Below are 41,784 nucleotides of genomic sequence, written 5' to 3' on the forward strand. Positions count from 1 at the left end.
GCTTGAAGAGTCGAATGATACAGAAGTAAGAATTGCGAAACCTGAAGCTGAGTCTTCTATAATAACATGTGCTGAGATAGATGTTTGGCGATATGGATTATTACTATATTATGATAAAGAATCAGTGCTATATGATTTTGAATGATTAATAACTTTTTTATTCAACAAAAATAGGATGGCTGAATCGTTTTGATACATCAGCCATCCTTTGTTTTTTACTTTCTGTAATTTTCAACTATCTTTTTAACAGCATGTATTACATCATCGACATCGTTGTCTGTAAGTCTTGGATAGAGCGGTATGCTCATGATTCCCTTATACACTTTTTCTGCATTAGGACACAGGCCTTTTTCATAACCAAGGCTCTTATAGTATGGGAACCAGTATACAGGAACATAGTGAACCTGACACTGAACATTCTCAGCACTCATGGCATCAAAGAACTGTCTTCTTGTGCAGTTTAATTTATCAAGGTCAAGCTGTATGATATACAGATGTCTGGATGTATCTGATTCAGGAATGTTCTTCTGGACGATTATCTCAGGGATATCTTTGAAGGCTTCATCGTACTTCTTAACTATCTCTTTACGTCTTGCAACAAATGAATCAATCTTTCTGAGCTGGCTGCAAAGAAGAGATGCCTGAATATCTGTCATACGATAGTTAAAGCCAAGCATCTGCTGCTCATAGTACCATATGCCTTCATGAGGGCCTTCAAGCATCTTGCTTTCATCATGTTCCATTCCGTGAGAACGAAGGAGTAAAAGCTTTTCATAGTATTCTTTGTTGTTAGTAAGAACCGCACCGCCTTCTCCGCAGGTTACAGTCTTAACAGGATGGAAGGATAGGCATGTCATATCGGCAATCGATCCAACCATACGGCCTTTATAACTTGAACCGATAGAGTGTGCAGCATCTTCTATGAATACAAGATTATGCTTGGCACAGATTTCTCTTATTCTGTCTGCTTCTACAACCTGACCTGTGAAGTCTACTGCTACTACGGCCTTAGTATTAGGTGTGATATGTTCCTCTATGGAATCAGGATCTATATTGTAGGTATCAGGATTGATATCTGCAAATACAGGTTTTCCGCCACAGTAAAGAGCACAGTTAGCACTTGCCATGAATGTAAGGGGAGTGGTTATAAGTTCATCACCCTTACCTATACCGGCAACAGTAGCTGCAAGGTGAAGTGCTGCGGTACAGTTTGTTACAACTACAGCATACTTTGCTCCTGTATACTCACAGAGCATTTTTTCTGCTTCATCTACCTTAGGACCACAAGTGATATAGTCACTAAGAAGGGTTTTCTTAACTTCTTCAGCATCTTCTTCTGTGACCCACTGACGGCCATAAAAAAGTTTATTTGTGCGGACTGGTGTACCGCCATTTATAGCTAATTTTTCCATATATAATCCTTTCCGGCAACTTGCGATGATGTCGCAGGCTGCAATACTTATATAGCAAAATAGAAGTTGAATTGTGGTGAATTACGATATATTAGCATAAAGATTATAGCCCATTCAATTAGTTATGGCAATTTGGTACAATGATAGTCGTAGAGTTTGAATGTATTACGATTTGTAATATAATGTCGTATGGACTAAATCAGATAATTGTTTTTATATTACTAAAACAAATTCAACAGGGTAATAAGTGATCATAAGGAGTTAATAAGTTATGCATATAGTTTTACTTTCAGGTGGTAGCGGAAAGCGCCTTTGGCCGCTTTCCAATGATGTTAGAAGTAAGCAGTTCATCAAGATGTTCCATGGAACTGAAGAGGGTGAACTTGAATCAATGGTGCAGAGGGTTTTTCGCCAGATCAAGACTGCTGATCCGTCAGCAGATGTAACAATAGCTACAAGTAAAAGGCAGGTATCTGCTATCCGCAATCAGCTTGGAGATAGGGTTTCAATCTGCGTTGAGCCTACAAGAAGAGATACATTCCCTGCTATAGCGCTTGCAGCATCTTTCCTTCATGACACCAAGAATGTTGGTGATGATGAGGCTGTGATCGTATGTCCGGTTGACCCTTATGTTGATCAGGACTATTTTCAGTGCTTCCACGAGCTCGAGAAGATGGTTAAAGAAGGTACTTTTAACCTAAACCTTATGGGCGTAGTACCGACTTATCCTAGTGAGAAATATGGCTATATAATTCCTAAGGAAGAAAGCCTTATAAGTGAAGTTAAAGAGTTTAAGGAAAAGCCTGACCTTGAAACAGCTAAGACTTACCTTGAACAGGGTGCGCTGTGGAACTGCGGAGTTTTTGCCTTCAGACTTGGATATCTTATGGATAAGGCTCATGAGCTTCTTGATTTTACAGACTATCATGATCTTAATGCTCACTATGAAGATGCTCGTAAGATAAGCTTTGACTATGCTGTTGTTGAGCATGAGACGTCGATTGGCGTTGTTCGTTATAAGGGTGAATGGAAGGATATAGGTTCCTGGAATACATTTGCAGAAGAGATGCCTGACCGCATCATTGGCAATGCTCAGATGGACGAGACATCTAATAACAGCAATATAGTTAATGAACTTAATATTCCTATCCTTGGAATGGGTCTTAACAATATGATCATTGCTGCATCTAACGATGGAATCCTTATTTCAGATAGGACACAGTCAAGCTATATTAAACCTTTTGTTGAGAAGATGCATCAGGATATCCGTTATGCTGAGAAGTCCTGGGGAAGCTTTACTGTAATTGATGTTCAGGAAGATGCTATGACTATAAGGGTAGAACTTCTTCCTGGTCATAAGCTCAATTATCATAGTCATGAACACCGTGATGAAGTATGGACAGTTATGTCAGGTACAGGCGTTGTTATAATTGATGGTAAGCGCCGCGACGTATCAGCTGGAGACGTTGTAAGACTTCCAAAGGGAAGTAAGCATAGCGTAATTGCTTCAACTCATATGCAGATCATAGAGGTTCAGATTGGCGAAGAGATAAGCGTAGAAGATAAGACTAAATATCCATTTCCTGAATTTTGAGTCGTGAAGGTTGAAAATAAATGTTTGAAAACATGAATGAAGAGGAAGCAAGAAAGCATATATTAGCAGAAGTTGCAGCCTATTGTGATAAATATCATACAAAGAAAGATTATAAAAAGGGAGACCGGATTCCATACGCATCAAGAGTTTACGATCATAATGAGATGGTGAATCTGGTCGATTCTTCTCTTGAATTCTGGCTTACATCCGGAAGATATACTGAAGAGTTCGAACGAAAGTTTGGAGAATACCTTGGGGTACGTTTTGTATCCCTGGTTAATTCCGGATCTTCGGCTAATCTTCTTGCTTTTATGACTCTTACATCACCGCTTCTTGGCGATAAGAGGATATGCCGCGGCGATGAAGTTATAACTGTGGCAGCAGGATTCCCGACTACGATCGCACCTATCATTCAATATGGTGCAGTTCCTGTTTTTGTAGATGTTACGATTCCCCAGTACAATTTAGATGTATCTATGCTTGAAGAGGCTCTGTCGGATAAGACTAAGGCTGTCATGATAGCGCATACTCTTGGTAATCCTTTTGATCTTATGGCTGTCAAAGCTTTTTGTGACAGACATGATCTGTGGCTAATAGAAGATAACTGCGACGCTCTTGGAAGCAGATATGATATGGGCGATGGGATGAAATATACCGGTACCATTGGTGACATCGGAACATCAAGCTTCTATCCCCCCCATCACATGACTATGGGAGAAGGTGGAGCAGTATATACAGACAATCCCCTTCTTAATAAGATTATACGTTCATTGCGCGATTGGGGACGAGACTGCATTTGCCCTCCGGGACACGATAATGAGTGTGGTCATCGTTTTGACGGGAAGAGAGGAGAACTTCCTGAAGGTTATGATCATAAGTATGTGTATTCACACTTTGGCTATAATCTTAAGGCTACTGATATGCAGGCTGCTATCGGATGTGCACAGCTGTCTAAGTTCCCTGAGTTTGTTCAGAAGCGTAAACATAACTTTCAGTTTTTATCTGATGCATTGGAAGATACAGGTGATCAGCTGATCCTGCCAAAGGCTGCAGAGCATGCAGATCCAAGCTGGTTTGGCTTTTGTATTACATGCAAAGAAAGAGGTCGTAGAGCAAAGCTTGTTCAATATCTGGAACAGCATGGAATTCAGACCAGAATGCTGTTTGCAGGCAATATTTTAAAGCATCCATGCTTTGATCAGATAAGATCAGGTGATAAGGAATACCGGGTGGTTGGAACGCTTGATAATACGGATCGTATTATGAATGATACATTTTGGATTGGCGTGTATCCGGGCATGACAGATGATATGCTTAAAGAGATGACATACCGTATTAAAGAGGGCTTATGAATATAGCTTTTACAATAGCATAGGCATTATGCTTTTTTAATGATTTATCTAAAATAGTTATAATTGAGGTATTTCATATTGAACAAATTTAAAATACAAAAAAAGTCAATATTATTAGTCTTGGTAGTTTTGTGGGCATTAAGTATTGTACCAATTATATACTGTGCGATGTTTGATTATGCAACAGGAGATGATTTTGGTAAGAGTGCTAATGTACATAGACTAGTAGTTCAAGGGGCGCCATTCTGGAGAATAATAGCGCAAGCTGCTACGGATGCTGTTGAAACATGGAAAGGTTTTGAAGGGACATGGGCATCTAATTTTGTGCTGGCTATGCAGCCGGGAATCTGGGGAGAGAAGTGGTATTCACTCACACCATTTATAGGATTGACTTTCCTTTTTGTTGGAACTGGTTTCTTTATTTATGAGATGATCGTCAAGAGAATAAAAGGGTATTCAAAAACAGATTTTGGGCTTATATATTTACCGCTCATGATTTTGATGTCTCAATATATGCCATATATTCGTGGTGGTTTGTTCTGGTTTACCGGTATGGCCCATTATACTATACCTTTTGGAACTGCACTGATTTTACTTGCTTTGAATAGTAGATACAGCTATGACGAGAACAAAAAGCTAATTCCGGTAATGGTTGTTATCAGTGGATATATTGGGGGTTCTCACTATCAGGCAATTCTATTAGCGCTAATTTTGCAGCTTTTATTACTTTTTTCCTTATTCGTAAAAAAGAATACAAAAGTAATACCGACTATAATTTTTGAAATTGTAGTTGAACTTATTGGGCTTTTTATCTGTGCAAAAGCTCCGGGTAATTCTGTAAGAGCAGGTGATGAGTTTGGTTTTAGCATAGGAAAAGCATTTGTTACAGTGCTTAGGAGTATAGCACTTAGTATACAGGACGGAATAAGCTATATTAGGACTATACAGTTAATTCCGGTTTATATATTAGCTGTAATTTCTTTTTCTATAGTGAGAGGGAAACACAAAGATAAACATATTATTCCTAAGTATTTATTTTTGATAGCCTTTTCATTTTTAACTTATTGTGCAGTATATGCTCCTGGCGTTTATTACATGACATATTCACCAGAGCTTGCTATTTCTGGTGGTTTCTTTGATTTTAACTATTTTTGCTTTTTGATCTTTGTTACCATTTCTGCAGTATTGATTGGTGAGATAATAGGTGTGTTGTTAAAAGAAAAAATCGCAAAAATCCTTGTAATTATGATGGCTACAATTGCAACTATGCTTTTAATTGTATTTGGTAAAAGTATCATAAAGAATAGTCATGATTATATGATTTATAATTTCATAAAGGATGGACGTCTAGAGGATTTTGAAGCTCAAATGCAGGAAAGGTTGGAAATACTCTTGGATGATACGCAGCAAAACGTTGTTTTACCAGAGATGAATGATGATCAGGGACCTTTTATGCATATGCCTCTAACATCTGATATAAGTAATTTTACTAACGATTCTACTAGGAAGTATTATGGGAAAGAATCAGTCATTGCAATTCCAAGAGATGAATACAATGAACGTTTTGGAAATTGATATTTGTGATATAAGAAGCAGGGGAAGTTGAAATAAAGGAGTTTAATGTATGAAAGTAGTACTTTTGGCCGGGGGATATGGCACAAGAATAAATGAAGAAAGTCATTTAAAACCAAAGCCGATGATCGAGATTGGTGAGAAGCCTATTTTATGGCACATAATGAAGGAGTATTCTCACCATGGCTATAATGAATTTATTATATGTGCAGGTTATAAGCAGTACGTTATTAAGGAGTGGTTTGCCAATTATTATCTTTATAACTGCGATGTAACTTTTGATCTGACTGATGATAATCGAATGACGGTTCATAATAATGCAGCTGAGCCCTGGAAGGTAACAATAGTCGATACAGGCCTTGATACCATGACGGGTGGACGTATTAAGAGGGTACAGAAATATATCGGTGATGAAACATTTATGCTGTCATATGGCGACGGAGTAAGTGATATCAATATGAATGATATCCTGAAGTTCCATAAGAGCCATGGCAAGGTTGCTACGATTACTTCTGTTAACATAGGTCAGCGTTTTGGAACTATGGAGATGGAAGGCGACAGAATATCTTCTTTCAGAGAGAAGAATGAAACTGATGGCAGCCGTATCAATGCAGGATATATGGTTTTGGAACCTGAGATATTTGACTATATCGAAGGAGATAATACTATCTTTGAAAAGGATGTATTAGAGCGCCTTGCAAGCGAAGGACAGCTCATGGGCTATCGCTATGACGGCTTTTGGCAATGTATGGATACAAAGAGAGAAAAGGACAGGCTTGAAGCTTTATGGGCAGGCGGTAATGCACCATGGAAGACATGGGAGTAAAATTGTAATAATAGTTTTTGTAACTAAGAAGGGCAGATGATATTAGCATGGTAGATATAAGTAAGAGATATTTAATTACAGGCGCAGCGGGATTTATAGGATATCATTTATCAAGAAGGCTTTTGGAAGCGGGAGCTTCTGTTATTGGCTTTGATAATATGAATGACTACTATGATGTATCTCTTAAGGAGGAACGTTTAAGACTCCTTAAGGATGTATCATCAAAAGTAGGTAATGATAACTTTACTTTTGTTAAGGGTAACCTTCAGGATAAATCCGTCGTTGATCAGGTGTTTGGAAAATATCACCCTGATATTGTGGTCAATCTTGCAGCTCAGGCAGGTGTCAGATACTCTATAGACCATCCTGAAAGCTATATAGAATCTAATATTATCGGCTTTTTTAACATTCTTGAAGCCTGCAGACACAGTTATGATAATGGAGCATTAGGTGTAGAGCATCTTCTTTTTGCATCATCAAGCTCTGTATATGGTGGTAACACTAAGGTGCCTTTTAGTACAGAAGATAAGGTTGATGAGCCTGTAAGCTTATATGCAGCGACCAAGAAGTCCAATGAGCTTATGGCACATTCCTATTCAAAGCTTTATGGAATACCATCTACAGGGCTTAGATTCTTCACTGTATACGGTCCTCTTGGACGCCCTGATATGGCACTCTTTAAATTTACTAATAAGATATTAAAGGGAGAACCTATTCAGATATACAACAACGGAGATATGAAGAGAGACTTTACCTATGTTGATGATATCGTTACAGGTATCATGAATATGCTTCCTTGTCCTCCGGCTGATAATGGTAAGGGAGCACGTTATAAAGTCTATAATATAGGCAATAATCATCCAGAACCTCTTATGAACATGGTTTCTTTTTTGGAAGAAGCTCTTGGTATAGAAGCCCAGAAAGAGTTCCTTCCTATGCAGGCTGGAGATGTATATCAGACTTTTGCTGATGTATCAGAACTTGAAAGAGATTTTGGATTTAAACCGGATACATCCCTTAGAGATGGTATTAATTCTTTTGTAAAGTGGTACAAAGAGTATTATAAAATAATATGAGAGCTATTGGTTTTTGCATTAGCAGAGTAATATTATAATTACATTAAATTAAAAAAAGGCTTCTTGAACATTTTGTTTTGCTCAAGAAGCCTTTAGTCTTTAGTAATTATCAATTTTATATGGATTGTCTAGATATGTGTCATCTAGACCTAGCTGTCTATTGATAAGGTGTGTTACTACTGCGGCAAATACTTTTCTGCCTCGTGGTGTAAGATGTATTCCATCTTCTGCAAGGTAATCTTTGGCAGTATAAGTATCCAAATCCATAAATCTACCATGATATGCATCAAATATTATGCATCCTTCGTTCTCTGCTGTCTGTATACAGTTACCTGCATATTCTTCATATGTAGCATAGGAGTTATGGTACATATTACCATCACCGAGGAATGCGCCATCCTTCCCCCAGAACTGACAATATATCGGAGAGCAGCATACTATTCTTGCTTTCGGACTTGCTTGTGATAGCTGGAAGAGAGCTACATGCATGGCATTAACATAGCATGAAACATTTTTACTATCAGTAGTATCAGCCTGTGGTCTGTTTGAAAGGAAATCATTTACTCCATACTCTACGACATAATAATCGACTTTTGCTGGGTCTATGCTATTTGCAATATCAGCTACGCCATAGTAATCAAATATTGAACTGTCTCCGCGACCATTCAGGAATTCAGACACGTTATAGAATGAGGCATCGCTGTATTGGTATTGTTCACCTACTTTTGTAGATGCAGTAGTTCCGCCGCATCCAAGATTATATACGGTATAACCGGTAGAGTTATGGACAAGATCTGAAATAGAAGTTCCATCTTCTCTTCCGTTGGCAAACTGACTGTCTCCAAGGAATACGATTACTACCTGCCCGTCACCTGTAGGATCATTAAGTACAGTTGTACTACTTTCGGATGCTGTATCAACCTGTTCAGTTGATGAAGCTTCTGTTGAAGCATTGGCAGCAATATCTGCGGTACTTGCTTCCAGGGATGATACTGTGCTTGAAGCTTCAGTTGCTGAAACAGAGGATACAGATGCACTGTTTGAAGCGTTTGCAGAATTTGATTCGGATGCAGCTTTCTTTACTGTAGTATCAAAACTGCAGGCTGACAGCATAGACGCACCAAGCAAAAGCGCTGTAAGTCTTGTTAGTCTTTTTTTCATAATATTCTCCAATCGTATATATTTCACTTAACCCTATATACTAGCGTGTTAAAAAACACATATATCATCATATCACATGTCACGATATCCTGCCTTAATTAGTGCGTACTCAACAATTAATAACCCTTGATATTGCTGACTTTGCGGGCATTTCATTAGATAATAGATGCAAGGAAAACACTGATTTCACTTCAAAAACTTTGCACTTCTCACGGAGAATCCCATGTATAAAAAGAATCAAAATCGTCAGATTACTCTCAAGGATTTTAACCAGCCTCTTGGATTGAAACTGGATCCTGAGAATAAATGGATAAAGAAAGCTGCCATCATCCCATGGGATGATATCGAAAAAGAATACGCCGATTTATTTCCGTCAGAGTGTGGAATGCCGGCAAAGCCTCTTCGAATGGCACTTGGTGCTCTTCTCATTCAGAAGAAATATGACTATTCTGACAGAGAGCTTGTGGAACAGATCCAAATGAATCCGTACTACCAGTACTTTATTGGCCTCCCAGGATTCCAGCTAGACCAGCCGTTTGCACCATCTCTTCTTGTTGAGTTCCGTAAGCGCCTTACTGAAGAAAAGCTGGCAGAGATCAATGAAATGATCATCCGAAACAATAAACATGACGATGACAACACTCCTTCAGATAACAGTGGCAGTGATTCGCAGAAACATGATGATACTGCTAACACAAACGATGGAACACTTATCATTGATGCAACATGTGCTCCACAGAATATAGCCTTTCCTCAAGATGTTAATCTTCTGAATAAAGCAAGAGAAAATCTTGAAGAAATTATCGGATCTGTCTGCTATGAGTACAACCTCAAAAAACCAAGGATGTACAAGAAAAAAGCCAGGAAGGACTATCTTGCTCTGGCAAAGAGCAAGAAGAGATCCTCAAAGAAGATCCGTAAGGCAATAAAGAAGCAACTCCAGTACATACGCCGAGACAGGAATTACATCGATCGGCTCTCAAGCTATGAATACTATCCTGATGAAAAACAACTGGAACGCCTTGAAATTCTGGATAAGCTCGTTGAACAGCAACAGTACATGTATGACAACAAAACTCATACAGTAGAGAACAGGATTGTCAGTATATCTCAGCCATACATCAGACCTATTGTCAGAGGAAAGAGCAAGGCGCCTGTTGAGTTTGGCGCAAAGCTTGACCTAAGTGTAGAGAATGGTCTTGGCAGGATAGAAAAGATATCCTTTGAAGCTTACAACGAAAGCGAAGTGCTGATTCCAGCAATAGAGAACTACTACAAGCGTAATGGACATTATCCCGAAAGAGTTCTTGCAGATAAGATATACAGAAACAGAGTCAATCTTGCGTACTGCAAGGAGCATGGAATAAGGCTTGCTGGTCCAGCTCTTGGAAGGCCTGGCAAGGATACAGTCATCGATAAGCATACAGAGTACATTGATAGCGTAGACAGGATCGAAGTTGAGCGTAAATTTGGATTATCAAAGCACAGTCATGGACTGGGCTTGATCATGACAAAGCGCGAAGATACTACACGCAGCTCAATAGTGCTGTCGATCATCTCAATGAACCTGGATAGCCTACTAAGGCTTTCTTTGTTCCAAAAATTGATTTTGATATTTTCAAGGTACAATTGTTGTTATATTTTATGCGAAAACATCGGCTGAAAAATCAACCGGTTGCTGAGCATACACTAATTATAAATGAAAATAAAAATACAATACTTGCACTAATATGGTATAATATCGTCGGTGGCTATGCTTACATGGCAGAATGTTTTCTGCTTATAGTCATAAAGAATGAAAAAAGCTCTTTTGAAGCAAAATATTATTTTGAATCGAGGACAGATATGGATAAGATTGCGGTACTTATACCGTGTTACAATGAAGAAAAAACTATTGAAAAAGTAATTAAAGATACTCAAAAATATCTTCCTGAGGCTGTTATCTATGTTTATAATAATAATTCCACAGATAGGACAGAGGAGATTGCTAAATCCTGCGGTGCTATTGTAAGGAATGAATATATGCAAGGGAAGGGCAATGTTATACGTCGCATGTTCCGCGAGATAGAGGCTCAGTGCTATGTTATGGTAGATGGAGATGATACATATCCTATGGAGTCTGCATCTGAGATGGTAGATAAGGTACTTAGTCATAATGCGGATATGGTGGTTGGAGACAGACTCTCTTCAACTTACTTTACACAGAACAAGCGTCCTTTCCACAATTTTGGAAATAGCATTGTTAGAAGCTCTATAAACAGGCTTTTTGACTGCGATGTAAGAGATATAATGACAGGTTATAGAGCTTTCAGCTATGAATTTGTTAAGACTTTCCCTGTTTTGTCCAAGGGCTTCGAGATTGAGACAGAGATGACAATTCATGCAGTTACTAATAATATGCAGATAGAAAACGTTGTAATAGAGTATAGAGACAGACCGGAAGGATCTGAATCTAAGCTCAATACCTACTCAGATGGTTTTAGAGTTATAAGGACTATCTCACGCCTTTATAGAGATTATAAGCCTATGCACTTTTTCTCAGCGATGGCGGTTGTACTTGCTATTTTGGCAATAGTTTTTATTATTCCTGTGTTCAAGGAATACTGGGAGACTGGACTTGTTCAAAGGTTTCCTACTCTGATCGTATGTGGTTTTACAATGATTGCTGCCTTGCAAGCCTTTTTTAACGGTATGATGCTTCAGAATATGGCTATTAATAATCGCCGGGTTTTTGAGATGCAGCTTAATGGACTTCACAGGAAGAAGATGTCAGTTATATCTGAAGAAAATAATAATAGCAAAATCAATCAATAATTTAGAATAGTTTAAACTATAGAAAGAAGTAATAAGTTATGCCAATCAAAGTAAATAGTTTTATGGGAAAACTTGGCTGGAACGCCAGAAAATATTTTCCAAATCTTGCCAGCAATGCTTATCTTAAACTTCAGTTTCTGACAAGGTCACGTGCTCAGAAGAAATATGTCGACTATTTTATGAATAGTCCTGAAGTTCCAAAGCCTAATGTGGTCAATATTGAGACTATAAACAGATGTAATTCTACCTGCGCATTTTGTACAGCTAATGTGCATGCAGAAAAGCGCCCTTTGGCAAAGATCGATGATAATCTGTATCGTTCTATCATTGATCAGCTTGCTGATTGGGGATATAAGGGTCATCTTACACTTTATGGCAATAATGAGCCTTGGCTTGATACTCGTATCGTAGAATTTCATAAATATGCGAGAGAGAAGCTTCCGGATAGCTTTATATTTATGTCTACTAATGGATTGATATTGACACTTGAGAAGCTCAAAGAGATACAGCCTTATATTAATCAGCTCATCATCAACAATTATTCGATGGAGATGAAACTTCATCCCAATATACAGAAGATATATGATTATGTTAAGTCTCATCCTGAAGAATTCAAAGATATCGATATTCAGATTCAGATGCGATATCTTCAGGAGGTTCTGACTAACAGAGCAGGAAGTGCTCCTAACAAGAAGGCAACCGAGAAAGTTATAAAAGAAACCTGTCTTCTTCCATTTACTGACATGTGGATCATGCCAAATGGTAAGATAGGTCTTTGCTGTTGTGATAACTTTGAAGTGACGGATTTTGGTGATCTTAATATAACACCTCTTAAGGAAGCTTGGGGAAGCCCGAAGCTTATGGCTGCTAGAAAAGATATCGCTTTAGGCCGTCAGAATTATAAATTCTGTACGCATTGTGATTTTATTGATGCAGGATTTCGAATGCAGCTTGTAAAAGCAATACTTGAACACGGTGAAGATGCTGCACACAGTATTGGTGGTCAGGAACGTATGAAAGTTTTTAATCAGGAAAAATAATCTTAGATAAAGGCGATTTTATGAAAATAAGATCGCCTTTAATAAACTAGAGGGGAAATCATTTTGGCTGGATTTATTACTAAAGAAAACGTTAATGCTAAAGAGAAGAAAAATATTATCCTTCGCTATATAGTTTCTGTTATGATACTGATGCTATTAGTACTGATATGGCCCCTTTCTGTATTTCAGACAGTAGATACTGATATCAATAATCGTCTTTTAAAAGAAGACGATTCATATACTTATTACTATATCTCATCAGGTGAATATATCACTACAGTATTGCATGGAGATGGCTCATATATAGATAAAGGTTCTGTCAGGCTTCGTTTTCAGGAACAGGTATCTCAGGAAGCCAGTATGCACTTTTATATGTATGATCCTGTGGGAAATATGGTTGTAGATCAGCATATAGATCTCTTTCCAAGACCTGACAATGATGTTTATGATATTCCTTTTGGCATAACCATGAACAAGGGTGATGGTTATCAGTTTATTATTGCGCCGGATAACGAGTTTACAGTGGGTATTTATTGTCTTGTAGGGTCTACAGAACCTGCTGTTGTAATGCATAGTGCTGACCAGCTTGTATCTAAGACTCCTGTAACAGTAGCAGGGATTCTTAAACTATGTATATGGATATGTGGCTTGCTTAGTATATGCGTACTTGTTGGATCATCTTTTGTTGCACCTTTATATAAAGGCGATACCTTGATAGGCGGTAAAGCGTTTATCTCAGCAATCATATCACTGGTTACAATGATTGTCTATGGTCAGTATTTATTTGATCATAATATAGAATCAGATGAAGGCCTTATAAAAGGCGCATTCTTCATAGTGATTCTTATGATACTTGCATTTATGGGGGTGTTTGCGGATAGGTTTAAGTTATTTATATATGGGTTTATTATACTGGCAGTAGGAAGTATTTATATTTTAACCTTTCCGGCAGGTTCCATCCCGGATGAAGTCAACCATTTTTATAGAGCTTTTTCATTATCATTTGGGAATCTTCAGTCTGTTAAGTTTAGTGATACAAGTGTTGGGGCAGTTCTTCCTGTAGCTATACAGAATCTTTCTGATGCGAAAGCGGTATTTGATTTTACAGACACAGCGCAGATAGATTTTAATAATACAAGTTTGTATGCACCTGTGTGCTACATTCCGCAGATAATTGGGATAAGAATTGCTTTATTATTTACAAGTAGTGTACATTCCGTATTTATGGCTGCCAGATGGTCAGGCTTTATAGGCGCATTTATTCTTTATATGATTGCTCTTTTTGTTATGCCTACTGGTAGAGAATTCCTGTTTACAATAATGATGCTTCCTATGACGATTCAGGAGATGACAGGTGTAACTTCTGATGGAATGACCAATGCTTTAGCTTTTGTATTCATTGCTTTAGTACTTAATAGAGCTGTTTCAATTAACACCTTTTCAAAAAAGGATTTGGCTATTATTACAGCTCTTGGTACGTTGGTTGGAATGTGCAAGATAGTCTATATTGTGTTGTTGCTACTTGTACTATTGATTCCTGTTAGTGATTTGTTAGAAGCTACAGACAAACATCATAGTAAGAAAATTGGTAATACCGGACTTATATACAGTATTATGCTTGGTATTCCTGTAATCATGTGCCTTATGTCTAATGTTTTCTTCGGTCAGAATCTAGTATCCAATGGAGAGAATATGGAAGCTGGAGCACAGATTGGATACGTACTTACTCATATACCTGCTACAATGATGACTGTTATAAGATCATCTGTAGAATACGGCATGCAGTGGATAGGAGAGATGACAGGAGATTATTTAGGACAGCTTAATATAAGGACTCTTCCTGTAGTGACTATTGTTCTTGTTCTATTACTTATAGCTTCTTCTAAGAATATCAGATTACCGAAGAGATTAGGATCAGTTAATGCTATTTGGATATATGGACTTATCAGCGTATTTGGATTCTTACTCATCCTTGGAAGTATATATGTCACTTGGAATACTGTAGGGGATTTTCTCATAAGAGGAATTCAGGGAAGGTATTTTTTGACAATATTACCGGTATTTGGTTTATTGGTTGCTGCACTTGGCTCTAAAAAAGATAATAGTGATGTAGATGGACATCTTTCTGCATTCTATGATTATCATGTTGAAACATATATACTTTTATTGATCAATATGATAGTAATAGTAGATGTATACACTTATATGATTATGAACGGATGAAGGAAGTACCTTGAGGTTTTTAGCATATGAAAACTTTTTTTGACAACATAGGCTTCTTTTTTAGAAGGTTTTGGTATTTTATTTTTATAGGCCTGTTTTTTGTTTGTACTATAGTTCTTTATAAGACAGCTGGTGCAGGTAGCTATTTTGCTATTCATGACAATCTGGATCTTTTCATTCCTCAGTATCAGATGATGAAGAATGATGAGACTTTTTTTGCTCTTGTAGCGGGAACGGATTTTCTTGATAATATTAGCAGAAATGTACTTCCTTCAGAGTTTTCACTTTATACGATACTTTATATGATATTACCGGCAGGAAAGGCATATGTTGCGGGGTATTTTATAAAGATTCTGATTGCTATGATCGGAGGAATGCTCCTTGCGTATGATATCCTCACTAATGAGGGGATAGATGAATGGGTAAGGCATGGGGTATATTATGTACATCCTGTCAAAAACGATTATTCGTCCACTATGGCGATTGCCATTCTTGTTTCATTTGCCTATGGGATACTTAACCTTTTCCCAGCATTTGGAATACCCTTTGCAGCAATTCCTCTTATCATATATCTATTAAGGTCGGTATACAGGGAACCTTCATTTTTAAAATATTTATTGATCTTTTGCTACCCTTTTCTTTCCTACTTTTCATATCATGGAATTTTTATTATGGGTTATCTTATGATTGCTATTATCTGGATGTGGATAAGGCATCATGAATTTCCAATAAGACTCTTTGTATCTCTGGTTCTTTTAGTTGTAGGATCAGTTGTTTTTGAGTATAGACTTTTCATGACAATGCTCTTTTCAGGCGAAGTGACTATAAGGTCTTCGATAGTTCAGGCGGATATGTCGCCTATTTCAATTGTATTTGAAACATTAAAAGTCTGGGCAAATGGCATGATGCATGCCAATGATGCACATGTATATATTGTTCTTCCGGTATGTGTTATTTACTTTTTTTATCTGAATGCTAAGTATATACGTAGTAATAATGCGTCTGGGATTGTTCATGATTATTTCAACTTTTGCGCTGTTGCGATTGCATTTAATAGTATTATTTATGGATTGTACTTTTTTGCTCCTATTCGGAAATTGTTTGAACTACTGATACCTCCGCTTAAGGGTTGGCAATTCAATAGGACTATATTTTTTAATCCATTTCTCTGGTATGCTTCTTTCATGATAGTATGCTATAGAATATGTAAATCCACCAGGCAGAATTCAGTTAGTCAAAGGCGAGGTTTTTGGTTTAGAGGTCTTGTATATCTGATGGTACTGGCTTCTATAGCTGTTATAATAATCCAGCCAGCTCTTCCATATGGTCAGGATGCGAGATATGATGATATATATTACACAGCATATGGAGAGTATTATAAACACAATCATGATGGTAAGACTCCTGACAATAATCTGAGTTTGGAAGAGTTCTATGATCCACAGCTTTTTGGAACATTAAAAGAAGAAATTGGATACATAGAAGGAGAACAGTGCGCTGCCTACCTTATGTATCCTGCGCAGCTTGAATATAATGATATATCAACTCTTGATGGCTATCTGGGATTTTATTCACAGGACTATAAGGATAAGTGGCGTAATGTGATTGCACCGGCGCTTGATCTTCAGCCAGCATCTGCTGATTATTTTGATAACTCAGGGATAAGATGCTATCTGTATTCAGGTGATCATGTATCTGTGCCAATGTATACCAAGGATTTAGGCGGGATAACACAAGATAATTTATATATTAATAATGTTGCTCTTGCAGCTCTTGGATGTAAGTATATTTTTTCACGTGTAGAGATAACTAATGCTCATGAGATAGGGCTTGAACTTATAACGTCGAAGCAGGGAATTGCATACAAAGTTTACGTATACAAGCTAAGTGTATAGAACAGAAAAACCGTCTTGGCATACTCAAGGGCTGCGGAGGCGGTTTTGCTTATGAATGAATAATTGAATATCAATCTTTGATCATTCAATTATTCTGATTTTTGAACTTTGCTAAAAAATATTCATCGAAGGGCTTGTTTTCTACCCATATATCTTCTTTGAATAGGCCTTCAATACTGAAACCGCCTTTTTCGCATGCTTTTACTGAAGCGATGTTATCTGCCATGATTCTACAATATACTTTGTTAAAACCTAACTGCTGAAGACCAAAATCAGAAGTTAGTCGGGCCATTTCTGAACCACGACCGCCACCTGCATATTGCTCTTCTCCGATAAGCATACCATATTCACATTTTTTGTTGTTTCTATCAAAATTGATAAGATATGTACTTCCAATTCGCACATTGTCAGCTTTGTCCCATACAACAAACTGAGTAACTTCATCGGTCATGACTTTATTTTTGATCCAATTGCGTTGACCTTCAACGGTGAATGGTTCTTTGATGAAAAAGCGTGACATAACATAATCACTGTTGCGCCATTTCACAAAAATTTCGGCATCGTCTAAAGTCATTGGTGTTAGAAATATTTTCTCACCTTCTATTTTTATTTTTTCGTCCATTAGAAAAATCCTTTCATTGATGATTGATACTTTGATGATGATCAATTTAGATAACATCATGTACTAGAGTATAATATTAGCATTAAATACTTTCTTTTGCTAATTAATTGAAAATGAGACGATGTAGCACCGTCTCATTTGTATATCTTAGTAGTTTGCTATAGAAAGAGGAATATTAATATCACCTTCATTTTCTGAATCATAGATTCCCATATCGTCAAGGATGATTCGTCTTAGTGCTTTAGCATACACAACACGCCCCTTATAGGATAAGTGAACGCTATCCTCAAGGTACTCTTTATAGGTGTATGAATTGAGATTAAATGCTCCTCCGCCTATCGCATCAAGTTTTCTTGCCCCTATATTGTCTGCAAGCTTGAGTGCATAGTCGGCATAATACGCAAGAGATCCTAGTCCTTTTGTGACATTATATGCATCTCCCATATCTTTGCCGGATCCATTATAGAATCTACAATAGCATGGCGTGCATATAATAAAATGAGCATACGGAGATATTTCTTTAAGGAGTTTTATTCCTTGATTAAGAGCTCCATAAAAAGTATGTTCATCGTATGGATTCTCTTCATTGTACATGTCTACAGCAGTATAGTAATCATTATAACCATATTCAATGATATAATAGTCAACTATCTCAGGCTTAATGGTATCAAGGACAATGTTGAATTCTTGGTTAAGTATATTTGAGTAACGATCAGTGCTAACGTCTCCTCTTAGCATATGACATATTGCAGTAAAGTTGGCTTCTTCATAATCGTTTTCGCCATTGCTTGTATTAAAACCATTTTGCGATCTTTCGACAGCAGCACATGTTCCACCTACGCCAAGATTGTAATGGAGGGCGTTCATTTCTTCTCCTACAAGTTCAGAAATAGATGTACTGGAGTTTCTCCATCTGTCGAACTGACTGTCCCCTATAAAAACAAGTTGAAGATCACCATCAGGGACAGGTTCATTTCCACCGCCGTATGGATCTTTTGTAACGATGGCTTGTTCTGTAGATGCAGTGCTTGTAGCTTCTGCATTATAAGTGGAATCTGTAGCAGATGAATCTGAGCTTAAATACTCTTCAGAAGCAGAAGAGCTATTGATGGAATTGTTAGAAGTAGTAACAGAAGGATTGATTACTGCAGATAACTCTTGGCTACTTACTTCTAGATTAGAAATAGAAGGAGAAGCACAACCTGTGATCAAAGTAACTGAAACTAAAAGTGAAGCAACTGATAAAAAGTTATGTGACGACATTTTTTCCTCCCCATTATAAAATATTACAAAAATATTACAATTATAATAATAACATATATAAAAAAATTGTCATCCGATTGGTTAAAAGTAATAAATAATAGATTTTTATAACGATTGCGCTTATAATATTCTAGTGTTTTTGAGTGGTAAGATTTAATAGAATTTGATTATAAGATTGGAGATATAATTGTGGAATTCTATTCACTTGCATTTTGGTGCATGATAGCATTAGCGCTTGTGTTATATTATACAGTATTGAAAAGCAGGCAATGGATTTGCCTGCTTGTTTTCAGCATGTTGTTTTATGCAATTTGTGGATTATCAGGTGTACCGTACATTCTCACTACTACTATAGTTACTTGGGCTAGTGCACTTGGAATATCAAGGGTTATAAATACTACAAAGGTAAGAAGGAAAGCTTCCGGACTTACAAAAGAAGAAAAAAAGGCAATAAAGAATAAAGGAATCATTCAGAAAAGGATATGGCTTATATTGGATCTGGCAATAGTTCTTATGATCCTTATTTGCGTAAAATATCTTACTGAAATTCAAGTGTTTAAAGTATCAGGCTTTATACTTCCGCTTGGAATCTCTTTTTATACCTTTATGGCAATTTCATATATAGCTGATATATATAATGAGAAATATGAACCAGAGAAGAATTTCTTCAGACTACTTTTGTTTTTGTCCTTCTTTCCGCAGGTTATTCAGGGACCTATAAGTAGATATGACAAGCTTCGCCCTCAGTATGATACAGTTCATACTTTTGAAAATGATAGGTTTTTGAGAGCACTATGGCGTTTCCTTTTTGGAGCTATGAAAAAGTATGCAATTGCTGATATGTTATCAGGATCTATAGCAGGTATTTTTGATTATGGTAGCGAAGGGCTTCCTGGAAGTCTTATAGTACTTGTCATTATCATGTATTCAGCTCAGCAATATGCAGATTTCTCCGGTGGAATAGATATGGCTCTTGCTGTATCAGAAATGTTTGGAATAGAGCTAATGCCCAACTTTAAACGTCCATATTTTGCGACCTCGCTTGGGGATTTTTGGCGTAGATGGCATATCTCTCTTGGAGCATTTATGAGAGATTATGTTTTTTATCCATTTGCGCTTCTTAAGTTTATGCAGAAGTTTGGAAAGTGGTGCAGTAAACATTTTGGTAAGCATTTTGGTCGAGTGCTTCCTGCTGGAATTGCCAATATTCTGGTGTTTTTATTGGTGGGTGTATGGCATGGTACACAGATGCATTATATTATATGGGGATTATATAATGGTCTTGTAATAGCTTTATCAGACATCTTAGCTCCTGCATTTGATAAAATCACGCATAAGCTTAATATAGAATCTTCCTCAAAAGGTATGCATGTATTCAGGATTATTAGGACTTTTATAATTGTAAATATAGGATGGTACTTTGACAGGATTTATGACTTTGGAGATTGCTTGCACTGCTTTAGAAATACTGTTATGAACTGGTCGTTTAATGAATTTTTCAGAATGTTCACTCAGAAGGTTGTTAATACCGTTGAATCTACAAGATATCTCTATGGTGGATATATTGTTGCATTATTTGGAATAGTGATTGTGTTTGTTGTGAGCTTGTTGGAAGAAAACAATATAGATATACGAACTGCTATTATGAGAAAGAATCTTGCGATAAAGAGTGTATGTGCTTTCATTATGATATTTCTCATATTGGCATCCTTCATGCTCACTACTGGTACAGGAGGCTTCATGTATGCGAATTTCTAAAAAGATTGCAGCGTTCGTTGCTGTGCTTGTGATATTTATTTTAGTCAATAAGCTTATCTGCTTTGCTGTTGAACCATATATGGGGTCTAGCACTGAGATGTGGACATACTTTTACGAAAATGTAAGCAGTAAGAAAGTTGAAATGGTATATCTTGGGACATCGCAGTGTGAATGTGCTTTCAATCCTGAGAGTATTGATGATGAGCTTGGTATAGTGTCATTTAATATGGGGACCAATATGCAATCCTTTGAAAATACTCTGATTGCTATAAAAGAGGCTCATGAGAATGGTATAAATGAGATTGTTTTTTCTGTTGACAGGGATATGTTAGAGCAGGATAGATCTGACAATTTCAGAGCTGATGCAAGTTTTGTAAGTGCTTATACAAGGATGCAGAATCCGGTTAAAGCGTTTGTGACTTCAGTAGAATTTGTTACATCTCCATCCTTTATTACGAAGCCTTCTTCGATCAACTACTTTTTTCCTTGGGTATATAACAGGAATACCAATATTGTTCTAAATATAAAGCAGAAACTGTCAGGAGTTATCGAAGATAAAGATGGTCATAGGTTATCGTCGGGATATGAGCCTTCTGATGAGGTTGTAGATATGTCGCTAGTATATACAACTGTTGAGGACGCTGATAACTACGCTTGGGGAAGAGAGCTACCGGTTCTTGAGATATCTGATGAGAATCGCAAAGCTTTGATTGAAATCTGCGAATATTGTAAGAATAACGGAATAGCACTTTATCCAGTGGAAGTTCCGTATCCGACATTTATATCACAGCATACCAAAGAGAGCTATTTTGAGGTTTATGAAGAACTTAAAGATCTTTTTGGTAAGTACGGATATGACTATTATGACTTTAATCTTATAGATGATGGATATTATTCTTGGGAACTGACTGACTTCAAAGATCAGGGACATTTTAATACGGTAGGGGCCATGAAGTTTTCAAAAATGTTTGCTGCTTTTATGAAGTTAGACAAAATTGATAAAGAGAAGCTTTTCAATATTAGATAAAAGTTGTATTTGATTAAAAAAGTTGTAATATATTATCTGAGAAGGTTATTTTTGCTTTTGGTGGTCAACATTCATTAATAGTGAGGTTGTAACATTATGAGCGCAAATGACAATAATAAGAAAAAAGATGTTAGAGCTATACTAAATCTCGTAATCCCGGCTTTTATAGCAGTGGCTATATTCTTGACTTTCTCAATTGCTATAGCATTTGGAGAAATATATTTTTACAACTATAGAAATCCTGAAAGTATAACTCCTGAAATTGGTGAGCTTGAAACAGTATCACTTTCAGGAGGAGCTGAGATTACACAGTATTTCACGCCGTGTACTCAGCACATTTCATATTTGGCATATTATATAGTTGCGCTACCTGAAGATTATAGTGATGGTGCTTCATTTGTCATGACTCTTTATGATAGTGACAATAAGGTTATTATATCCCAAACGACTCCTTTTTCTATGATTAACAATGGCGATTGGACAGTGGATTATTTCCGAAAAGGTTTATTAAAACTGCCGCTTAGGGTTTCTGATTCAAAAGAGTATCATATTACTTTTAGTGTGACAGGATGCAGTGATGATGCTTGCCCTTGCCTCATCCTTACAGATGACGTAAATAGTGTTGCAGGACTTGGTAGCTGCATAGTTGATGGAACAGAAAAAGACGAAATGACAGTTTACATGGGATATGGATACCCTGAAACACTTAGCAGGTTTGTAATACTTTTATCTATTTTATTAGTATTTCTATCAATATCATATTGTCTGTATCTATACTATCGAGAAACAATTCCCGGAAGAGCTGAAAATGCACTGAAACATTATTCAAATCCTACAATTCAAAAAATAAAACTTTCTATTGCGATTATTATTCCTATTTTGTGGTTTGTTCTTGCTATGCCGGACATTGTTTATCATTTAGATTCAGTTAGTCTGGATCCGTCCTGGAGATGGATACTTAATGTTGCATATGAAAAAGGTTATATATTTGGTAAAGATCTGTTCTTTTCATATGGTCCTCTGGGATTTGCCTATTATTTGATCAATATGGGGGATACTGCAACATATAAGATGGGCTTGCTATTGTGGGGGTGCCTTTTTGCGGTAGCTGCTTATCTTTTTGCTAGAATCTTTATAGCATGGAGAAAAGGGCATATTTCAACAACTTCTTTACTTTTGGCTTTTATTGTTTATCTTCTGACATTTCATGAATCGTGGACTGATAGTTACCTTCAGTTTATGGTTGTAATGTCACTTGTTCTGTGGGATATAGGAGATAGGACTGCTATAATCCCACTTAATGTCCTGATTACTTTTTCCTCTTTTGGAAAGATAATTGGATTTATATCAGGAATCATGATGGTCTTGGTATACGCGCTGTTTAGAATCTTGTTTGATAATAGACTGAATATAAAGGAAAGATTAAAGATGCTTATTTTGCCAGTTCCATCGATAATAGCTATGCCGGCATTGTATCTTTTGTATTCTCATTCTATAAGCGGTCTGATAGGATATGTAGCTAATCTTTTTAATAATGTATCCGGATTTAATATGACTCAGCAGTTTGATGATTCATATTCTGAGCTGGATTATATTTGCTTCTTTGTGATACTTTTGGTTTATCTTCTTATATTTATGATCTTTATCGCAAAAGATAGACGTAGGGCAGCGATTTTTATAGCTGCGGGAGTTCCTCTTTTCTCTGCATATAAATATGGTGTTACGGCTCATGGGATGGAATGCAGTGCATGGGTTGCCGCAATGCCTATATCTGCTCTGATGCTTGATATGCCGCTAGGAATTAGAAATCTTTCCGAGGAGATGCCTTCAAATACGCTAAGAGGTCAAAGACCCAAGGTTTTATACCATCCTGTGCTTCAGTCATTGATTTGTTGTGGATGCGCTATTATTGCGCTATTGTTTGCATGGTGCGGTCATGGGAGTCTTTCTGGTATTACAGAAGATATGCATAGTAAAGCATATACTATTACACATCTGTTTGAAGATTCTAGGGAAGAAAGTTTGTATGAAAGCGGACAGCTTCCAAAGGAGATTCTCAATATTATCGGAGATTCAACTGTAGGAGTATATCCATGGAGAATTGCGTATGGAGCAGTATATGATGATTTAAATATACAGTTTTCTCCGACATGCTTTGACGGAGCTGAGATATATAATGACAGACTGGATGCAATATCCGCCCAGTATTATCGGGACAGAGGACCGGAATACATTATAATGTCCTGTGAAGTAGTGTATGGACAAATCAATCTTTTAAATGATCCTCAGATATGGTACGCTATCAAAGATAATTATAATGCTGTATATACAGATGATGAATTCTGTCTTCTAAAGAGAAAAGAATCAGCAGATGTTGAAAAGACGTATACTTTGGTTGAAAGCAATACATATAACACAAGTGACAGGATTGAATGTCCTGATTGGGCTGATTATGCGGTTATTCATCTTGAATATTCTTTTACCGGAAAGATCCGTGGATTGTTCTGGAGGTATGGTGTTACCAATATAAATATCGAGTATAGTGATGGGCAATCGGTGTATGGGACAGCTTTGGTTCCCCAGATTAGTTCCGGTTTCGAATTGTGTTACTATCCACAGGATACGTATGGAGTTGAGTCGTCTCTTAATAGCGAGGATACACCTGTTATTACGGCATTTACTTTATCTGGTACTGGTCTTAATTCTATGAATGATAAAGTGATCATAGACTGGTATTCTTGTGATTAAATAATATAGCAAAGAAATAATGTTAACTTTGAATGCGAGGACAAAAATGGATAAATCTGTAATTGACTGGCTATCTAAAAGTGCTAAGGAGAAAGCTGATGCGATAGCAGTTGGAGATCCTGATAAGGAATATACATACAAGGAGCTATTTAATAATTCAAAAAAGGTTGCTTTGAGTATTCTTCCTTACGTAGAGCCGTGTCATGCAGTAGCTTTTTATATGGAGAAAAGTGCTGATGGTCTATGTGGTATGCTGGGGACAGCAATGGTTAGGGGATTTTATAGTTTTATAGATGTCAGAGCTCCCCAGAGTAGAATTGAAAAGGTTCTTGAGATCCTTGAGCCTGATGTGATAGTAACAGACAAGAATTTCAAGGACAAGGCAGCAATGTATGCTGAAAAATTTAAAGTTGTTACGATTGAAGACCTTATAGATGGAGCTGATATTGAGTATTCAATTAATTATGATTGCAAAGATATAAAAGATTTAGGTGACCTAAGACTCAAACTAAAGCAAAGACAACTTGAAGCTCTTGATACAGATCCTTTATATGTGAACTTTACTAGCGGATCTACAGGCGTTCCTAAGGGAGTTATGGTTAATCACCGTAGTGTGATGGATTTTATTGATTGCTTTACAGAAATATTTGGAATTAATGATGAAGATATAATGGGTAATCAGGCGCCATTTGATTTTGATGTTTCAGTCAAGGATATATATAGCTGTCTTAAAGTTGGAGCCAGACTTCAGATTATTCCACGCTCATATTTCAGTGCACCTACTACACTTATGGACTATCTTGTTGAAAATAAGGTTACAGTACTTGTATGGGCAGTTAGTGCTATGTGTTTTGTTTCTATCATGAATGGTCTTGGATATAAAGTACCTGAAAGTGTACGTATGATCATGTTTTCAGGAGAAGTTATGCCAGCCAAGCACCTTCGTGTATGGCAGAAATATCTTCCTGATGCGAAGTATGTAAATCTTTACGGACCGACTGAAATTACTTGTAACTGTACATATTATGAGCTTTCTAAGGGTGAGACATTAAATGATACAGAAACACTTCCTGCAGGGAAGGCATTTCCAAATGAGAAGGTTTTTCTTTTGGATGAAGATAATACTCTTGTTGATACCAAAAGCATAGGTGTTGAAGGTGAGATATGTGTTGGTGGAACCTGCGTAGCTGTAGGTTATTATAAGAATCCTGAGAGAACATCAGAATCTTTTGTCCAAAATCCTCTCAATAATGATTACCCGGAACGCATCTACAGAACCGGAGATATTGGCAAATATGATGAAAACGGTAATATCATTTATGTATCAAGGAAAGATTTTCAGATCAAGCATCTTGGACAAAGAATAGAACTTGGTGAAATAGAAAACGCCGCTACAAGTATAGATGGCGTAACAAGAGCCTGCTGTTTGTATGATCATAAGAAAAAAAAGCTTATATTATGCGTTACAGGATCTCTCAATGGCAAAGAGATCACTTCAGCATTAAGAGATATAGTTCCTCAATTTATGGTACCCAACAAGGTCAATGTACTTGAAGAAATGCCACTTAACAAAAATGGCAAGATAGATAGAACCGCTTTAAACGCGAAGTTTATAGCGCTATAATTATTTGAATAGGGATTTTTGATTATGATAGATAGTAATAAACTTAAAGAAATAGCTGATAATTATTCAACACCTTCCTATATTTTTGATATAGATGCCCTGAGAAATCGAGTTGCAAAGATCAGAGAGATAGTTGGAGATAATATAGGGCTTTGCTACGCCATGAAAGCTAATCCATTCCTTACTAAAGAAATGTCAGAGATTGTTGACAAGCTGGAAGTATGTAGCCCTGGAGAGCTTGACATCTGCAAGGAAGAAAGAATAGATGGAAGTAAGATAGTTTATTCCGGCGTAAATAAAACCAGAGAATCAATAATAGATGCTATTAAAAGCGGTGTTGGTACTTATACAGCTGAGTCTGTACTACATGTAAAGCTTTTACAAGAAGCTGTTATGGAAACTTGTAATGATGGACAGGAAGGTACGGGATGCCTTTATGATAAGGAGCATAAATTTCCTGTAATTCTTAGGCTAAGTGCGGGTAGCCAGTTTGGAATGTCCAAAGATGATATTGGTTATATTTTAGATCATATCGATGAATATCCTAAGTTGGATTTTGTCGGAATTCATTATTTTGTTGGCACACAGCGCAAGAAATTAAAGGACCAGATTGCTGAACTTGAGATGCTTCAATTATTTATAGAAGATCTTCGTGCAAGATATAGTCTTCCTTTAAAGAAGTTAGAATATGGTCCTGGGCTGCCTGTCCCATATTTTGTAGGCGAAGATTTTGAAGACACGCTGAGTCCTATTAAAAAACTCTTGGCAGAACTTCAGAAAGCTACAAAGTGGTGTGACCTTACAATAGAAATGGGAAGATTCTGGGTATCAACATGTGGATTGTATCTTTCCAAGGTTATGGATATTAAGACCTGTAATGGCACCAATTACTGTATTATCGATGGTGGAATCAATCATGTTACATATTATGGTCAGGTAATGGGAATGAAGATTCCGGTTATAAGGCATCTAGATGGTGGTCTGTCTCCAACTCACGGTACGATAAAAGGTAATGCAGACTATGCCCTTTGTGGAAGCCTTTGTACAACAGCTGATGTTTTGGTTAGGAAGGTGCCATTTTCTGATCTAAAAATTGGTGATATACTTGCTTTTGAGAATATGGGGGCATACTCGGTTACAGAAGGTATTTATCTGTTTTTGAGCCGGATGATGCCTCAGGTCATTATGTATGAGAATGGTAGGATCAAAATAGTTAGAAAATTTGTAGATACAGCACAGTTTAATCATTAAAAAGATATGACTATTAACTTGAGTATCTTTAATAAAAAGATCTTATTGTTTTACAATAACAATTTAATATTTGGGTTTTATTTAAGATTGATTTATTATTATATCTTATGATGAATCAGACAATTATAACATTTAAAGGAGTTTATCATGATGGATGAAAATTTTATTGAAGTATTAAGTGGTGTAAAAGAAGACGTGGATTTTGAAAATGAAACAGCACTTATTGATGACGGCATTCTTGACTCTTTTGATATATTGCAGATAATCAGTGCTCTTAATGATGAATATGATATTAGTATTCCGGCATCTGAGATAATTCCAGATAATTTTAACAGTGCAGAGTCACTTTGGGCTATGGTAGAACGTCTTCAAAATGAAGACTGACAGGCTGTGACCATAGTGCTTATGTTGGAATGAAATAAATGGCTAGGAGGAGTCAGATGCTTGAAGGCTTAGGTAAACCGATCCTTTGGATCGTAATCCCATGTTATAACGAAGAAGAGGTTCTGCCGGTAACAGCACCTCTTTTTCTGCAAAGAATAAAAGAAATGTCAGAATCCGGTAAAATATCAAATAAGAGCCGAATTCTTTTTGTTAATGATGGATCAAAAGATAGAACTTGGGAGCTTATAGAAGAACTTTCAAAGTCTGATGAACATTATATAGGAATATCACAGAGTCGTAACAGAGGTCATCAGAATGCAGTTCTTGCTGGACTTATGGAAGCAAGGGATGTATGTGATATTACTATTTCTATTGATTGCGATGGTCAAGATGATATTACAGCTATGGATAAGATGGTTGATGCGTATCTAAACGGGGCTGAAGTAGTCTATGGCGTTCGTTCAAGTAGAGATACTGATACTTTCTTTAAAAAATTCACTGCAGAATCATTTTATAAACTTCTTAATTGGATGGGAGCGGAAGTAGTATATAATCATGCAGATTATAGGCTTCTAAGTTCCCGTGTCCTTAATGAGTTTGCAGATTTTCATGAAGTCAATATTTATCTTAGAGGACTGGTTCCTCTCGTTGGATTTAAATCAGCGACCGTATATTATGAGAGACATGAAAGATTAGCTGGTTCTAGCCATTATCCTCTTACTAAGATGCTTCATCTTGCTTTTGATGGAATAACATCACTTTCAATCAAACCTATTTCAATTATCACAGGAATCGGAACTATTGTAAGTTTTATAGGTTTCATAGGAATAATATGGGCTATAGTGGTTGCTCTTATGGGTAAAGGAGTATCCGGATGGGCGTCAACTGTATGTATTATATTGTTTCTCGGTGGTATACAGCTTATATCTATTGGCGTTATTGGTACATATATAGGAAAAATATATATGGAAAGTAAGCATAGACCACGTTACATAATAAGTGAGAAGACGTGGGAGCCATACGAAAGACACTATAAAGGATGATATTACATGGGTAAAGTCGGGGCTAAGATAAGCATCATTGTTCCTGTCTATAAGGCAGAGAATGTCATTCAAAAATGTATTAATAGTATACTTGCTCAAAGTTATAGAAATTTTGAGGTGATTCTGGTTGATGATGGATCACCTGATGGTTCAGGTAAAATAATTGATTCTGCGCATGTCAGAAGTTCGAAAGTAATTGCAGTCCATAAAGAAAATGGTGGACCATCGTCAGCTGCAATAAAAGGTGTCGAGTATGCATCCGGTGATTATATCATGTTTATCGATGGAGATGACTGGATTGAGCCGGATATGTTAGAAGAGATGGCATTACATATTACTGGCTGTAATGCTGAAGTTATCTGTAGTAATTATATTATAGACAAAGAGAAAAAAGACAGACATGGTAATATTACAGTAAGTTCTGTCCCTGTCAAAATGCCGGCTCCCTCAGGAGAATATACTGGAGATCGCCTCAAAAGTGAATTGTTAAATGAACTGATTGGACACGAGAAAAGGCCAATTTTCTTATCCAGATGTTTTAAACTTTATTCAGCAGATATTGTAAAAAATAATCTAAAATATGTTGATGCGTCAATCCGTATGGGGGACGATGTTAACATGATCACACCAATACTTCTTGATGCCAAACGTATATTTGTTATGAAGGACGCTTTCTTTTACCATTACGTTTTTTATAGTACATCAATTGTTCATAGCTATGATCCTGGATTATACGATAACTGCGTAAGACTTCGTAGTAAGCTTAGTGAGATACTTGAATTAAAGCATGTACCTAATGCTAATGAAAAGGCAAGATATGAATTTTTGTATCTTTTTTTTCTTGTAATTAAATCAGAGCTTAGAAGACCATTAAAAGAGGCTTTTGAATCTAATAAGAGAATAAGAGAACTATGCAAAATCGAGAATACATCAGATTTGCTTACAGACAATCCTGACAAGATCTGCGATGTTGCCAATAAACTTATGGTTCCGATTCTTAGGAGACCCTCTAATATAAATATGACTTTCGCTAGAGCTGTTTTTGGAATTCAAAAGATTCTTAAAGCTTAGTATTTATATTCAAAAACTGATTAAAGGAGAGTATGTCTATCAATAATAAAGCATACAAATAATAAATTGGAAAAGAAAATAGAACTATTTGTTCCTGGTCGTTTATGCTTATTTGGTGAACATAGCGACTGGGCGGGCCTTTATAAGACAATGAATGCCGATATCGTTCCTGGACATGCTCTTGTTACCGGAATTGAACAGGGCATATATGGTGTGGCTTCCAGAGCTGATGAATTCTCAGTAGAAAGTGAGATAGAACAGTTTAAGGGAAGCTCTTTTTCATGCCCAATGGACATGAGTAAGCTTAGAGAGGTTGCCAGAGGAGGCGGATTCTTTTCGTATGTTGCAGGGGTAGCCTCTTATATATCTGAATGGTACCATGTAGGCGGACTTAAGCTTACAATAACCAAGATGGATCTCCCTATTAAGAGTGGATTATCTTCATCGGCAGCTATCTGTGTAATGGTAGCTCGTGCATTTAATGAATTATATGGTCTAAAACTTAATACTAAAGGGATTATGAATATTGCATACTTGGGGGAACAGAGAACTCCATCTAGGTGTGGCCGCTTAGATCAAGCATGTGCATATGGAGTTAATCCTGTTTCTATGGTATTTGATGGTAATGAGCTTGACGTAGATAGGCTAACAGTCAAGAAAACTTTGTACTATGTTTTTGCAGATCTGATGGCTGGAAAGGATACAGTTCAGATTCTTGCAGATCTTAATAGAGCATTTCCTTTTGCTCATTCCCAGGAGGATGAGCATGTTCATGAGGCTCTTGGAAGTGATAATGAGAAGATTATTCAAGAGGCAATGGATTACATAGAAAATGGAGAAGTCGAAAAATTAGGTGATTTGATGAAAAGAGCCCAGGATCTTTTTGATGAAAAGATTGCTCCTATGAGCCCGGATCAGCTTAAGAGCCCTGTTCTTCATAGTGTGATCAATGATGAGCATATCAAAAAGCTCACATATGGTGTAAAAGGGGTTGGCTCTCAAGGAGATGGAACTGTCCAGCTCCTTGCAAGAGATGAGGAAACACAGAGAAAACTGATCGATTATCTTACTAATGAGCGTAAGATGATAGCGTATCCACTAACTCTTCGACCATCTAAAGCTGTGACAAAGGCTGTAATAACGGTTGCAGGATTTGGCACGCGTATGTATCCGGTGACGCGAGGAGTCAAGAAAGAATTTTGTCCGGTTGTTGACAAAGATGGTCTTGTAAAGCCGGCAATATTGGTTCTTTTAGAAGAGCTTGATGAAGTAGGTATAGAAGAAATCTGTCTTGTGATCAATAGAGAAGAGGAGAATTATTATAGAGACTTCTTTATGAAGCCTTTAAGCAGTGCCCATTATGATAAACTTCCTGAAAATATGAAAAAATATGAGCAGAAGATTATGAGCATAGGTTGTAAACTACGCTTTGCATATCAGGATGTGCAGAATGGATTTGGACATGCGGTACTTCAATCAGCAGAATTTGCTGGAGGAATGCCGGTTTTGCTATTACTTGGAGATACAATTTATCAGAGCTACAGTGATGTTCCTTGTACAAGACAGCTTCTGGATACATATGAGCAATATGGAAAGCCTATGGTAGCAGTACACTCTGTTCCTATAGAAGATGTATCAAGCTATGGCATATTCAGTGGCGTATGGGAAGACAACGAAGAAAAAGTCATGAACCTTGTTGCAATTGCGGAAAAACCTACTCCTGAGTATGCGGCTGAATACCTTATAGTTTCAGGTAGGAGAGATTCAAAGGCATGTTATGCGGCATTTGGAGCTTATGTCATAGATCAGAGTATCTATGACAGACTACAGTATGCAACTGATAATAATATAACTAATGCAAAAGGAGAAGTTGAGCTAACTGATGCGCTTGAGTATGTGCGTGACAGTGAAGGAATGTATGCTTTTGTGCCTGATGGAGAATCTTATGATATAGGTAATGCGAAGGCATATAGAACCACGGTTACATCATTTGGAAAATCTTAATATGATAATAGCAATAAAGGAATATTATTATGAAGAATCCGGAAACAATAGCAGCAATAGAAAGAGAAGCAATCGTTCAACTAAAAAATATTAACAGAAAGTCTTTTAAGGCAAGATGTAAAAATATGGCTAAGAAGATTATGGGACGAGCTTCTGAACCCAAAGATATGCTTTTCTGGCCTGTAGGAATGCTTCTTATGGGACTAACTCAGACATCATCAGAATCTGTTGCAGATGACAGTGAATTAGTAGAGCTGTGCAAAGAAGCGGTGAAGAATTATTATGACATTTGGAAAAAAAAGCAAAAAGGTCGCGTAACTCATGTTGACGATGCCCTTGCAGGCTTTTCTTTACTAAAGATGTATGAGTTGACTGCAGATAGTAGATTTCTTGATTCAGCTCATGATATTTTTAATTTTCTTAGAATGGCATCTAAAGACAAGGAACGATCTATCATCTACAATGTCTCTGGAAAAGATGATTTTATACTGGCAGATGGTGCTGGTATGACTTCTCTTTTTTTATCTTACTATGGATATATTATGGATAGTCTTGGAGTTGAAGATGAAGCTAAAGAGGCGTATGAACTTGCTACTACGCAGCTCATAAACTTTATGAATAATGGTTGTGATATGAGAACCCATCTTCCATACCATGGATATAGTCTTACTCGTGGCAAACTTGGGATTATCGGTTGGGGACGGGCTGTTGGTTGGATTATGATGGGAATGGCCGGATGTGCCATGTTTGTTCCGGATACAAATATTGAAAAAAGTAAAATCATGGAATGGATATATGATTTATCAAATGTGGTAATTTCTTATCAAAGAAAGGATGGGGCTTTTTCATGGGCTCTTCCTTGCATGGAAGGACATGTCGACTCTTCTGCTACAGGAATGATAGGATGGGGCATCAAAAATCTATATCCATATATAGAATGCCGCTCTGAGAGATTAAGAGAACGAATTGATAATATGGATAAGGCATTATTATACATGACCCAAACCAACGGTTGTGTGATAGAGTCATTAAGCCCTTGTGAGGATCTTGCAGTTCATAGACAAGTATATAACTGTAATGCTTGGGGACAAGGAGCAGCTCTAGCATGTCTTAAAGCTCAATAAAATCATACATACATAAAACTGCCCACTTGGATGCTGGCCCGTTCAAGTGGGCAGTTTGAATGTTTATATTTTGCATATTTCATAAATACCTTATAAGAAAAATCTAGATTTTAAAAGCTGTAAATTATCAGGTGCTAATAATTCAAAAAAGAAAAAACTTAAGCTGTCAAATAGCATATATAATGCTTAAAAAATAATGAAAATGCTAAAAATATACTAAAATACCGATAAAATCAGAACTAAAATAACGACTCGCAATACGAGGAAAAACATGGAAACTAGACACTATAAACAAACGATCTATTCCATACCAGAACTGCGTTACAAGAATAATATCAATATTGCGAACGCAAACAAACGAAATCCCCGACCTAGAAAAACGACGTTTCGTCAGAAATTGAACAAAAAAATTTTTAGCATATTATAATTATTTTGTGCTTGTGAAGAGCACATATAATTCTTTCGGCTTGGTCATTAAAAAAGGACTTCTTTTAGATAATGAACCAAGTACTGTCGGGCTTGAAATGGCCCATACCGCGTATACGAGTGGGGGAGTTAGTATTCGATAGGTTCTAGGTATATGCGTTATTGTCATCCTCTATTAACATGGCAATGACGCAGACTGCCATCGTTTGTTACACGTAAGATTTTTAACATGATAGTATTATAAAATGAAACTTCGCACTTGCCAAAAGATTTGTAAGCGGTGCATCAATATATTTTGAGCTCAAAGACATAGATAAAAAAATATAGACTATTGGAAAGAAGAGGATTAAACTGTAAAGCCTTCTCGCTTTAGATACTTCATTGACCAAGCGGGAAGGCTTTATTTTATAATGTTAGGATGATCAAACTTTTTGAGGATTGCCAAGCGTTATGAGGAACTAACTTGAGGGGCAGGTTATTTCACCCCTATAGCATCCTTGACTTCTTTGATGCTCATTCCGGTATTTCTTGCAATTTTAACTATATCATCGTATTCAAGCTTGGATCTGCTGATTCCGTATCCGGAGACTCTTTTTTCCCTTACCTGTCCCAGAGGTGTATTAAGAGTTTCTGATTCTCTGCTTAATATATACCTGTTACAGATAGTCTCTCTGATCCCGATTGTTGTAGTGTGCTTGAATATATTTTTTACCATCATATCTCTATCTGATACAGAGCATATAACTGTTAAGAGAGTGCCTGGTCGATTCTTCTTCATAGTTATTGGAGTGGAAAAAACGTCTCTGGCACCGGCTTCTAACAGCTTTTCAAAAGCAAAGCCTATCTCTTCACCGGTCATATCGTCGATATTACAGCGAAGCTCTATGATAGAATCGTTGATTGCAGATTGAGAGGTAGGTGCATCCGGATAAGGCCTTTTTGCTGTATCATCCGGCATTGCCATATCAGGGCTAGGATTATAATTGTTGCTGCTTGTAGCGTAAGTATCATGCCCGATTATCGCTCTGACGCAGTTGGCCCGTTCGAAGTCTTTAAATCCCATCCCATAGCCTATGCTATCTGAAGTCATGGCTGGCATAGACTTAAACTCATCTACAAAATATTTTAAAATAGCAGCTCCAGTAGGAGTGCACAACTCACCCTTAATATCCGTGCTGTACATAGGGATTCCTTTTAGGATAAAAGCTGTTGCTGGAGCAGGAACAGGAAGTATTCCGTGAGCACATCTTACCTGACCGCTACCAACATGAATAGGAGATGCTATGATCTTATCGGCACCAATGCGCCTTATTAGAATACACGCAGCTGTGATATCTGCGATAGCATCCATTGTCCCCACTTCATGAAAATGTATATCCGTTATCGGCTTGTTATGGACATGCCCTTCTGCAGTGGCTATGATTTTGTAAATTGATCTGACATCAGATTTGATTGAATCTGAAACATTTAAATTATCTACTATGCTATTGATCTTCTCAAGACTTGCATGACTGTGATGGTGTTCATGATCGTGGCCATGCTCATGAAAATCATCATGCCCGTTCTGATGTCCGTGATCATGTTCATGGAAGTCATCATGCTCGTGCTGGTGCCCGTGATCGTGTTCGAGAAAATCTTCATGACTATGTTCATGAAAATCTTCATGCTCATGCTGGTGCCCGTGATCATGTTCATGGAAGTCATCATGCTCATGCTGGTGTTCGTGGTCATGTTCATGGAAGTTATCATGCCCATGGTGGTGCGCGTTATCGTGTTCATAGAAGTCATCAGGTCCATGCTGGTGCGCGTAATCGTGTTCATTGAAGTCATCACGCCCATGATGGTGCCCGTGATCATGTTCATGGTGGTGTCCATGATGATCCTCATGCAACGCTTCCCCCTCATCAGTGCCATGCACTTTCACACTTACATGAGTACCTGTGATCCCGCATTTGACGCTTCTTTCCACATCAAAACGCACATCAGGTATATTAAGAGCAGAAAGATCTTTGATCGCTTCTTCTTTTTCTTTTTCATCCATTGCATCAAGAAGGGCAGCAGTGAGCATATCTCCGGCAGCTCCCATTCCCAGATCAAGGTACAGTATTTTCATATAAAACTCCAATTTCCAATCCTACCTCATATGATTTATAAGACTAGCCTGATAAGCCGCTCCAAATCCATTATCGATATTGACCACAGACACACCGCTTGCACATGAATTCAGCATTGACAAAAGAGCTGATAACCCGTGAAAAGATGCACCGTACCCGACAGAAGTCGGAACAGCAATAACAGGGCATTCGGCAAGACCGCCAATAACACTTGCGAGAGCCCCTTCCATCCCGGCGATAGCGATTATGACCTTAGCACTCATAATATCATCCATATGAGCAAGAGTTCTGTGAAGCCCGGCAACTCCCACATCATACAGCCTTGTCACGTCATTACCCAGAAACTCAGCAGTAAGCGCAGCCTCTTCGGCAACAGGTATATCGCTTGTTCCGCCGGTAGCTACGACAATCTTGCCAAGCCCGTCAGCTTTCGGGAAGTCTCCGATGATCCCTATATTAGCCTCTTCATGATAGTCGATTTTGATAGTCTTATTGCTAGAATCAGCATTAGCCTGACTTGCAAGATCATTAAAACCAATCTGTCCAACAAGCTTACTCTTTACCTTCTTAGCCTTATCCGGATCCATCCTTGTTATCAGGATGCGCTCCTGGCCACTGTCTGCCATGGTTCTGATTATCCCGGCGATCTGATCTGCAGTCTTGCCCGCACCATAGATGACCTCATAAGCCCCGTTTCGTATCTTCCTATGAGTATCAACCTTGGCATAGCCTATATCTTCAAAAGGCCTCTTTTTGAAAAAAAGCTCTGCTTCCTCAACCGAGATCTCGCCGGATTTGATTTTTTCAAGCATCTCATGGATATTTTCCACGACTTGCCTCCTTATCGCTGTTTTTAGTAAGAAATAATCCATCTTCCTGCATCAACATCAGCATTGTTTTCCTATTGTAGGATTATCCTATATTTACTATATCCTATTTTGATGTATTAATAACTTCGTTCATGCTGCCAGTCCTGTAGCCCTGCATATCCAAAGTCACATATGAAAATCCAAACTCCTTGAATTTACTAACGATCTTACTACGAATACTATCGTCCACAAGCTTTGCAATATCACCTGCCGGGACCTCAATCCTTGCAATATTCCCATGGACGCGCACCCTGTACTGCACAAGCCCAAGCTCTGCCAAGAGGTTTTCTGCCCTCTCCACCATCTTAAGCTTACCGGCAGTGATCCTCTCTCCATACGGAACCCTGGAGGCAAGACATGCAAACGACGGCTTGTCCGAAGTAGGAAGACCTAGCTCTTTGGAAAAAGACCTTATCTCAGCCTTAGTAAGACCGACCTTCCTAAGAGGACTCAGTACACCAAGCTCCTTCACAGCCTCAAGCCCCGGCCTGTAATCACCCAGATCGTCCATGTTCGAACCCTCTGCCACATATTCGATTCCGTTTTGCCTTGCTATATCAATAAGCCCGGAGAACAGAGTGTGCTTGCAGTAGTAGCACCTGTTCTTGGGATTTGAAGCATAGTCCTCAGACTCAAGTTCATTTGAATTAAATATAAACTGCCTGATGCCCTCCTTTTTACAGAAGGCATCAGCTTCATCATACTCATGTCTGGGAAAAGAAGCTGAAGCAGCAGTCACGGCTATCGCTTTATCTCCAAGCACATCGTGCGCCACTTTTAGAAGAAAAGTAGAATCAACCCCTGCCGAAAAAGCAACGGCCACACTTCCCAGTGACTTTAAATATTCTTTTAAATCGTCTAACTTATTAGTACTCATTAAAAACTCCAACGAATGATCTTTTAATTCTTTCAATACGCTTATCAATAATATCTACACAGATGCTTTTCTTAAGAAAAGACAACAATCTGCGCAGCTTATTTTTCCAAAACATCATTCAAAAACTCTAGCGCAGTCCTTGAGCCTCTCAATAACATCAATATGCTGAGGACAAGCGCTTTCGCACTGACCACATCCGATACATGCCGAAGCCAGGCCTCGTCCCTCAGTAACTCTCTTATAATCAGCCTGACCCTGCTCAATCTGCTCCCAGATCAGCTGCTTATTCCTGGCTGCGAAGATGTCCGGGATTGGAATCTGCATAGGACATCCCTTAGTGCAGTAGTGACATGCTGTACAAGGAATCGAATTAACAGATGCAAGAGCTTTCTGGGCCTTGTGTATAGTCTCAAGCTCATCTTCAGACAGCTTCTTGAAATCTCTCATATAAGAAAGGTTGTTCTTCATCTGCGCCACATTGGACATACCAGAGAGAACAGTAAGGATTCCGTCCATAGAAGCTACATATCTGATAGCCCATGAAGCAAAAGACATATCAGGCGCGGCATCTTTTAAAATCTCCTGAACAGATGCAGGCGGATTAGCAAGAGCGCCGCCCTTAACAGGCTCCATTACGACAATCGACTTGCCGTGCTTTCTTGCAACTTCATAACATGCACGTGACTGAACAGTCGGATTATCCCAGTCAGCATAGTTTATCTGAAGCTGTACGAATTCAGCATCAGGATGCTTTGCAAGAAGCTCGTCCAGAAACTCCGGAGTATCATGGAAAGAAAATCCCCAGTGCTTTATAAGACCTTTTTTCTTCATTTCTTTTACAAAATCCCAGATACCATACTCGTCGTACTTGCCAATATTGCCCTTTCCAAGAGCGTGCAGAAGATAGTAGTCAAAATATCCTGCGCCGGTTCTTTCAAGACTGATCTCCAGCTCTTTTTTGGCATCCTCTGCATTCTTACATCCTGAGTAGCCAGCATTAAGCTTGGTTGCAAGAGTGTAGCTATCACGCGGATGCCTCTCAACAAGCGCCTTCCTTGTGGCTTCCTCTGAACCCTCATATACAAAAGCTGTGTCAAAATAAGTAAGACCAGCTTCAAGGAACATATCTACCATCTTAGAGGTCTGCTCGACGTCAATAGTGTTTGTCCCCTCAATCCTTGGAAGTCTCATAAGACCAAAACCAAGCTTGGGCGTTTTTTCTCCAAAATATCTTTCTTCCATAATCTCTTCTCCTTACCTGTAATGCCTGAAGTTGACATCATCGCCTTATCTTCATGAATGATCTATTGGCCATTATATTGCCACAAACCCGCCAGATGCTTTGCATTGCCGGCGTTATAAATGCAAATATCTGCCAAATATTTGCATCAATTAAATTGTGTATAAAACCTATATATAATGTTATCAATAACGAGACACTTGTATCAATAGTAATTATAAACTTTTATGATTATTTAATATATGACTTCCCGCTGGGGTGTGCCAGTCCGTCCAAGTGGGAACTTTGAGATATATGTCAAGTAGATGCAGGGGCGTTTATGAGTGAGGCGGCATTTTCATGGAATGTGACGCATACGAATAATAGTGGTATAGTATACGTATATACGATAATAAATATCAAAAGAGGTGCTTATGACCGAGACTTATCTTGATATGATGGAAACATCCCTCATTAAGAAAATTGAAGTTATGAAGCAGATTGAAGCACAAAACATAAGGCAAAAAGAGGCTCTTGTCATGGAAGATGGATTCGATGAAGAGACTTTTGATGATGCTGTCAGGATCAAAAGTGGCCTTATTGACAGATTGACTGAATTAAATGAGGGCTTCGCCGGTCTCTATGACAAAGTCAAAGATGATATTACTGCTGATAAGACAAGGTACCGCGCTCAGATCGAGCACATGCAGGACCTGATCCGCACTGTAACAGATATCTCTAACACCATCGAGATCCAGGAGACCAGAAATAAAGAGATTGCAGACAATATTTACTCCGGGATATTTTCCGGTTTAAAGAAAAATGGAATCAATGGAATAAGGCAAGGGATAGATAATGAAGTTGGGCAGGGCATAGATAGAGATGTAAGGAAGGGAATAGATAAAGAAGCAGGGAAGGGCATGGATAAAGAAGTATTACAAAGCTTAGATAAGGAAGCAAGGCAAAACGCTGCAGTAGCATTTAGCTATCGTTCCGCCATGACGAAGTCTTCAAATATACAGCCCCACTTTTTTGACGATCACAGCTAAAGCTTTATATCGCGGCCGCTGAACTAACATGTTATAATAAGACATCTACATATGAGATATCGCGGTAGCTGCAAAGGCTGCCGCTTTTTAGGGTGATTTTTTATTATAGTAAAACAGGTGGTTATATTATGAGGGGTGATACTAAAGCTGGTAACAGCTTTCTTTATATGTTCAAAGCTATTGCATGCATTCTGGTCATTTTCATTCATTGTCTTTTCCCGGGACCATTTGGCAAGGACGTTCAGGCATTGTCCAGATTTGCAGTGCTTTATTTTTTCGTGATATCAGGCAGATTCTTGCTCAAAGACCTACCAATCGGCACAGATCCGGCTATTATCAGAAAACGCATGCTGTCCAAGATAAGCCATCTTGCGGTGATAACGCTCTCACTTACTCTTTTGTACAATGTATATTCACTGATCATAGCAGGCACAGTAGGCTACGGGATCAAGGACCTTGCATCCCAGAAATATAACCTTCATGAGCTCTGGCTCCTTTTCGTGTTCAACTCCGGCAAGATAATCTATGACTATACATATGATATAGATCACCTTTGGTATCTGTACGCTGTCCTTTATGTATTCGTCCTCGTATTCATATTCTCAAAGTATGCCAAAAAATGGAGCGGGTTCCTTAGTCTGTTTTTTACCGTAATGCTCTTTTTCGCAGAACTACTGCAATTATATTATCCGATAAGGCCTTTTGACATCAGCATCCGCACCTGGTACGTTGTCAGAAACTGGCTCCTGGAAGGAATCCCCTTTATCATGGGCGGAGTCTGGCTTGACAGCGTAGTCAATGATGCAAGAAAGTCTAGGGCAGCAGATGCAGTGCGCCGCGTCATTCAATCCTGCACCTTCAGTACTTCTGCCCGTAAGAATCGCATCATACTTCACATTCTGGCCGTGGCAGGCCTTATCATGTCAGCTGTTGAATACAGACGATTTGGAGATATGACAGTATATGCGGGTTCTGTAGTGACCCTCGTCGCAGTCATGCTCCTTGGCGAAGTCTACGGCCAGTTACATGACAGATTTACCGTCCCTTTCTACCTATATCATCTGGGCAAAGACCTGTCCGCGTCGGTATATTATTTTCATATCATGATAATTTCTATTATAAGTAGGCTCTTCTATATATATGATGGAAAAGAACTTCTGAGTTGGCTAAAACCATTGATAGCCGTTGTAGCATCAGTGATAGTTGCGGAAGTGATCTGTTATTTCAAATATAAGCTAAAGATGGGAAAATAAGGATTGACAATAAGGGCTGCCTCAAAGGGTGGCGTATGTTTGGCAAGTGCGAAGTTTGAATAAATGAAAAGTAGGCAGTGAAAAGTGTAAATAGTGTTATTGGCATAGAGATTTTTTAAACAGGGATTTAATCAAAGTATATTTATGACTTGATTTGTTTGAAGAGCAGTTCTAATATAAATCAGTTGTAAATGTTGTATTTACGTGGATTACGGCAGATTTAGGTGTGAGATTGCTTTACGACGTACAATACATATTTTGACGATAAAAAAATATTGAAAAAAATTAGAAAAATTGCTTGACACCATAGGTTGAGTTTGATAGTATATATCTTGCGCTGCGGCGGTAACGCTTCTACGAAAACAGCGCAGGAATAAAGCTGAAAGATATATAGCTTTTATATGGAGCGATATCGAAGTGGTCATAACGAGGCGGTCTTGAAAACCGTTTGGCGGCAACGCCACAAGGGTTCGAATCCCTTTCGCTCCGCTTGTAATCATAAAGCGGCATAGGACAGGATACATCGTCCGCTGTTAATTAAGAGATTAGATCTAAGTTCATTTGAATATGATCTATGAATCAACCTTTTTGCAGAAGTACTCAAGTGGTTGAAGAGACACCCCTGGAAAGGGTGCAGGTCGTTAATAGCGGCGCGAGGGTTCAAATCCCTCCTTCTGCGCTCATCTGCTTAGCAGATGTAGATTACATAGAACTTTGACAACTTAACAGTAATGCAACCCTGAAAATTCCAGTTCTTCTTTTAAAGAAGGACAGAATGTTCAGAAGAACAAAAACCAAAAGTAAATTTTTGATGGTTTAGCCACCATCAAGCTGTTAGAAATAACAGTGGAGCAGAATTATTCTGATTAAGTCAGCATAAGTCTGAACCGGAAAGAACAATTATTTTAAAGTGAGAGTTCGATCCTGGCTCAGGATGAACGCTGGCGGCGTGCCTAACACATGCAAGTCGAACGGAGTTTAACGCTGATGAAGCTTCGGCAGATTCTTGTTAAACTTAGTGGCGGACGGGTGAGTAACGCGTGGGTAACCTGCCTCATACAGGGGGATAGCAGTTGGAAACGACTGATAACAC

31 protein-coding genes, 2 tRNA genes and 1 rRNA gene (1 of these 34 cut by a window edge) are annotated in these 41,784 nt (G+C 37.9%); 26 read left to right on the forward strand and 8 right to left on the reverse strand.

Annotated elements, in window-relative coordinates:
• Positions 1–145, forward strand: partial view of a hypothetical protein gene (locus BMX21_RS13830; protein ID WP_092045352.1) — the final stretch only. Its footprint begins 1,385 nt before the window's first position; only the last 145 of its 1,530 coding nucleotides appear in the window; its start codon lies beyond the left edge, outside the window; its stop codon occupies positions 143–145.
• A gap of 70 nt (positions 146–215) precedes the next feature.
• On the opposite strand, the gene pseC is transcribed toward BMX21_RS13830, so the two are convergent.
• Complete coding sequence (pseC, locus tag BMX21_RS13835) at positions 216–1,412, reverse strand: UDP-4-amino-4,6-dideoxy-N-acetyl-beta-L-altrosamine transaminase (protein WP_092045355.1); 1,197 nt, start codon at positions 1,410–1,412, stop codon at positions 216–218.
• Between the two features lie 271 nt (positions 1,413–1,683).
• Here pseC and BMX21_RS13840 point away from each other — a divergent pair, with 271 nt between their 5' ends.
• The 5 genes from BMX21_RS13840 to BMX21_RS13860 all read left to right on the forward strand — a co-directional run bounded on the left by BMX21_RS13840 (position 1,684) and on the right by BMX21_RS13860 (position 7,832).
• The gene (locus BMX21_RS13840; RefSeq protein ID WP_027203418.1) at positions 1,684–3,006 is read left to right on the forward strand and encodes a sugar phosphate nucleotidyltransferase; all 1,323 of its coding nucleotides are present in this window, start codon (positions 1,684–1,686) and stop codon (positions 3,004–3,006) included.
• Between the two features lie 20 nt (positions 3,007–3,026).
• Complete coding sequence (gene rfbH, locus BMX21_RS13845) at positions 3,027–4,358, forward strand: lipopolysaccharide biosynthesis protein RfbH (protein ID WP_092045357.1); 1,332 nt, start codon at positions 3,027–3,029, stop codon at positions 4,356–4,358.
• A gap of 78 nt (positions 4,359–4,436) precedes the next feature.
• Positions 4,437–5,933: a DUF6056 family protein gene (locus BMX21_RS13850; RefSeq protein ID WP_092045359.1), complete on the forward strand. Its 1,497-nt coding sequence runs from the start codon at positions 4,437–4,439 to the stop codon at positions 5,931–5,933.
• A gap of 49 nt (positions 5,934–5,982) precedes the next feature.
• Positions 5,983–6,756: a glucose-1-phosphate cytidylyltransferase gene (gene rfbF, locus BMX21_RS13855; RefSeq protein ID WP_027203421.1), complete on the forward strand. Its 774-nt coding sequence runs from the start codon at positions 5,983–5,985 to the stop codon at positions 6,754–6,756.
• Between the two features lie 47 nt (positions 6,757–6,803).
• Complete coding sequence (locus tag BMX21_RS13860; RefSeq protein ID WP_092045362.1) at positions 6,804–7,832, forward strand: GDP-mannose 4,6-dehydratase; 1,029 nt, start codon at positions 6,804–6,806, stop codon at positions 7,830–7,832.
• Positions 7,833–7,931: 99 nt separating this feature from the next.
• On the opposite strand, the gene BMX21_RS13865 is transcribed toward BMX21_RS13860, so the two are convergent.
• Positions 7,932–8,993: an SGNH/GDSL hydrolase family protein gene (locus tag BMX21_RS13865; protein WP_092045364.1), complete on the reverse strand. Its 1,062-nt coding sequence runs from the start codon at positions 8,991–8,993 to the stop codon at positions 7,932–7,934.
• A gap of 223 nt (positions 8,994–9,216) precedes the next feature.
• On the opposite strand from BMX21_RS13865, the gene BMX21_RS13870 reads away from it, so the two are divergent.
• The 5 genes from BMX21_RS13870 to BMX21_RS13890 all read left to right on the forward strand — a co-directional run bounded on the left by BMX21_RS13870 (position 9,217) and on the right by BMX21_RS13890 (position 16,965).
• Complete coding sequence (locus BMX21_RS13870) at positions 9,217–10,656, forward strand: IS5 family transposase (protein ID WP_092045366.1); 1,440 nt, start codon at positions 9,217–9,219, stop codon at positions 10,654–10,656.
• A 182-nt stretch (positions 10,657–10,838) separates the two neighbouring features.
• Positions 10,839–11,807 (forward strand): glycosyltransferase family 2 protein, encoded by a 969-nt coding sequence (locus BMX21_RS13875; protein ID WP_092045406.1) that lies wholly within the window; start codon positions 10,839–10,841, stop codon positions 11,805–11,807.
• Positions 11,808–11,845: 38 nt separating this feature from the next.
• On the forward strand, positions 11,846–12,847 hold the full coding sequence (locus tag BMX21_RS13880; protein ID WP_092045369.1) for a radical SAM/SPASM domain-containing protein: 1,002 nt from the start codon (positions 11,846–11,848) through the stop codon (positions 12,845–12,847).
• A 63-nt stretch (positions 12,848–12,910) separates the two neighbouring features.
• The gene (locus BMX21_RS13885; RefSeq protein ID WP_092045371.1) at positions 12,911–15,070 is read left to right on the forward strand and encodes a DUF2142 domain-containing protein; all 2,160 of its coding nucleotides are present in this window, start codon (positions 12,911–12,913) and stop codon (positions 15,068–15,070) included.
• Between the two features lie 26 nt (positions 15,071–15,096).
• On the forward strand, positions 15,097–16,965 hold the full coding sequence (locus BMX21_RS13890) for a DUF6044 family protein (RefSeq protein ID WP_092045373.1): 1,869 nt from the start codon (positions 15,097–15,099) through the stop codon (positions 16,963–16,965).
• Positions 16,966–17,050: 85 nt separating this feature from the next.
• On the opposite strand, the gene BMX21_RS13895 is transcribed toward BMX21_RS13890, so the two are convergent.
• Together BMX21_RS13895 and BMX21_RS13900 are read right to left on the reverse strand one after the other, a co-directional pair.
• The gene (locus BMX21_RS13895) at positions 17,051–17,587 is read right to left on the reverse strand and encodes a GNAT family N-acetyltransferase (RefSeq protein ID WP_177174050.1); all 537 of its coding nucleotides are present in this window, start codon (positions 17,585–17,587) and stop codon (positions 17,051–17,053) included.
• 147 nt (positions 17,588–17,734) lie between these two features.
• Complete coding sequence (locus tag BMX21_RS13900; protein ID WP_092045377.1) at positions 17,735–18,850, reverse strand: SGNH/GDSL hydrolase family protein; 1,116 nt, start codon at positions 18,848–18,850, stop codon at positions 17,735–17,737.
• A gap of 189 nt (positions 18,851–19,039) precedes the next feature.
• Between BMX21_RS13900 and BMX21_RS13905 the strand changes: the two genes are divergently transcribed.
• The 10 genes from BMX21_RS13905 (at position 19,040) to BMX21_RS13950 (ending at position 32,884) form a co-directional block, all read left to right on the forward strand.
• On the forward strand, positions 19,040–20,608 hold the full coding sequence (locus tag BMX21_RS13905) for an MBOAT family O-acyltransferase (RefSeq protein ID WP_242952930.1): 1,569 nt from the start codon (positions 19,040–19,042) through the stop codon (positions 20,606–20,608).
• Complete coding sequence (locus BMX21_RS13910; protein ID WP_027203435.1) at positions 20,595–21,635, forward strand: hypothetical protein; 1,041 nt, start codon at positions 20,595–20,597, stop codon at positions 21,633–21,635. The genes BMX21_RS13905 and BMX21_RS13910 overlap by 14 nt, the downstream gene beginning before the upstream one ends.
• Positions 21,636–21,731: 96 nt before the next feature.
• Positions 21,732–24,383, forward strand: coding sequence for a hypothetical protein (locus BMX21_RS13915; RefSeq protein WP_092045379.1), 2,652 nt, complete (start codon positions 21,732–21,734; stop codon positions 24,381–24,383).
• Between the two features lie 46 nt (positions 24,384–24,429).
• On the forward strand, positions 24,430–26,007 hold the full coding sequence (locus BMX21_RS13920; protein WP_092045381.1) for an amino acid adenylation domain-containing protein: 1,578 nt from the start codon (positions 24,430–24,432) through the stop codon (positions 26,005–26,007).
• 24 nt (positions 26,008–26,031) lie between these two features.
• A complete protein-coding gene (locus tag BMX21_RS13925) occupies positions 26,032–27,258 on the forward strand; it encodes a diaminopimelate decarboxylase family protein (RefSeq protein ID WP_092045383.1) in 1,227 nt (408 codons plus the stop codon).
• Between the two features lie 150 nt (positions 27,259–27,408).
• The gene (locus BMX21_RS13930) at positions 27,409–27,642 is read left to right on the forward strand and encodes an acyl carrier protein (protein ID WP_027203439.1); all 234 of its coding nucleotides are present in this window, start codon (positions 27,409–27,411) and stop codon (positions 27,640–27,642) included.
• A 56-nt stretch (positions 27,643–27,698) separates the two neighbouring features.
• Entirely contained in the window at positions 27,699–28,685 is a 987-nt protein-coding gene (locus BMX21_RS13935) for a glycosyltransferase family 2 protein (RefSeq protein ID WP_207647648.1), read from the forward strand.
• Positions 28,686–28,691: 6 nt separating this feature from the next.
• On the forward strand, positions 28,692–29,756 hold the full coding sequence (locus tag BMX21_RS13940; protein WP_092045388.1) for a glycosyltransferase family 2 protein: 1,065 nt from the start codon (positions 28,692–28,694) through the stop codon (positions 29,754–29,756).
• Positions 29,757–29,906: 150 nt separating this feature from the next.
• Positions 29,907–31,760, forward strand: coding sequence for a sugar phosphate nucleotidyltransferase (locus BMX21_RS13945; RefSeq protein ID WP_092045390.1), 1,854 nt, complete (start codon positions 29,907–29,909; stop codon positions 31,758–31,760).
• 29 nt (positions 31,761–31,789) lie between these two features.
• Positions 31,790–32,884 carry a glycoside hydrolase family 88 protein gene (locus tag BMX21_RS13950; protein ID WP_092045392.1) on the forward strand — a complete coding sequence of 365 codons (1,095 nt, stop codon included), beginning with the start codon at positions 31,790–31,792 and terminating at the stop codon, positions 32,882–32,884.
• Between the two features lie 901 nt (positions 32,885–33,785).
• Here the strand turns inward: BMX21_RS13950 and larC are convergent.
• From larC to BMX21_RS13970, 4 genes are all read right to left on the reverse strand, one after another.
• A complete protein-coding gene (larC, locus tag BMX21_RS13955) occupies positions 33,786–35,423 on the reverse strand; it encodes a nickel pincer cofactor biosynthesis protein LarC (RefSeq protein ID WP_092045394.1) in 1,638 nt (545 codons plus the stop codon).
• Positions 35,424–35,444: 21 nt separating this feature from the next.
• Entirely contained in the window at positions 35,445–36,254 is an 810-nt protein-coding gene (larB, locus tag BMX21_RS13960; protein WP_330390232.1) for a nickel pincer cofactor biosynthesis protein LarB, read from the reverse strand.
• Positions 36,255–36,357: 103 nt separating this feature from the next.
• On the reverse strand, positions 36,358–37,170 hold the full coding sequence (gene larE / locus BMX21_RS13965) for an ATP-dependent sacrificial sulfur transferase LarE (RefSeq protein WP_074758176.1): 813 nt from the start codon (positions 37,168–37,170) through the stop codon (positions 36,358–36,360).
• A gap of 114 nt (positions 37,171–37,284) precedes the next feature.
• Entirely contained in the window at positions 37,285–38,412 is a 1,128-nt protein-coding gene (locus BMX21_RS13970) for an aldo/keto reductase (RefSeq protein WP_092045398.1), read from the reverse strand.
• A gap of 411 nt (positions 38,413–38,823) precedes the next feature.
• Between BMX21_RS13970 and BMX21_RS13975 the strand changes: the two genes are divergently transcribed.
• The 5 genes from BMX21_RS13975 to BMX21_RS13995 form a co-directional block, all read left to right on the forward strand.
• Entirely contained in the window at positions 38,824–39,438 is a 615-nt protein-coding gene (locus BMX21_RS13975; RefSeq protein WP_092045400.1) for a hypothetical protein, read from the forward strand.
• 128 nt (positions 39,439–39,566) lie between these two features.
• On the forward strand, positions 39,567–40,691 hold the full coding sequence (locus BMX21_RS13980; protein ID WP_143057268.1) for an acyltransferase family protein: 1,125 nt from the start codon (positions 39,567–39,569) through the stop codon (positions 40,689–40,691).
• A 403-nt stretch (positions 40,692–41,094) separates the two neighbouring features.
• A tRNA-Ser gene (locus BMX21_RS13985) sits at positions 41,095–41,180 on the forward strand.
• 101 nt (positions 41,181–41,281) lie between these two features.
• Positions 41,282–41,370 (forward strand) — tRNA-Ser (locus BMX21_RS13990).
• 227 nt (positions 41,371–41,597) lie between these two features.
• Positions 41,598–41,784, forward strand: a 16S ribosomal RNA gene (locus BMX21_RS13995); the annotation flags it as partial.

Source organism: Butyrivibrio sp. TB (assembly GCF_900110805.1).
Classification (GTDB): Bacteria; Bacillota; Clostridia; order Lachnospirales; family Lachnospiraceae; genus Butyrivibrio; species Butyrivibrio fibrisolvens_C.

Coding starts and splice junctions, on each gene's coding strand:
- pseC (WP_092045355.1), bottom strand. CDS start 1,412: ATGGAAAAATTAGCTATAAATGGCGGTACACCAGTCCGCACAAATAAA.
- BMX21_RS13840 (WP_027203418.1), top strand. CDS start 1,684: ATGCATATAGTTTTACTTTCAGGTGGTAGCGGAAAGCGCCTTTGGCCG.
- rfbH (WP_092045357.1), top strand. CDS start 3,027: ATGTTTGAAAACATGAATGAAGAGGAAGCAAGAAAGCATATATTAGCA.
- rfbF (WP_027203421.1), top strand. CDS start 5,983: ATGAAAGTAGTACTTTTGGCCGGGGGATATGGCACAAGAATAAATGAA.
- BMX21_RS13860 (WP_092045362.1), top strand. CDS start 6,804: ATGGTAGATATAAGTAAGAGATATTTAATTACAGGCGCAGCGGGATTT.
- BMX21_RS13865 (WP_092045364.1), bottom strand. CDS start 8,993: ATGAAAAAAAGACTAACAAGACTTACAGCGCTTTTGCTTGGTGCGTCT.
- BMX21_RS13870 (WP_092045366.1), top strand. CDS start 9,217: ATGTATAAAAAGAATCAAAATCGTCAGATTACTCTCAAGGATTTTAAC.
- BMX21_RS13875 (WP_092045406.1), top strand. CDS start 10,839: ATGGATAAGATTGCGGTACTTATACCGTGTTACAATGAAGAAAAAACT.
- BMX21_RS13880 (WP_092045369.1), top strand. CDS start 11,846: ATGCCAATCAAAGTAAATAGTTTTATGGGAAAACTTGGCTGGAACGCC.
- BMX21_RS13890 (WP_092045373.1), top strand. CDS start 15,097: ATGAAAACTTTTTTTGACAACATAGGCTTCTTTTTTAGAAGGTTTTGG.
- BMX21_RS13895 (WP_177174050.1), bottom strand. CDS start 17,587: ATGGACGAAAAAATAAAAATAGAAGGTGAGAAAATATTTCTAACACCA.
- BMX21_RS13900 (WP_092045377.1), bottom strand. CDS start 18,850: ATGTCGTCACATAACTTTTTATCAGTTGCTTCACTTTTAGTTTCAGTT.
- BMX21_RS13910 (WP_027203435.1), top strand. CDS start 20,595: ATGCGAATTTCTAAAAAGATTGCAGCGTTCGTTGCTGTGCTTGTGATA.
- BMX21_RS13915 (WP_092045379.1), top strand. CDS start 21,732: ATGAGCGCAAATGACAATAATAAGAAAAAAGATGTTAGAGCTATACTA.
- BMX21_RS13920 (WP_092045381.1), top strand. CDS start 24,430: ATGGATAAATCTGTAATTGACTGGCTATCTAAAAGTGCTAAGGAGAAA.
- BMX21_RS13925 (WP_092045383.1), top strand. CDS start 26,032: ATGATAGATAGTAATAAACTTAAAGAAATAGCTGATAATTATTCAACA.
- BMX21_RS13930 (WP_027203439.1), top strand. CDS start 27,409: ATGGATGAAAATTTTATTGAAGTATTAAGTGGTGTAAAAGAAGACGTG.
- BMX21_RS13935 (WP_207647648.1), top strand. CDS start 27,699: ATGCTTGAAGGCTTAGGTAAACCGATCCTTTGGATCGTAATCCCATGT.
- BMX21_RS13940 (WP_092045388.1), top strand. CDS start 28,692: ATGGGTAAAGTCGGGGCTAAGATAAGCATCATTGTTCCTGTCTATAAG.
- BMX21_RS13945 (WP_092045390.1), top strand. CDS start 29,907: ATGAATGCCGATATCGTTCCTGGACATGCTCTTGTTACCGGAATTGAA.
- BMX21_RS13950 (WP_092045392.1), top strand. CDS start 31,790: ATGAAGAATCCGGAAACAATAGCAGCAATAGAAAGAGAAGCAATCGTT.
- larC (WP_092045394.1), bottom strand. CDS start 35,423: ATGAAAATACTGTACCTTGATCTGGGAATGGGAGCTGCCGGAGATATG.
- larE (WP_074758176.1), bottom strand. CDS start 37,170: ATGAGTACTAATAAGTTAGACGATTTAAAAGAATATTTAAAGTCACTG.
- BMX21_RS13970 (WP_092045398.1), bottom strand. CDS start 38,412: ATGGAAGAAAGATATTTTGGAGAAAAAACGCCCAAGCTTGGTTTTGGT.
- BMX21_RS13975 (WP_092045400.1), top strand. CDS start 38,824: ATGACCGAGACTTATCTTGATATGATGGAAACATCCCTCATTAAGAAA.
- BMX21_RS13980 (WP_143057268.1), top strand. CDS start 39,567: ATGAGGGGTGATACTAAAGCTGGTAACAGCTTTCTTTATATGTTCAAA.